The organism is Bosea beijingensis, from assembly GCF_030758975.1.
GTDB lineage: Bacteria > Pseudomonadota > Alphaproteobacteria > Rhizobiales > Beijerinckiaceae > Allobosea > Allobosea beijingensis.
This window is the reverse complement of sequence record NZ_CP132359.1, coordinates 1,063,056-1,119,019: the sequence shown is the minus strand read 5'-3', so window position 1 is coordinate 1,119,019 and position 55,964 is coordinate 1,063,056. Positions and strand designations below refer to the sequence as shown.

Here is a 55,964-nt window from a genome sequence, read left to right as displayed (position 1 = left end):
GTGTCGCTGTCAAAGCGCGCGGCTGAAATTCTTGCCGGGCTGCCGAAGCCGCAAACCGGCCCCGTCTTCAAGGAGGCGAACTCAAAGAAGCCGCTGTCGAACGCTGCGCTTCTCGCGTTGCTCAAACGCATGGAGCGAACGGATCTCACAGCAAACGGCTTCCGATCGACCTTTCGCGATTGGATCGCCGAGAAAACGCACTACCCCGAACGAGATGGCGGAGATGGCCCTAGCGCACACGGTGAGTGACAAGGTTGAGGCTGCATATCGCCGAGGGGATATGTTCGAACGCCGAAAAAAGATGATGGATCGCTGGACAGAATTTTGCGCAAATCGCGATCGCCCAAGCTAACTAGGCCAAACTCGGTGGCCTTAGCTGACTTGTGGAACGTCCGCTCTCGGGCGGCATCGTTGGCTTTGAGATTTGACCGGAGTTGGCCCTTAGCTGACATCCGGAAGATCCGCTTCAAGGCACTTTGCTTTGAGCCAGCGCGTGCGACCCATGGCCGATATCCAAAACGTCTGCTCGTGGTCGATCTAGCGAGGCAGGCCCTACAATCACCCAATCAGCGGATTCAAATCACGCCCAGGCGCGGCCATGTACCCTGAAAGATACCCTTGACTGGCTCAAATAGCTCCCGCGTACTAAGCCATTCTGAGAACGGTAACGGGGAAATCTAGCTCGTCGCCAGATACTGCCAGCTCGAGCCCACGCTCCGCTCCGACGTAGAGGCCGAATGCATGGGGGTGGGAGGTCGCAGTAACGGCTTACGTTCGCGCCTCAGCTTAGTCGCGCCCCTGCAGAATTCGCGTGAGCTGTGTGAGACCGTGCTCGAGCCGCTTTCGATCAGGTTCCGCCCCAAGGCTGATCCGGACGGCCTGGCCGGGCACGACTGAGCCTGCCGCCAAATCCTGGGCGGGCATGACCGACAGGTTCTTGCCTTTGGCGTAGAGGGCAAACTCATCGCTGCGCCAAGGCGCCGGCAGGGTCAGCCACACATGCAACCCTTCCGGGCGGGCGGCGAGTTTATGGCCGGCCAGGATTTTCTGCGCCAGTTCTATCCGTTCGCGCCCGGCATTGCGCCGGCGGGCGATCAGCCGGGATGCCGTGCCATCCTTGATCCAACGCGATGCGAGGCTCGCAAGCATCGGAGAGGGCATCCAGGTGCTCACCCGGATGGCATTACGCAGCCGCTCGGCAATGTGCGGGGGAGCGGCGATGTAACCAATGCGTAGACCGGGCAAAACCGCCTTCGAGAAACTTGACACGTAGCAGACAGCCGATGGAGCCAATGCAACGATCGGGGTTGGGACGGTCTCCAGCAAAGGAGCATAGACTTCATCCTCCACGATCATCATGCCGGATCGCGAGGCGAAAGCCGCCAGTCGTTCGCGCCTGTCCTGCGACAGATCGGTCAGCGTGGGATTGTGCAAGGTCGGGTTGAGCACGGCGATGCGAGCGCCCGTTTCGGTCGCGATCCGCTCGAAGGCGTCGATCTTCATGCCGCGCCCATCCATAGGGATGCCGACGAGCTTGAGGCCCATCATGCGGGCGCAACTGACCAGTCCGGGCGAAGTCAACTCCTCGCAGAGAACCGTTTCTCCCGATCTCGCCAGCGCCAGCAGGCAGGCGAACACCCCGTTGATGGCGCCGGAGGTGAGCAAGATTCCGTCCGGCTCTGCCGGAACACCCAGGCCTTCAAGCCATTGCATGGCCGGAGCAATATCGTCGCTGACGGCGCCCCGGGGCGCGTACTCGAACAGTCGCTGCCCGACATCGTAGCGCGCCATGTCCTGGCAGAGCTGCACAACCTCCTCGGAAGGATCGAGCGGCATCGGGAAATTCGATGCGAAGTCGATGCTCGAACGGCTCTCGCCCGACGGCCAGGGAATGCGGGACGGTCCACCCGCTCGCACGAAGGTGCCACGCCCGGTTTCGCCGTTGACGAGGCCGAGCTCGAAAGCCAGGCGATACGCCTTGGTGACGCTCGAAAGGTTGAGCGCGAGAGCCTGGGCCAGATCCCGCTGCGGCGGCAGCTTGTCACCCGGCGAAAGCCGGCCGCTCGCGATATCCTGCGCGAGAGCTTCGGCGATGCTCCGGTAGACCGGGCGGCTGGGGTCGAGCTCGGGGATCCACATCGGCGCCTCCTCGCGATTGTATGGCATGCAATGCGATTGCGGCGCCATGCACGCGGACGCATCGTTCACCCGCAAAGGGCGGGGACGATGCAGACGATCGGACTTCTCGGTGGGATGAGCTGGGAAAGCTCGGCCGTTTATTACAAGCTGATCAACGAAGGCGTCCGGGCGCGGCTCGGCGGCCTGCACTCGGCGCGGATCGTGCTGTGGTCGGTCGAGTTTCAGGAAGTGGCCGAGCGGCAGGCTGCCGGCGACTGGGGCGCTCTGGCAGACATGATGATCGATGGCGCCCGCGCCTTGGAGCGGGCCGGCGCCGAGATGCTGCTGATCTGCACCAACACGATGCACAAGCTTGCCGATCAGGTTTCCGCGGCGATCGCCATACCGCTGATCCATATCGCCGACATCGCTGCCGTCGCGATCAAGGCGGAGAACAGTAGCCGGCCGCTGCTGCTGGGCACTCGTTTCACAATGGAGGAGCCGTTCTACCGCGATCGGATGCGGGACAGGCATGGGCTGCAGTTGATGCGACCCAGCTCCGATGAAGAGCGACTTGTCCACGGCATCATCTATGACGAGCTCTGCCAGGGCATCGTTCGCCCGGAATCGAAAGCACGTTGCCGCGCAGTGATCGATGCGGCGCGCATGCGCGGCGCGGACGGGGTCATCCTCGGCTGCACGGAGCTTGATCTCCTGCTGTCGCAGTCGGACACTGATCTTCCGGTCTTCGACACGACCGCGCTGCACGCCAGTGCCGCTGTCGAGCGGTCGCTGGCCGCTCGCTCGTGACCCGCGAGGACACATCCGTGAACAACGTCCCGTTTCAGTCGCTAGGTCGGGCCGTTCGCGCCGAGTGGCCGCTCGATGACGGCTACCTGACCGCCAACCATGGCGCTTTCGGCGCGACACCCAAGGTGGTTCTCGCCGAGCAAATGGTCTGGCGCGACAGGATGGAGGCGCAGCCGAGCGTCTTCATGCGCAGCGTCCTGCCGAAGGCACTGCGGGCCAGCGCCGAGGCACTGGCCGCGTTCCTGGGTGCCGAGGGTGACGATCTCGTCTTCGTCGACAACGCGACGACGGGCTGCAACGCGGTCCTTCGCTCGCTTTCGCTGAAGCCGGGCGACGAGATCGTGCTTCACGGTCAGGCTTATGGCGCGGTCGCGAACACCGCGCGCTATATCGCCGAGCTGGCGGGCGCACGCATCGTCACCGCTGCCCTGGCCTTTCCCGAAGAGGATTTTGCCGGCTTCGCGCAGCGATTTGCGGCCTGTCTCGGTCCAAGGACGCGGATCGCGATCATCGATCACATCACCTCGCCGAGCGCGCTGCTGCTGCCGGTCGCCGAGATTGCGGCCTCCTGCCGCGAGGCCGGCGTGCCTTTGCTGGTGGACGGAGCCCATGGCCCCGGCCACACCGAAATCGACCTGCGATCGCTGGACGCCGATTACTATGTCGGCAACTGCCATAAATGGCTGGCGGCGCCGAAAGGGGCCGCCTTCCTCTGGACGCGCCGTGACAGGCAAGCCGGCCTGCACCCGACGACCGTTTCCCATGGATTTGGCGGCGGCTATCTGGCCGAATTCGACTGGACCGGCACGCGCGACGCGACCGCGCAGCTCGCAATCCAGAGCGCCCTGGCATTTCATGAAAGATTGGGTGGGGTGGGACTGCGGCGGCGCAACATTGCCCTCGCGGGCAAAGGCGGCGCGCTCCTCGCGTCGGAACTCGGGACGATCCATGGCAATGCCGGGCATGAGGTCGCCATGGCCATGGTCAGGCTGCCATTGGAAAACGTTCCCCTGACCAAGGCCCACGCAACGGAATTGCGTGGCCGGCTGCTCGACGAATTCAGGACCGACGTCCCGCTTCACGCTCATCCCAGCGGGATATGGCTGCGCCTTTCCGCCCATGCCTACAACGAGATTGAGGACTACGCGAAGCTGGCGGACCTTTGCCGCCGGCTGGTCGCTACGATTTGAAAAACGAAAACGGGGAGTGAAATGAACAAGAACATGATCATCCGGGGAGCGCTTCTGGGCCTGATGCTCGCCTGTGCCGGGAGCGGCGCCGTAGCGCAGGAACTTTATGGAACGCTGAAGAAGATCAAGGATAGCGGCACGATCATCATCGGCCACAACGAGGACTCGCCGCCCTTCGCCTCCTTCGATGCTGCTGGCAAACCCCAGGGCTATTCGATCGATATCTGCAACAAGATTGCGGAAGCGGTGAAGGCCGAGCTGAAGATGGACAACCTCACCGTCAAGTTTCAGGCGGTGAACGGCCAGACGCGGACTCCTCTTCTAATCAACGGTACCGTCGATCTCGTCTGCGCCACCACGACCAATACTTTCTCCCGACAGAAGCAGCTCGATTTCCTCAACACGATGTTCGTCACCGGTAACCGCCTGCTGGTGAAGAAGGACAGCGGCATCAAGGAAATCGAAGACCTGAAGGGCAAGGTCGTGTCGGCCAATCAGGGCACGACGAACGAAAAGGTGCTGAACGAGCTCAACCAGAAGCTCAATCTCGGCATCAAGGTGCTCTCGACCAAGGACCAGCCGCAGGCCTGGGCGGCGCTCGAAAGCGATCGCACCGACGCCCACATGACCGATGCGGTGGTGGAATACGGATTGATCGCGAAGGCGAAGAATCCCGCCCTCTACATGGTGACCGGCCGGCTGCTGTCCTTCGACCCTTACGCCATCGTGATCCGCCGCGACGATTCCGCATTCAGGTCTCTCGGCAACAAGGTTCTGGCCGATCTCTACCGCAGCGGCGAGTGGGAGAAGATCTACACAAAGTGGATGTCGACCATCGGCCAGCCGCTCGACGCCGATCTGAAGCTGCTGATGTCGATGCAGAACTATCCCGATTGATCGCGCTGCGGCGCTGGTCATGGCCGGCGCCGCCGCTTTCGCTTGTCACCTAGCCGCCGGCGGAGCCGCGGCCGGAAACGCCCCGCATGCGCTATAACTGGAATTGGTCGGTGCTGTTCGCCGACCCGTATTTCGGCTGGATCCTGTCGGGACTCGGCTGGACCTTTCTCGTCTCGATCTGCGCCTGGATCATCGGCCTCACCCTGGGTTCGGTCATCGGGACGATGCGGACCTTGCCGTCGAAAACGGCGCGGACCGTCGCGGCGATTTATGTCGAGGTCTTTCGCAACGTGCCGCTGCTCGTGCAGATCTTCCTGTTCTATTTCGTCCTGCCGGAACTCCTGCCGCGCGAAATCGGGCGCTGGCTCAAGCGCGATCTCCCGCACCCCGAATTCACCATGGCTGTCATCAGTCTCGGGCTCTACACGGCCTGTCGCGTCGCCGAGCAGCTGCGCGCCGGCATCGTGACGGCTGGCAAGGGGCAAGCCAATGCTGGCCTCGCGACGGGGCTGACGACGGCCCAGGTCTATCGGCTGATCCTCCTGCCGCTGGCGTATCGGCTGACCATTCCCGCGCTGACCAACGAGTTTCTCAACGTCTTCAAGAACTCCTCCCTGGCGCTCACCATCGGCGTGCTGGAGCTGACGGCGCGGACGCGCGCAGTCGCCGACTATACCTCGCAATCGATCGAGGCCTTCGCCGCGGCCAGCCTGATTTACGCGACGATCAGCTTTTCGATTAGCGGCCTGATGCGCCTGGTCGAGAAGCGTGCCCGTCTGCCCGGAACCCTCGCTGCGGGGAGTCGCTGACATGGGTGCCTTCGATTTCGGCGTGATCGCGCGGGCGCTGCCCTTGCTCTGGGAGGGCATGCAGATCACGCTGCTTCTGACCGCGCTCGGCATCGTGGGAGGTATCGCGCTCGGCGTGCTGCTCGCGATGATGCGGCGATCGGCTATCGCGCCCTTGCGATGGTTCGCAGCGTTCTATGTCGACCTCCTGCGTTCTCTCCCTCTCGTCCTGCTGATCTTCTGGTTCTATTTCCTGGTTCCGCTCGCAGTCGGGCACCCGGTCGGAGGCTTCTCCTCGGCTGTCATCGGCTTCATCCTGTTCGAGGGAGCCTATTTCTGCGAGATCATTCGCTCTGGCATCGAAGGCGTCCGTCGCGGCCAGGTCATGGCCGGTCTGGCCAGTGGCTTCACCCAGGCGCAGTGCATGCGGTTCATCGTGCTGCCGCAGGCTTTCAGGGCCATGCTCCCCGTGATGCTGATGCAGTCGATCAATGTCTTCAAGAGCACGTCGCTGGTCTACGTCATCGGACTGCGCGACTTCCTTACCGCCGCCGACCTCATCGGCGGCCGCGACAACCGGCTGATGGAGATGTACGTCTTCGTCGCCGTCGTGTTTTTCGTCATTTGCTGGACCGCTTCTCAAGCTGTCAGCCTGCTGCAGCGAAGGATCGCGCCGTGATTGCCCTTGAGCATGTCGACAAATGGTATGGGGCGACACAGGTCCTGAACGACTGCACGACCCGCATCGAGAAGGGCGAAGTCGTCGTTGTGTGCGGGCCGTCGGGTTCAGGCAAGAGCACGCTGATCAAATGCATCAACGGCCTCGAGCCGTTCCAGAAGGGACGGATCACGGTCGACGGTACGTCGGTCGGCGATCCCGCGACGGTCCTGCCGAAGCTGCGCGCCCGGATCGGCATGGTCTTCCAGTCTTTCGAACTCTACCCTCACATGAGCGTGGCCGAGAACATTTGCCTGGCTCAGCGACATGTGCTGAAGCGCAGCGAGGAAGCCAGCCTGGCCCGCGCGCTCGAACTGCTGGACCGGGTCGGTCTGCGCTCGCACGCGGATCGTTTCCCCGCGACCCTGTCTGGCGGGCAGCAGCAGCGCGTGGCCATCGCACGGGCTTTGGCTCTCGATCCGATTGCGATGCTCTTCGACGAGCCGACCTCCGCTTTGGATCCCGAGATGATCAACGAAGTCCTCGATGTCATGACCGAATTGGCGAAAGAGGGCATGACGATGATCGTGGTGACCCACGAGATGGGCTTCGCGCGGCGCGTGGCTGACCGTGTGCTGTTCATGGATGAGGGCGTGATCGTCGAGGACGCCCGAACCGCGACATTCTTCGAAAAACCCGCGAGCGAACGGGCGATCCGGTTTCTCTCCAAGATCCTGCACCATTGAGACGGCAAGCGCCCTGCTGTCTCCGTAACCCGCGAGCGCTTCGGGGCAGCCGGACGCCGTCTTCAGTCCTGCGGCGTCACCATGTCGTTCAAGCCGTCGCCAAGGAGATTGAACCCGATCACGATCGCGATGATGGCGAGGCCGGGCCAGATTGCCATCCAGGGGGCTTCGCCGAGGAATTGGCGGGCAACATCCAGCATGCTTCCCCATGACGGGGCCGGAGGAAGCTGGCCGAGGCCGAGAAATGCCAGTCCGGCTTCTGCCAGAACAGCCGTCGCCATGGTCAGCGTGGCCTGAACGACGATTGGCGGGATGATGTTGGGACTGATCTGGCGATAGAGCATGGCGACATGACCAATGCCCAGCGAGCGGGCGGCCATGATGTAGTCCTCGGTGCAAACCACCAGCGTTTCCGCCCTCGCCAGGCGCACGAAGATCGGCATGGCCGAGACGCCGATCGCGATCATCGCATTCTCGAGACTCGGGCCGAGGAACGCGGCCAATGCAATGGCCAGCACCAGAAACGGACAGGCCAGGACGGCATCCGTCAAACGGGCGATGATGATATCCGTCACACCGCCGAAATACCCCGCGACCATTCCCAGCGGCACGCCCAGCAGCATGGCTACCAGCACCGATACGACGCCTGCTGAAAGCGACGCCTGCGTGCCGAAGATGACCCGCGACAGCACGTCCCGACCGAGGTCGTCCGTTCCGAACCAGTGAGCCGCACTCGGCGCCGATCGGATCGCCATCCAATCGGGCGTGTTCGGGTCATACGGGGCGATCAGTGGCGCAAAGACAGCGACTGCGATGAAGAACACGACGATGAACGCACCGATCAACGTCGATGGCGCCCTGAGGAAGCGCGACAGTCCAAGACGTGAGCCAGACTGTCGGCCGCGGTCCGGAAGCGGGACGGTGTCGGACATCTCTATCCCCTGAGCTTCGGGTTCAGGAGCGTGTACGCCACATCGGCGAGGAAGCTCATCAGCAGGAAGAAGGCCGCTGTGCACAGGACCACAGCCTGGACCACGGCATAGTCACGGCTGAAAACGCCATCGACGATCATTTTGCCGAAGCCGGGAATGGAGAAGACCTGCTCCGTCAAAACCGCGCCGGCCAGCAATTCCCCGAACTGCAGCGTCCCGAGCGTCACCACTGGGATGAGGGCGTTCGGCAACGCATGAGTGACGACGACGTCCTTTTCCCGCGAGCCCTTCGCCCTGGCCGTTCGCACATAATCCTGCCTCATCGTCTGCAGCATGGCGCTCCGGGTATGCCGCATCAGCATCGCCGCCGTGCTGGTTCCCAGAACAAATGCCGGCATTAGCATCGACTTCAGATTGCCGAATAGACTTTCTGAGGGCGCGACATAGCCACCAGCCGGCAGCCAGCCGAGATGCACCGAAAACAAGAGGATCAGCATGATCCCAAGCCAGAAATTCGGAATGGAAAGGCCGACGAGCCCGATAAAGCTTGACCCGTAGTCGAGAACTGACCCGCGTTTCAGCGCCGCTATGATACCGATTGGCAAACCGATCAGGATCGCGACTATCATCGAAAGCACGGCCAGTTCGATCGTTACCGGCAGCTTCTCGGCTAGCATCGTCCCGATCGGCAGCCGGGTGCGGACCGAGTTGCCGAAATCTCCCTGAATCACCCCGCCCAGCCAGGCGATATACTGCGTGGGGATGGGATCGTTGAAGCGATATTTCTCGCGCAGGTAGGCGATCACGTCCGGATCGCGCTCCTCGCCTGCGAGCGCGATCGCCGGATCTCCGGGCAGAAGCTTCTGCAATCCGAAGACCAGCATCGAGACAAGGAGCAGTGTCGGCAAAGCCACGCCGAGCCGGCGAAGAAGCGTACTCAGCATGGCCGGCGCAACATCTGGCCGTTTCGACGATACTCCCGCTGCCAGCGAGCGATCGGCTGCCTCATTTGCCGGGCTTCATTCCCGTCAGTCGCAACAGGCCATCGGGCACCATCACGATACCTTCCACGTTCTTGCGCGCCGCGAAGAACCAGTTGGGATGATAGATCGGGATGGTCGGGAGGTCGGTGACGAGGATTCCGGTCGCTTGGGCATAGAGCTGCTTGCGCTTGGCCTCGTCGGCAGCGCCGCGCGCCTCGGTCAACAGATCATCAAGCTCCTTGTTGCAGTATTTGTTGACGTTTTGCGACCCTTGGCAGCCGAAGAATACGACCAGCGACGCATCCGGATCGGGGCGACCGCTCCAGTTGCCGATATACATCTCGAAATTGCCGTTCAGATAACGATCCGTCGCCGAGGCGTTTTCGAGCGGTAGAAGCTTCACGTCGAAACCGGCTTCGCCCGACATCGATTGGACGATCTGCGCGACGCGCGCATCGGCCGAGGTGTTTCCAAAGGTCAGTTCCACTGGAACGCGAGACATCCCGGCGCTGGCGATCAGGGCCTTGGCCTTGGCGACGTCGCGCGCGGGGGCCTTGTGCGATGCGTCATAGAACGGGTTCGATGGCGGGACCATCTGGTTGTCGGCGACGAATTCGCCGTTGAAAGCGACCTTGTTGATGACATTGCGGTCGATCGACAGTTCGAACGCCTGACGCAGCTTCGCATTCTTCCCGAGCGGGGAATCGGCCTTCGGGCCATTGGCCACGTTGATCATCAGATGCGAGGTCGCCAGGCCCTCGGCGGAATGCAGCGCGAGATTCTTGTCTTCGCGCACGGCTTTCAGATCAGTCGGCGCGATGCGTTCCGCCAGGTCGAGATCGCCCGCTCTGACGCGCTGCAGCCGCACTGTCGAATCGGCGATGTAGTAGTAGACCACCTCGTCATAGGCGATGGCGCCAGCGTTCCAGTAATCAGCGAATTTCTTGACGCGGATCAGGTCACGCGATTTGCGCTCGACGAACTGGTAGGGGCCAGCGCAAACCGGAGCGGCAGCGAAGTCGGCTCCCTTCTCCTTGGCGGCCTTTGGCGAAACCATCATGCCGGCGCGGTCGCTGAGATTGGCCAGCAGAGGAATGAATGGTTCCGACAGCACGAGCCTGACCTTGTCGGCAGCGACGGCCTCGACGCTGCTGACGGGTGCAAGCTCCGCCTTGCGCTTGGAATCGGGCATGGACTTCATGCGCTCGATGTTGAATTTCACGGCCTCGGCATCGAGCGCCGTGCCGTCATGGAATTTGACGCCCGGGCGCAGCGTAAAGGTGATGGCCTTGCCGTCTGCGGCCCACTCCCAGCTTTGAGCGAGCTGCGGCACGATCTTGAGGTCCGGAGCGATGTCGACGAGCTTGTCGCAAAGCGAGGCAAAGACGAAGCGTCCGCCATAGGTGCCGCTGAGCGCCGGATCGAGGGCGTCGGGATCTTCCTGCACACCAACACGGAGCGTGGTCGCTTGGGCGGCGCCGATCATCAGCGTCAGAAGCGAAACGGTTGCAAACCTTTTGAACATGACGGTGATGCATCTCCTCATCGCGATCGGTGAAACTGAGAGCGTCTTCGCCAAGCCAAGCATGCCGAAGCGCTTAGGGGAAGAAAATTCCGGCGAAATCTGGTCTTCGGAATTTTAGTTCTCTGATTCCGAAGCTGCTCGAAATTTTCGTCACATGGCAGATGGAGCCGCATTCAGCTTTTGAGGCATGCATTCTCGATCGAAGTTTACAGCGTGCCACCTCAACTCTGGTCGAGCGATGGCCCGCTGCCGGCGCCGACCTGAAACCGCGACCTGTAATCCTGCGGAGGAACGCCGAGCGCACGCAAAAACGATCTCCGCATCGACTCGGTCGCGCCATAACCGCAACGATAGGCGATGTCCTTGATCGACAGATCGGTGTCTTCCGCCATCCGGCGCGCCTCGGTCAGCCTCAATCCATCTAGAGCCTTCGCAGGCGTCTCGCCGGTGGCAGCGCGGTAGCGCCGGCTGAAGCTGCGTTCGCTCATACCGAGATGGTCGGCGAGATCCCCTACCGACTGGGCGATCGGAAGATTCGCGGAGATCCAGGCGTGGAGATCATCGAAGCGGTCTTCGGCCTGTTGAATCCTCAGAGGCGCGCTGAACTGTGCCTGACCTCCCGGCCGTTTCACGAACATCAACAGGCTGCGGGCGACAGCCAGGGCCTTTGGCCGCTCCAGGTCCTGCTCGATGAGCTCCAAGGTCAGATCGATGCCGGCGGTCACACCAGCCGATGTCCATACGTTCCCGTCCCGCACGAAGATCGGGTCGGTTTCGACCTGGGTCCTGGGGAACTGGGCGGCCAATGACTTGCAACGTGCCCAATGCGTCGTGGCCTGGGCCACCAGCCAGAGCACGAAGGTCAACTGGCAAGGGCGAGCACGCTGGGTCGAGGACGGCAAGTACATCACGTCGTCCGGGGTGTCCGCCGGAACTGACATGGTTCTCGCCATAGTCGAGAAGGTTTACGGACGGGAGACGGCAGGCCGCATCGCGCGCGGTGTGGAATATGTCTGGAACGACGACCCAATGAATGACCCGTTCGCCCTTGAGAATGGCTCCTCTGAGCCTTCGGGCCGAGCTCGCGAACGAAGAGTCTTGCCGCTTTTGCTTTGCAGCTTCCAATAACGAAACGCTTGCCTGCTCATGCGTGCAGGCGAGTGCCCTTCTTTGTCTCGTTGACATTCTTCATAACTCGAACAGCGCCAACGCAACGCGATCAGGTGGATTGGCAGGCCTAAACGTCCGCCTACGGGCAGCAACCCAATGTCCGGTTGTGGCGCAGCGCAGCCTCTGATGCTGGAGCCGGCTTGGCGCCACTCGGCCCTTCGTTGTCGTCGATAGCGAGACGGCTATTGGCAGAATGATTTAACAATCCAGGCGAGCTTCTCGAAATCTGCTTCCTCGTTGTAGGCCTGTGCCGAAAGACGCAGCCACAGTCCGCCATCGATTGCTGATACAGGCGCGTCGCAGCCTCTGACCTCCAGTTCATGCCGCGCCGCCAGCGCCCCTTCGGGCGTTGCAGGGCTATTGATAGGCAGTCGAACGAGCTGCATCGCTCCAGAATATGCGGGGCTGGCCCCGACCGCCGTTCCAAGCGCCGACGCCAGAATGGCGGCACCGCGTTCTGCCAGCGCTTTGTTGCGCGCGCGCAAGGCGCCGCCGCCGAGCGTGTCGTGAAAGGCAAGTGCCGCCTCGACCGCGAGGAAGGCGCTCGGATCGCGCGTCCCGGTCCAGTCGAATTCCGCGACATAGCCGCCGCCAAAGCCGTGGGAGATCGTCAGCGGATGGATTTGTCCTTGGCGGTCGCGCCGCGCCCAGAGAAAGGCGCAGCCTTTGGGTGCCATCAACCATTTGTGGCAATTGCCGACATACCAGTCCGCGCCAATAGCGGTGAGGTCGAGATCGATCTGGGCTGGCGCATGCGCACCATCGATCAGCACCGGCACACCAGCATCGCGGCACAGCGCGACCAGGCGGGCTATGGGCATCACGAGCGCGCTCGAAGAGGTGATGTGGTCGAGAACCGCTACGCGCGTCCGCTTCGTCAGCGCCGTGGCGACCGCCGCCACGATCTGGCCGGCATCGGGTTGCGGGAACGCGATCTGTGCCTCGACGATCTTCAGCCTGTGCCGCTCGGCAAGATAGCGGATCGTGTTGCGCACCGCGCCATATGCATGGCTCAGGATCAGAATCTCGTCGCCGGCCGTGAAGTCGAGCGAACGCAGCACGGCGTTGCAGCCACTGGTGGCGTTGTCGGCGAAGACGAGGTCGCGGCCCTCTGCACCGACGAAGCGGGCCAGGGCATCTGCGGCGGCGCGCAGGGCCGGCGGCAGGGTTAGGCGCATGAAGAGCGATGGCTGTGCTTCCATGCGCCGGCGCCACTCGTCCTGGGCAGCCAGCACCACCTTCGGCGTCGCGCCATAGGCCCCGTGATTGACTGTCAGCTTGTTCGGATCGAGCAGCCATTGATCGCGGATGGCTGCGCCGAATGCAGGTGGCGATGAGACTGTAATCATCGAGATGCTACCGCTTCAGTCCCGATGCCGCGATACCGTCGATGATGTGCTTCTGGAACATCAGGAAGGCGGCGAAGACCGGCACGAGACTTAAAATCGACATCGCGAAGAGCGGTCCCCAGGCCGAGCGGCTCGTCGCATCGACGAAGCCGCGCAAAGCCAGCGGCACCGTGTAGTTGGCGACATCGGTCAGGTAGAGCAACGGGCCGAAGAAATCGTCCCAGGTCCAGATGAAGGAGAAGATCGCCGCTGCGGCCAGGACCGGTCGCGACAGAGGCAGCATGATGCTCCAGTAGATTCGCCAGGGCCCGCAGCCGTCGATGACCGCCGCCTCGTCGAGCTCGCGCGGGATACCGCGGAAGAACTGCACCATCAGGAAGATGAAGAAGGCGTCGACCGCGAGGAATTTCGGCACGACGAGTGGCCAGAAGGTGTTGAGCCAGCCGAGCTTCTGGAAAAGCACATATTGGGGGATCAGGGTGACGTGATAGGGCAGCATGAGCGTGCCCAGCATGGCCGCAAACCAGAGCTTCTTCAGTGGAAACTCCAGCCGGGCGAAGGCGAAGGCGGCTAGCGAGCAGGCCATGAGATTGCCGACCACCGCCAGGCCCGAGACGATCAGCGAATTCAGGAAGAACCGTCCGAACTGGATGCCGAGGCCGAACCAGCCCTCGACATAGTTGCCGAGTGTCACCGTCTGTGGCCAGAGCGAGAGGTCGCTGAAGATGTCCTCTTCCGGCTTGAACGAGCTGCTCAACATCCAAAGGAGCGGATAGAGCATCGCGATCGAGGCGAGCGCCAGCGCCAGATGCTTCGGCAGCGCCCGCCAGGAGCGGTCTGCTTCCTCCGCCGCGGCGGCGCCCTCAGCGCGGATCGTCTTCATAGTAGACCCAATAGCGTTGTGACAGGAACGCGATCGCCGTGAAGGCGGCGATCGTCAGCAGCAGGATCCAGGCGAGCGCCGAGGCATATCCCATGCGGAAGTAAGCGAAGCCCTGCTGGTAGAGGTAAAGCGTATAGAACAGCACGGAATCGACCGGACCGCCGGTTCCGCCACTGATGATGAAGGCCGGCGTGAAGGCCTTGAAGGCCTCGATCGTCTGCAGCACCAGGTTGAAGAAGATCACTGGTGCGAGCAAAGGCAGCGTGATCTTCACCAATTGCTGGCGCGGGGTCGCGCCGTCGATGCTTGCGGCTTCATAGAGATCGCGCGGGATCTGGCGCAGGCCTGCCAGGAAGATGATCATCGGCGAGCCGAACTGCCAGACGCTGAGCAGCACGAGCGTGTAGAGCGAGGTCGACGGGTTGGAGATCCAGCTCGGGCCGTTGACGCCGAAGGCGAGCCAGAGAAGCTGGTTGATCAGCCCGTCATAGCCGAAGACCTGCTTCCAGAGGATCGCGACCGCTACGCTGCCGCCGAGCAGCGACGGCAGGTAGAAGATCGCCCGGTAGATGCCTAGGCCGGCGATGCCACGGTTGAGCCACATCGCGATGGCGAGCGCGAATCCGAGCTTCATCGGCACGGAAATCGCCACATAGGTCAGTGTGACCGCGACCGAACTCCAGAACTTCGGATCGGAGGTGAAGATGCGCTCGTAATTCGCCCCGCCGACCCATTGCGGCGCGCGCAGCAGGTCGAAATCCGTAAACGACAGATAGAGCGAGACAAGGGTCGGGCCGAGCGTCAGGAGAAAGAAGCCGGCGAGCCAAGGGGCCAGGAACAGGTAACCCGGCAGGGCGCGCCGCCAGCGCCCGGATCCTGCGCGCCGGGCGCGAACGCCCGGCGCGGTGACCGCGCTTTCGCGGAATGCCGTCATGATCAGGCCTTGGACAGGACGCGCTCGGCTTCCGAGACCAGTTGATCGGCCGCCTGCTTCGGCGTGAGCTGCTTGAAGCCCGCCTTCTCGGCGGCCTGCCGGATCAGGGCCGTAACCTCGGCAGCACCCTTCGGCGGAGCGGGAGGCAGCGGCGCGGGGCCACGCTTGCTGAGCGCCGAGAGATGGTCGACCTGGATGCGCCCTGTTTCGTCGAGGTCCCCCGCCAGCAGATCGCGAATCTTCGCGGAAGGAGAAACGCCGCGCTCGACGCCGAGCAGCTTGGCGCCGCCGGGCTTCAGCACCATGAAGTCGATCAGGGCGGCGGCCATCTTGGGGTCGGCCGCGGTCGCCGAGACGCACAGCATCATTGAGGGCTTCAGGTATTCGCCGGGCTTGTCGCCCTTCGGGTGGAAGGCCATCCCGATCTTGCCCTTGTTCGCCGCCTGATAGCCGACGATCTGGTTGCTGTTGGTGAAGGTGATGGCCGCGTGGCCCGTCGTCAACAGATCGCTGTCGATGGTGATCTTGTCGGTGGCTGCGAGTTCCGGCGGCGCGATCGCGCCCTTGGCGCGCATCTCGGCGCAGAGTGCCAGCCAGGATTCGGCATCGTCGCGGGTGAAGCCGAGCTTTCCAGAAGCGTCATAGAGCGTGCGACCGCGCGTCAGCACCCAGAATTCGAATTCCGGCTCCATGATGCTCGGGTCGGCCGCGCCGAAATAGCCGCGCTTGTTGGCCTTCTTGGTGATGTTCTCGCCCAGCGTCGTGAATTCGGCCCAGCTCATCTCTGGCGTCGGCGCCGGCAGACCGAGCTTCTCCAGCATGGTCTTGTCGTAGAGCAGGACATCGCTGTTCATGCCCATGGGGATGCCGAACTGCTTGCCGTCGATCTTGCCGGCCTCGATCACAGAGGGGACGTAGTCGCTCGCGTCGATCACCGAAGGGATCAGGTCATCGAGCGGCCGCAACGCCCCGCGCCGCGCATACTCGGGCAGATAGCGATAATCCATCTGGATGATGTCGGGTGGGTTTCCACCCGCGACCTGCGTGGCGAGCTTGGTCCAGTAGGCATCCCAGCCGACGCTCTCGGGCACGATGTCGAGCCCGACATTCAGCCCCTTGAAGGCATCGATGGCGGCCTGGGTCCGCTTGGCGCGATCGGCGCCACCCCACCAGGAAATCCTGAGGCGACCAGCTTGAGCGGCAGCAGGCGTGCCGGTCAGTTTCAGGATGGCCGGCGCCGCCATCAACGCGCCCATACGCAGCATGTCGCGCCGCGAAATCGTCTTCGCCATTGTCGCTCTCCCTGGAGGCCTTGCTAACGTTTCCTGGTGGGCATCTAGCTGATCGGAACGCGCCCATCTTTTCCAAGCTTTTCATAGCTCCGAGCTTTGTGCAACGATATACCTGCAGAAATCAGGGCCGATATATGGCGACGATCCTCGATGTGGCCCGCGCTGCCGGCGTGTCGGCTTCCAGCGTCTCAAACTACCTGAACGACCGGCTCGACAAGATGACGCCGGCGACCCGAGAGCGCATCCAGGCGGCCGTCGCCGAGCTCGACTACAGGCCCAGCCAGGTGGCTCTCCAGCTGAAGACTGGCAAGACGGCGACGATCGGACTGCTCGTTCCAGCCGTTGCAAATCCGTTCTTTGGTGCGATCGCCATGGCGATCCAGCATGCCGCTCAGGCGCGTAGCCATCAGGTCATCCTGTGCAACACCTTTCGGGATCCGCAGAAAGAGAAGCAGTTCGCGCAGGATCTCATGGCGCTCGGCGTGCGTGGCATCATCACGGGCTCCTCGCTGCTGAACCCGGAGCATCTGTCCGAGCTCGTCGGCAGGGGGCTGTCTGTCGTCGCCTTCGAGGGCGATGCCGCCGCCGCGAAGCCGGGCATCCATGTCGTCACGGTCGACAACGTCATGGCGACCACGCTCGCGGTCGATCATCTCGTAGCCCAGGGCCATCGACGCATCACTTATGTGACCGGGCCGGCGCAGACGGCCGCTCGCGTCGCTCGCCTCAAAGGCTTCCTCAGCGCCGTCGAACGGCACGGCCTGGGCAGCGTCGCACAAGTGTACGAGATCTCGTTGCCCCAGAACCAGTATGGCGACGATATGATCGCGGAGCTCGGCGTCGAGGCGTCGTCTGCTCTTGCGAGCCAGCAGCAGCGACCGACGGCGTTGATCGCGATGAATGATCTTTTGGCGATCGGCTTGGCAGCGGGCCTGCGCGAGCAAGGCCTCTCGATTCCTCGGGATGTCGCGATGGTGGGTATCGACGATCTGTTTCTGGCCCGGCTGATGAACCCGCCGATGACCAGCTTGCGTCAGCCGCTGTCCGCGATGGCAGAAGCGGCCGTTGCCTGTCTCTTGCGCGATGGCGAGGCCACCAACGCGGCAAGTATTGTTTTCCCCCCCGAGCTGATCGTCCGAGCATCGACGTCTCGAAAGCCTCCGTTTCCGTTTGAGACCGAGAGTCTGCTCTAGCGAGGAAGCGCCAGTCTTGGCATCAAGCGATGTCCGCTTTCGGGCTGTGGCTCAATGTCCGGAATTGGCGCGATGCCGACGCGCGGCGTTACTCCAATCGCACTGGCCGGATGGGGTCGATAGCACCTATCGTCGCTCGCGTTGGGCCTTGAACTGAGCCGCCATCCAATCAATGAATGCCCTGAGCCTCGCATTGGCCTGCTTGCTGGGCGGATACGTGATCTGCATGGGGATGATGTCGTTCGTCCAGTCCTCCAGCACGCTCACGAGCGCGCTGGACGAAAGGTGGCTCTCGACTGCGCTCTGGTGCATCTGCCCAACCCCCATGCCGGCCAGCATCATGTGGATGCGGCTGGTGCTGTCGCTAGTGGCGTTGTCGAAGCGGGAGATTGCATAGGTCTCGTTTTTCCTGCCGAAGCGGAGCGGCACCGGCTCACCCGTTACACCCCCGAAATAGCCGACGATCCGGTGGTGCCTTTCCAATCCTGATGGTGATGTCGGAATGCCGTGTTTTGCGAGGTAGTCGGGCGCAGCGCAGGTCACCAGCGGGTCATTGAACAGCAGACGCGAAACCAGCATCGTGTCGGCCAGCTTGCCACCGCGAATGACGCAATCCACGCTCTCCTCGATCAGATTCACTGGCCGGTCGCCGACGCCGACTACTAACTGGATGTCCGAGAACTGGGCGCTGAACTCGGCGAGCGCTGGGAAAATGACGAAGTTTCCAAGCGCTGACGGCACATCGAGCCGCAGGCGTCCCTTGGCCGAGGTCCCCATGATGATAGGCATTGGACGATGTCAGGAATGGGCCGAATGATGTCAGCTTGGCTATGGGCCGGTTCCAGTCGTGAGGCGGGCGTACCGCAGAGGTCCGCTTCCGGGCGATGAATTAGAGTCTGCTAGTGGCGCATGCCGACAAGTGAATGCGATCGTGCCAGCGGTGCGAGTGTCGCGAGGCCGCGGACTTGGAACTTCAAAAAACACTATCCTCAGGCTTCGAAATAACGCCCACGAAATCGCCTTAAGTTTCACAGAATGGTCACCCAACGGGACGCAACTCTGCCCGCCTTTCCGGGATTATCAGTGTGTCGGCGCGTCGACGTCGGCATCTGAAACTCCGAAAGGAACCAAAGATGGCACTTCTCGACGATCTCCTGGGCGGCGTTCTCGGCTCGAACAACGATAGCCGTGAAGCGAACGTGAGCTCCTCTGAAAACAACACCGAGTTCGGGACCAACCCGCAATTCGGGCTCAGCCTCTCAGATGTTCTGCGTTCCGAGAGCCAGAGCAGCGATGGCTCGGATGGTGACAGCGATCACCAGTCCTTCACCGGCATTGGTGATCTCGGCATCGGCCTGGCGGCCCCGACCTTCATCGGGACCAGTTCGAGCAATGACAGCGCGTCGAGCTCCGAGACCGACTCGAACGGTGGCGGCGGCGGCCTTCTCGGCGGCCTGCTGTAATCGATCGGACGTCATCCGGGCGGCTTAGCCGCCCGGATTTCCGTCGGGCACCGGCATGAAAAACAATGCGATCATTGCGGAAGAGGTTGGCGACGCCCTGAAAGCCATGTGGCGGCCCTTCGCGCTGGCCGGGCTTTTCAGCAGCGCGATCAACCTGCTTTATCTCAGCTCGCCGCTGTATCTGATGCAGGTCTATAACCGCGTTCTCGTCTCCGAGAACGTCACGACCCTTTTGATGCTGACGCTGATCCTGGCGATCGCGCTCGCCACGATGGGGCTGCTCGACGCGGCGCGCTCGCAATTGCTGATCCGCTGCGGCGTCCGCCTGGATGCGGCGCTCTCGGGCCGGGTCTTTGAGGCGCTGATCGTCCGCTCCGCGCGGCAGGGCTACTCGAAAGGCGCGCAGACGCTGCGCGATCTCGACCAGTTCCGCTCCTTCGTCACCGGCCCCGGCATCCATTTCGCCTTCGATCTGCCCTGGATCCCGATCTACCTCATCCTGCTTTTCATCATTCATCCTCTGCTCGGCATCGTCGCCACGCTCGCAGCCTTGCTGCTGCTTGGTCTTGCCGTGTTGAACGAGCGGATCACGCGCCGCGCGCTGCGGCAGTCGGAAGCGTCGGGCAATCGCGCCTATGTCTTCACCGAGAACATCCTGCGTCATTCCGACGTCGTCGTCGGGATGGGCATGCAGCCGGCGATCGAGCGCAACTGGTTCGCCAGCCGCGACACGATGCTCACCGAGCAGGCCTCGGCCAGTGACCGCAACGCCGTCGTCTCCTCTGGCATCCGCGTCGCGCGGCTGCTGCTGCAGGCGCTGATGCTCGGCGTCGGCGCCTGGCTGGCAATCGGCCAGGCGATCATGCCGGCCACGATCTTCGCCGCCAGCATCGTGATGGGCCGGGCGCTGGTCCCCGTCGAGCAGGCGGTCGCGACCTGGCGCTCCTTCAACGAGGCGCGGCAAGGCTATGCCCGCGTCCGCGAATTGCTGCGCGAGGTGCCGCCGCAGGAGACGCGCACCATCGTTCCGGCCGATGATCACGCCATGGCGGCGAAGGGCCTAGGTTACACGCTGCCCGGCCGGAAAGCGCCGATCCTGTCGGACATCTCCTTTGACCTGCCGGCCGGACAGGCGATCGGGCTCGTCGGGCCGAGCGGTTCGGGAAAGAGCACGCTGGCGCGGCTGCTCGTCGGCGCGATCTCTCCCTCGGCCGGAGCGATCCAACTTGGCGGCATCGACTACGCGCAATGGTCGCGCACCGAGCTCGGCAAGCGCATCGGCTATCTGCCGCAGGATATCGGCCTCTTCGCCGGCAGCGTGCGCGACAACATCGCCCGCTTTGGTCCAGCCAGCATCGAGGAGATCGTCGAGGCCGCGAAGATGACCGGAATCCACGAGATGGTGCTGGAACTGCCCGAGCAATACGACACCATGCTGGGGCCGGGCGGCGTCGGGCTGTCCGGCGGCCAGCGCCAGCGGCTTGGCCTGGCGCGCGCGCTGCTCGGCAAGCCGCCGCTGATCATTCTCGACGAGCCGAACGCCAATCTCGACGGCACTGGCGAGATCGCGCTGAAGAATGCGCTCCTGACGCTGAAGCAGCAGGGCTCGACGATCATCGTCGTGACGCATCGCGATACGGTGCTGGAGGTGGTCGACGCGCTGATGTTCGTTCGCGGAGGCCGAATGGAGAAGCTCGCCCCGCCGGAGGAGGTCTACGCTCATATCAAGCGGACCATGCTGCCGAAGAAGCAGCAGGGCACCGTGACCTGAGGAGGACGCGATGACGGAACTCCTGGAGCTTCAGGCCAACCGCCGCGGCACCTATATGACGACCGCCGGGCCGGTGCGGCTGGGTCTGGCGACGCTCGCCGGCTTCGCGCTCGTCTTCGGAGCCTGGAGTGCGCTCGCGCCCCTGTCGGGTGCGGCGATCGCCCAAGGCAATCTCCAGGTCGAGGGGCAGCGCCAATCGGTGCAGCATCCCGATGGCGGCGTGATCAGGCAGTTGCGCGTCAAGGAGGGTGATCGCGTCGCGCGCGGGCAGGTGTTGATGGTCCTGTCGGAGACCGAGCCGAAGGCCAGGCTGGATATCCTGCAAGCCGAGCGCGATGCGCTGCTGGCGGAGGAGGCCCGCCTCGTCGCCGAGCGCGATCGCAAGACGCAGCCGGATTTTGGAGCGCTCGACGCCCGCCGCGACGAAGCGGCCGTCAAGCAGGCGATTGCCAATGAGACGGCGATTCTCGCCGCCCGCGAGCGGCAGACCCGGACCCAGGCTGATATCCTGAGGCAGCGCATCGGCCAGCTCAGCGAGCAGCGCGGCGGTCTCCAGGCCCAGATCGCCGGACTCGAGCGCCAGAAGTCGCTGCTGGAGGAGGAAGCCGGCGGCGCGCGCCAGCTTCTCGCCGCAGGCTATACGCCTAAAACCCGCGTACTCGCGCTGGAGCGTGACGCAGCGAAGCTGGAGGCCGACCGCGGTGCCAGAATCGCCGAAGTCGCGCGCATCCAGGAAGCTGTGGGCGAAGCGGAGCTGGAGATCGCCAAGATCGAGCGCGGCATCATCGCGGAAGTCACCGACCGGCTGCGCGAGGTACAGGCCAAGCTCGTCGCCGGCGAGCCACGCATCGCCGCCGCCAGCGAGGCACTCGGCCGGACCGAAATCAAGGCGCCGGCGAGCGGCATGGTGGTCGGCCTCAACGTCTTTACTGAGGGCGGCGTAATCCAGCCCGGTGCCAAGCTGATGGACGTCGTACCGAACACCAATCCGCTGATGGTCGAAGCCCGCCTGCCGCTGAACGAGATCAGCGACGTCGCGACCGGGCGCCAGGCCGATATCCGGCTCGTCAGCATCAACCGCAACGAACGGCCGACGATCCGCGGCGAGATCGTGGTCGTCTCGGCCGACCGCATCACCGACGAGAGGTCCGGTCAGGCCTTCTATTCCGTCAAGGTGCGGATGAACGATCAGGACGTGCAGAGGGCCAAGGTCGCTCTGCAGTCCGGCATGGTCGCCGAGGTCGTAATCCCCACCAAAGGGCGTTCGCTGTTCGAATATCTGGTCGGCCCGCTGCTGGACGAGATTTCAGGTTCGTTCCGCGAGAAGTGAGGAGGAGGCGATGAGCGGACTGGGAAAAGCCGAGATCAAGTCTACCGGCGCGAAGGGCGCACAGCGCTCGGCTGCCCCACAGGGGATCGAATCGGCGGCGGCGCTCGCGGCCACCACCGGCGTGTTCCTGGCGGGAGCGGTGAGCGGCGCGTTGGCCGAGGTGATGGACGACCGGGCCCGCATGGAGGCCGCTCAGGTTCAGCAGCCGGAGCGGGCAAGCGATCCGCCTCCATCGGCGCAGCAGCCGGAGGCGCAAGATGGCACGCCGGCTGCGGCCGAAAAGCCTGTCGTGGAAGCCACTGCCACCGAAGCGACACACGCCGATCCGACGGCGCCCACCAATGCCGCGAACCCGCCCGTCCAGAGCTTGGATCGTAGCGGCGGAATGTCGGCCGACGCTCCAGCATCGATGCCGGGCGCCGGCGCCACCCATCAGGACGAGCGTGGCACCCAGCCCGCTGCGGACGCCGCGAAGGACGATACGGCACAGAGCGACTCGGCGCCTGCTCGCAGCCTGCTCGAAGCGATCGGCGGCAGCGACGCGCCTGATTTCGGCAAGGCGTTCGAGAAGCTGAGCACGCTGGTTGAGTCTCTGGAGGCGAAGCAGTCGCAGCTGAGCGAGCGGCTCGACCAGACGGTCGGCCAGCTCGGTGAAACAATCGCGGCAAGGGTCGATACCGCGCTGTCGGCGGCGACGTTCAAGCTCGATGCCGCGCTGGAGCGGCTGGATCATTCGCTAGACACGACGCTCGCAAAGGTCACCGACATCCCGCAGAGCCTGCTCGGCGCGGATCACGATGCCGGCAGCAGCGGCGGCCTGCTGGCGACCCTGTTCGGGAACGACGGCGATCCGGTCGCCCCGGCGCCTGAACAGGACCACGCTCCGTCCGTCACCGCCGGAGGGCTGCAGATCGACCTGCCGTACCTCGCCTCCACGGTCGAAGCTGTCAAAATCGGCTTCTCCGGTCAGTCCTATAGTGACGTTGGCGGAGATTTCGATACGTCGGCCGGCGCTCACGGAAGTTTGCTGCACGGTCTTCTCTAGAATTGACCGTGCATTTTTCCGCGCTGATTTATTTAAAAATTGCTTGCCGAATGCATCTAGGACGTCACGAGGCGCGTATTGTCTCCAAAGGAGCTCAGCGTGCCCGAGATTCATTATCTGAAGATGACGATCTATATTACGCAGCTTGGTGGGCCTAGGATCGAGATCAGAACGGCTTTGGAGGCCTTTCAGTTCCTCGACAGGGTCATGGGGCACGAGCCGACCGCTAAGCGGACCCTACTCCTTCTGCAGGAAGCTCAAGCCAGGGGTTCCCTGCGAATTTTGAGAGCGGCAACAAGAGCGTTCGCTGAAGCCTGCGCTGCCCTTCCCCCTCAATACAGCTTGGTCCAAATCGGACGCAGGGCTGTTTGACAGTCTCGATTTATAGCCTGTCGGATGAATGGTCCAACGCCCCTACAATCCGTACCCAATGTCCGCTTCCGGGCAGCCGACGAGCGGCAGATAATGGCGCATTCCGCGACAGTCCGCTGAGCGTGAGGGGTACAATTTTTTAGAGAGGCGCAGTTCTGCCCAGCCCTTCGCCGCAAAGACTCGGCGACGTGAGCGCTAGAAGCGCCTGTGGAGACGTCTGTCGATCATCAGCAGTATGCTGCTGACCACGGCCGCGAAAGCGACGAGGAGCAGGGTGATCGCCATGATCACGTCGACGTTGTGAAGGCCGATCGCGTTCATCAGCATGTAGCCGAGGCCGCGTTGTGAGGCGAACATCTCCCCCAGCACCGTGCCGATCATCGTCAGCGAGAAGCCGATCCGCAGGCCGGTGAAGATCTCTGGCAGCGCCGCCGGAAAGACGATCCTGCTGATCATCTCGAAGCGGCCGAACTTCATCACGCGACCCGTCTTGACGAGAATGGGCCGGACGTTGCGGACGGCGTTGATCGTAAAGAGCGCGATCGGGATGAAACCGTGCAACGCGCCGAAGGCGATCTTGGCCGGCATTCCGAGGCCGAAGGCAAGGAGCAGGATCGGATAGAGCGTGACCTTCGGAATCGAGTAGAGCGCGACAAGCATCGGCTCCAGCACCTCGCCGGCGATCTTGCTCATCCCGAGCAGGAAGCCGATGAGGAGGCCCAATGCGACGGCGATTGCCAACGCCACGCCGAAGGCCTGGGCGGTCTCCAGAAAATGCGGCCAGAAGGTCGGGCGCATGATCAGATCGCCGGCAAACTTGAACGTAGCGAGCGGCGGGCGAAGGGCAAGATCGCCGACGATCCAATAGGCGAGCTGCCACGCTACGAGGAGTGCTGCGACCAGCAGAATTGCGCCACGCAGCCTGGGTGTGTCGCCGGTCATCGCAGGCCTCTCCGCACCAGGATCCGACGCTCCCAGGCGCCCAGTGCCATGTTGACGGTGATGGACACGAGAACGACCAGGAGGATGAGCGGGTACATCGTCGCGTTGTCAAAGTTGTTGTAGGCGAAAGCGATCTCGAACCCCATGCCGTCGGTCGACATGATGAACTCGGAACCGATGATCCCGATCAGCGCATAGGCGACGGCGAACTTGACGCCGGTCAGCACGAAAGGGGCCGCCGAGGGCAGCGTGATCCGCACCGCGGTCTCGAAGCGACGCAGGCCGAAGATCTGCCCCGTCTTCAGGAGAACACGGGAAACCTTGTCCAGGCCGTTGAGCGTGTTCACGATCACGGCGATGACGCCGAGCATGAAGGCGATGAGGATCTTGGGGATGTCCCCAAGCCCGAAGACCAGGATCAGCAAGGGATAGAACGCCAGCACGGGGATCGCGTAATAGGTCGCGAAGAGCGGATCGAGGGCCTCGCGCAATGGCCGCATGGCGTGGATGGCGACGGCCGCCGTGATGCCGACTGATACCGCCAGCGCGAAGGCGATCGCCGCATTGGACAGCGTGCGCATGATCGCGCCGTTGAATTTTCCGCTGACGAGGATGGCGCCCAGATCGCTCGCGATGCGGCTGGGCGGCGGCATGGTGAAGTTGTCGATCACGCCGGTGCGGCACAGCAGTTCGACCAGCGCGATCAGCGCGACGATGACGCCCAGCCGCAGGATGACGACCGGTTTCATCTTGCGCCCGATCCGAGCGACTTCATCGATTCCGCCCGCAGCCATTGCCAGAGCCGGGCGGTGACATGTCCGAACTCGGGTGTCTCGACGATCCGGCTGTCGCGATCGGCGGGCCAGCCGGTTTCGACTGTCTCGAGCAGCCGGCCAGGACGTGCCGACATCACGCCGATGCGGTCGGCCAGCATCGCGGCCTCGTCGAGCGCATGCGTGATCAGGAAGATCGTCGCGCCGGTCTCGCGCCACAGCCTCAGCAGCTCCTCGCCCATCAGGAGCCGCGTCTGCTGGTCCAGGGCACCGAAGGGCTCGTCGAGCAGGATGAGGCGCGGCTGGAGCACGAGAGTCCTGGCGATGCAGACCCGCTGCCGCATCCCGCCGGAAAGCTGGGCGGGGTAGCTCTCGGCGAACCGCGCCAGACCCATCATATCGAGCGCTCGCCTGACGCGGGCCTCGATTTCGGCCGCCGGCGTGCCCATGCGTTTCAACCCGAAGGCGATGTTGTCGTACACGTTGAGCCAGGGGAAGCTCGCATCCTCCTGAAAGACGACGCCCACGCCGTCGGCGATCCGGCCGCTGATGGAGGCGCCCTCGAATTCAACGCTGCCTTCAGTCACCGGCGCAAGGCCGGCGAGCACTTCGAGCAGCGTAGATTTGCCGCATCCTGACGGGCCGACGACGGCGAAGAACTCGCCGCGCCGCAGGTCGAGATCGATGGGTCCGAGTGCGTGGACGTCCTCGGCGCCGGCGCGGCGAAAGACTTTGGTCACGCCGCGCAGGCTGACATGCACCGCTATGTTGTTTTCCATTTTCATCGCGGCTTGCGGATGTCTTCCGGGAGGAACTGCATGTCGACGATCTCTTTCGCATCGACGTCCTTCGACAGCGCACCCAGCGAACGCTGCAGGTCGAGCATCCGTTGTAGCCCCGACATGTTGAACTGGCCGGAGCCCCAGTACTCGATGCCCTCGGTGCGCGACGCGACGAGATTGTGGACCGCCGATCGTGCGACTTCTGGGGTCAGGTTGTAATGCTTGGCGACGATGTCGCCGGCCTCGTCGGGCTTCTCGGCCATGAACGCCACCGCCTTGCGGCGGGCGCGGATGACCGCCTTGATGAAGTCGCCTTTCTCGGCGGCCATGTTGGCGGTGGTGACGCCGACGACGTTCGACAGCGGCGGCAGGATATCGCTGGCGGTCGCGATTGCGCGCAGCTTGTCCTTGTACTGGGCCCAGAGCGGCTCGGGAATCGGCGCGATATCGATCATGCCGGAGCCCAGCGCCGCATATCCTTCGCCGAAGCCGCCGGTGCGCACATATTCGACGTCGGTGGGCTGCAGGCCCGCCTTCTGGGCAACCATCTGAGCCAGCGCCTGACTGGTGGAGCGCGGATTGGTATAGCCGATCTTCTTGCCCTTGATGTCGGCGAGGGACTTGATCGGCGAATCCAGCCGCACAGCCCAGACGAACTCGGCGACGGTCAGGACGTTGTCGGAGATGATGCGCAGATCGGCGCCCTGCTGGATCGCCGCGGCAACGACGCCGGGGTTAACCTCGCCATAGGGCACGCCACCGGCCAGCATGTTGCGTAGCGATGTACCGCCTCCGGCCGAGGTGATGATGCCGGTTACGGTGATGCCCTCGTCCTTGAAGAAGCCCTTATCCATGGCAATGGCGAAGGGCATCCCGTTCGCCGAAACGCCGAAATTGCCGACTGCGATCTGCTGGGCCGATGCACTCGCCGAAAGCCCGACCGCCAATGCGATGGCGGCCAAAGCCGAAAACGATCGGGGTAGACCGTGAAGCTTCATGTCTCATCTCCCTGAGGTGCAGCCGTTGTTGGCGGCCTTTTGTTTTATGGTCGTGGTATTGCCCTCGAAATCAGGGCCGGTGCCGGAACGTCACATTGACGTTCTTGATCTGTGTGCAGGCCAGAAGCTCGTCGATCGACTCCTCCCTTCCCATGCCGGACTGCTTGTAGCCGCCGAACGGAACACCGACGTAGTGAGTGGCGGCGTCGTTGACCCAGACGTAGCCGGACTGCACCTGTGTGGCGAGACGATGCGCCCGATCGAGATCGCGCGTCCAGATTGAAGCCGTCAGTCCGAGGTCGAGCTGGTTGACGCGCCGGATCATGTCGGCCTCGTCGCTCCATTTCAGCAGCGAGACGACCGGGCCGAAGATTTCCTCGCGCGCGATCCGCATGTCGTCCGTCACGTCGGCAAAGACGGTCGGTTCGACGAAGTAACCCTTGGCCAGCGCCGGGTCCGCGACGCGCTTGCCGCCGTAGAGCAGCCGCGCGCCTTCCTGCTTGCCGAGTTCGATGTAGCTCATCGTCTTGTCGAATTGCGGCTTGCTGGAGAGGCAGCCCATTTCGGTGCCGCGATCCATCGGCAGGCCAATCCTGATCTTCGAGACCTCCTCGACGATATGAGGCAGGCAGGCGTCGTAGATATCCTCGTGCAGGAAGATCCGGCTCGTCGAATTGCAGGACTGGCCGGTGACATAGCGAAAGTTCATGCCGCGCACGACGGCGCGCCCGATCACCTCCGGAGCGGTGTCGGAACAGGCGATCAGCGCGTTCTTGCCGCCGAGCTCCAGCGTGAGCTGCTTTAGCGTCGCGCTTGCCGCCTGCATCACCGCGCGCCCACCAGCGACCGAGCCGATGAAGCCGATCTTGGCGACACCAGGATGTGCGGCAAGCGCCGCGCCCGCGTCGCGGCCGCCGGTGACGATGTTGAACACGCCAGGCGGGAACAGGTCCTGCCAGAGCTCGGCGATGCGAAGCGCCGAGAGTGGCGTCTGGTCGGCCGGTTTGATGACGATGGTGTTGCCGGCGGCGAGCGGTGCGCCGCATTTGCCGGCGACGAACAGCAGAGGATGGTTGAAGGCACCGATTCGTGCCACGACGCCCAGCGGCTCGCGCATCGTGTAGTTGAGCACGCCCGGCTTGAGCGGGATCGTCACGCCCTTCATCTCGACGACCAGGCCGGCGAAATATTCCATGTACTCGGCGCTGATGTCGACGTCGTGATACATCGCCTGCCAGGGATTGCCGCCGTCGAGCGCGTCGAGCGTGGCGAGGTCGTCGGCATTTGCGCGCAGGATTGCGGCAGCCTCGCGGATGATGCGGGCACGCTCCTTGGTCGGCGTATCGCGCCACCCCGGAAACGCGGCCCGCGCCGCTTGCACGGCGAGGTCGGCGTCGGCTGCGCCGCCCTCGGCGGCATGGCCGAGCGATTCGCCGGTCGAAGGGTCCCAGACCTCGAACCGGCCGCCTGCGACGGGTTCGTGCCAGGCGCCGCCGTAGAAGAGGCCGCGATTGGCGGGAAGGGTCTTGTTTGTCGAGCTGGGCATGATCGTCGCTGCTTCTCAGGAACCGGGGCTGGACTGGCGAAGCATCGCGTTCGATGTCGCGCGGGCATATTCGGGAGCGACCGAGACGTCGATCACGGCGACCTTGCCGGCGCGGACATCCGCGACCGCCTGACGGATCATCGCGGAAAGCGAGTCCGGCGTCGCCGCCGGGCCATGGCCGACAGCACCTTGTCCTTCCGCCAGTTTCGCCAGGTCCAGCGGAGGATCGTCCATGCGCAGGCCGATCGAGCGGTTCTCAACGGGTCGGCCCCGCATCCGTGCCACTCGTTCCTGATGCAGCTCGTCGTTGAAGAAGGATTTGTTGTTGGCGACGAGGACAAGCAGCGGCACGCGATAATGAACCGCCGTCCAGAGCGCCGTCAGCCCCATCAGGTAGTCGCCGTCGCCGAGCACCGCGACCGGGAGCCGGTCGCTGTTCATGTCGCGCAGTGCCAGCGCAGCACCGACCGCCATGCCAGGTCCGGAGCCGATTCCGCCGCCGCCGTCGAAGCCGATATAGTCGAGCGGGTCCTTGAAGCGGCAGCAGGAGCCGGGCCAGCCGAGAGGAAGCCGGATATAGGAGGGATTTTCCTGTGCGAGCGTGTCGGTGACGGTTCGCGCCATAGCCTCGACCGAGATGCGTCCCTCGATCATGTCCGGGCCTGGATCGGACGGCGCGGCAACGACCGAGACGGGCGTCTTCGACGGTGCCGAGCCGAGTTCGCGCAGCAGGCATTCGACCAGCCGGTCAGGCGATGCGAGCATGTTGACGTCGGCAGGCGGCAGCGCCTGATAATCCATACTCCAGCCGTTATGGCTGTATTGGTCGAGCGAGCATTGGATGATCTTGGCGCCCGGCATCGCGCCTTGGCAGGCCTGCCGCATGGTGCCGGCCGGATCGACCCAGTCTAGGCACAGGATCACGTCCGCGTCGCGGATCAGCCCTCCAGCTTCAGGCGTGACATACAAGGTGGGCGGGAACGGCTGGAGCGGATGGTCGGTGGGAAAGCTCGCCGCAGTCTTGATATCGGTCAGGACGTGGGCGCCGAGCTTTTCGGCAAGCGCGACGCGCTGGTCCCAGCAGGCGCGTGTCGCCGAGACACGGCCGATCATCAGGAGCGGGCGCCTGGCACTGGCGAGCAGGGACGCTGCCTGCCGCAGCGCGTCCTCCGATGGGTCGGCCGGAGCGGGCGCTGCGTAGCGCGCCAGCGGAGGAAGTTCCACCGGCGCGTCGAGCAGTTCCTCCTGCAGCGCGGCGTCGAGGCAGACATAGGTCGGGCCAGCGGGCGCGGTCGTGGCGATCTGGTTGGCACGAACAATGGCTTCCAGCGCAGCCGGCACGGAGCCCGGCTGGTTGTCCCATTTCGTGTAGCCGCGAATGAGTGCGCCGAGATCGGTCGAAGTATGAATCCAGTCGACCCAGGGGCGTCGCGACATCGCGTCGAGCGGGCCCTGCGCGCCGATCAACACCATCGGGATGCGGTCGCACCAGGCGTTGAAGATCGACATGGTCGCGTGCATCAGCCCGACATTGGAGTGCAACGCCACGGGCAGCGGCTTGCCGGTCACCCGCGTCCAGCCGTGAGCCAGCGCCACGGCACACTCTTCATGGATGCAGAGAAGCAATTCCGGGCGGGTATTGCCGAGGAAATTGACCAGGCTGTCGTGCAGGCCGCGAAAGCTCGCGCCGGGCGTCAGCGCGATGTAAGGGTATCCAAGCTCGCGCAGGAGCGACGCGATCGGATCGCTGCCGAACTGCTTGCTGTTCTCGGGGGTCGGCTGGACCGGCTTCATCTGGTTCACGCGTTGTCCTTGGAGGTTGGGTGTTTCGCGGCGGCTTCGATCCCGCGCCAGCGCAGCAGATCGACCGCTTCATCGAGTATTTTCCTTGCCTCTTCCGGCGCTGGCATCGGCTCGAAAGCGCCTTGACCGAGGCTTGTCGATCGGAGCGCGGACAGCGCATCCGCCATCGTCCGCGTAACCCGGAAGATCAGGCTCGCCGGATAGGAGATCATGCGGAAACCCATGGCCGCAAGGTCGGCGGGGGTGAACCAGGGCGTGCCGCCGCTTTCGAACATGGCGGCCGACAGCATCGCGCCCTTCAGCGTGCGGCCGACGCGTTCGAAATCTTCGGGTTTGTTCAGGCCGGCGATGAAGATGCCGTCGCAGCCGAGTGCGAGAAAGCGGTCTGCCCGCGACAGGGCCTCGTCCAGGCCGAGCGCTCCGTAGGCGTCGGTCCGGCCGATGACAAAAGTTTCCGGATTCGAGCGCACCGCCAGCGCGGTCGTCAGCTTTGCCTCGACCACCTCGCGACCGACGACGGCACCACCATGGTCGGCGCGCTGCTGCTTGCGGTCCCGGTCCTGGTCCTCGATCAGGAAGCCGCCGACGCCGATCTCCTCATAGGCCTTGACCAGTCTCGCGACCGATTTGACGTCGCCATAGCCGTCATCGGCATCCGCCAAGAACGGCAGGTCGCTGGCCGCGGCGAGATCGCGAAGCCCCTCGACCATGTCGCGCAGGCCGATCAGCCCGATATCGGGAAGGGCGTGTCGCGCTGCCAGCAGCGCCGAACCACCGACGGTGAAGGCACGAAAGCCCGCCTGCTGAATCAACCGCGCCGACAATGCGTCATGCGCCAGGGGAAGGACCAGCGGCGTTTCCGCCTCGAGCGCCCGTCGAAAGGCTATCCGCGTCATGACCTGGCTCCGATCGAGTGGATCCACGGCCGTGCGATGCGGTCTGCGGCCGTGAAGCGGGCGATGTCGCCATCAAGACGCAAGGTCGTCTCGATCTCGTCGTCGCCGCGCAGCAGCGCCTCGCGTCTGAAGGGCGGGATACAGAAGTCCATGACGTGTCCGGCTGGCCCGCTGATCGTAGCGGCGGGCAGATCGACGGCAAAACTTGCCCCGTCGGGTACACAAGCCAGTTCGAGCGCCACCGCAAGATCGTCCTGCGAGACGATGGCCGGCAGCAATCCGTTTCGGAACGCGTTCTCGTAGAAGATGTCGGCGAAGCTGGGCGCCGCGACGCAACGGATGCCGAAGCGCACCAGCGCCCAGACCGCGGCCTCGCGCGAACTGCCGCAGCCGAAATTCGGCCCTGCGAAGATCAGGGCAGACGTTCTGAATGGCGGGCGGTTCAGCACGAAGTCAGGGTTCTCGGCCCCCGCCTCGTCATAGCGCCAGCGCGCGAAGAGGCCTTCGGCGAGATCGGCGCTCGTCGAGCGCAGATACGAAGCGGGAATAATCGCGTCCGTATTGACGTTCTCGACGACGAGGGGGGCGGCAACGCCCGAGAAGTTCAGGAAGGGCGTGCCCATCAGCCCATCCTCCGGACATCGGTGATGGCGCCGGCGACGGCGGCGGCGGCGGCCATGGCAGGGCTTGCGAGATGCGTGCGGGCTCTCGCGCCCTGACGGTTCTCGAAATTCCGGTTGGACGTCGCGATCGATCGCGCGCCGGGCGGTACGATATCCTCGTTGATGCTGACGCACATCGAGCAGCCGGCGCTGCGCCACTCGAACCCGGCCTCAGAGAAGATCCTGTCTAGACCCTTCGCCTCGGCCTCGCGCTTCACCGAGGTCGAGCCGGGCACGACCAGCGCACGGACATGCTGCGCGACGCGTCTTCCGCGTACGACCGCGGCGGCGGCCTCAAGGTCCGACAGCCTGCCGTTGGTACAGGAGCCGATGAAGGCGACGTCGATCGGCAATCCCTCTATGGGGCGACCAGGTTCTATCGCCATATAGGCCAGCGCGTCTTCGACGCGGCGACGCCGATCGGGATCAGCGATGCCGAGCGGGTCTGGAACGCATTCGTCGATGCCGACCACGTCCTCCTGCGTCGTGCCCCAGGTGACCTGCGGGGGTGCGCTCGCGGCATCGACGCTGAGTTCGCGATCGAACACGGCGCCGTCGTCGCTGTAGAGCGTCCGCCAGATCGCCAGCGCGGCGTCCCACTCCGTGCCCTTCGGCGCGAAGGCCCTGCCGGCGACATAGGCGAACGCCTTGTCGTCCGGAGCGATGAGGCCAAGCCGTCCGCCGAATTCAATCGACATATTGCAAACGGTCAGCCGCGCCTCCACCGGGAGCGCGCGGATCGCCGGGCCGGCATACTCGATGGCATGCCCCGCGCCGACGGCGATCCCGAAGCGGCCGAGCGCATGAAGCACGAGATCCTTGGCGGTCACGCCCGTGCCCGGCTTGCCCTCAAAGGTCATGCGCAGCGTTTTCGGGCGCGGCAGCGCAAGCGTCTGGGTGGCGAGGACGTGCTCGACCTCGCTCGTGCCAACGCCAATGCCGAGCGCTCCGAGCCCTCCGGCAGTCGAAGTATGGCTGTCGCCACAGGCGACGACGGTGCCGGGCAGGACGAGGCCGAGTTCCGGGCCGATGACATGCACGATGCCCTGGCGCGGATCTTCCACTCCGAAATGCGCGATCCGGTTGGTCGTCGCATTGATCCGCATCAGGCGCATCAATTCGGCGCCGCCGGGGTTCGTGCCCTCGTCACGGCCTGGCCTGGTTGAAACAATGTGATCCTGCGTGGCGACCGTGAGCTCCGGATGCCGGACATTACGCCCTGCGGCGGCCAAGCCTTCGAAGGCGGCCGCGCTCGTCGTCTCCTGAAGGATATGCCTATCGACGAAGATCAGATCGCGCGTCTCATCGAGAGCGCGGATGCGATGCGCCTGCCAAATCTTCGCAAAAAGCGTGCGTGGTGAGGCCATTTTCACCCGAGCCGTTTCCCGCCGCTCTCGCCAGGCCCCGCGCTTCATGCGCTTGTGTGGTTCGGGGCCCGTGTCCAGGCGGCATCGAAGCTTCGCCTTGCCAAGCGGCGGGCACAAACGATTAAATTGCGTATAGCTTGAGGAAAACTCAATCATGGGTCACGCCAGGCGCCTGCCGCCACTCAACGCCATCCGGGCTTTCGACGCAGCGGCTCGCTGTCTGAGCTTCACGGCCGCGAGCGAGGAGCTCAACGTCACGCCCGGGGCGATCAGCCGGCATATCGTCACGCTCGAGGAGGTTCTCGGCGTCAAGCTGTTCGACCGGCTGCATCGCAAGGTCGAGCTAACGAGTTCCGGCGAGTTCTTCCTGCGCGAAATCGGGCCCGCTTTGGAGCGCATCGCCTATGCGGCGCAGACGGTCTCGGCCGGCGCCAATGACAAGGTGCTGCGTATCAAGCTGCCGCCGACCTGCGCGATCAGGTGGTTCGTTCCACGGCTCGGCAGCTTCCATGCCCGAAATGCGACCTATTCCGTTCAGGTCACCACCTCACACGAACCGGTTGACTTCGAGCGTGATCAGATCGACGCGGCGATTTATTGGGGCGAGTCGATCCGGCACGGTCTTGAAGGCCAGCGCCTGTTCGGAGAACGGCTTGTCCCGGTTTGCAGCCCCAAACTATTAGCCGAGGCAAGTGACGGCCGAGTATTCATTCCAGCGGCGCGTCTTGTGGAGCAGCCCTTGCTGCATTCGTTCCGCCGGCCTGACGACTGGGGCCGTTGGTTCGCTGCAGCGGGCCTATCCGGCGTCAAGCTCGAGCGCCTGCTGATCTTCGAGAACTCTGGCCTGACTTATCAGGGAGCGATCGACGGCCTGGGCTTCGCCATCGCGCAGTTGGCCTTTATTGCCGAGGATCTCCGGTCCGGTCGCCTTGTCGTTGCCAATGATCTCGTGATCGAAACCGACAGTGCGTATTTTCTGACCTACCCGCGCGAGCGGGCGCAGTTTCCGCGCATTCGGGTGTTGCACTCTTGGTTGGCTGACGAAGCGCGGAAGGGTTGGGAGTAGATGGATCGCCGACGGGGAGCTACGTGCAGGCCAGTACGTCCTCATGCAAGCATTTTTTGGCCAGTGACGGCTCATCAAGTATAGCCGGTTCGCCTTGAACTCTCCAGTGAACTTGCGATCACCGAAGAGGAGAAGTAATCGGGCTTCGTACGCACCTACTGAAGGTCCGCTTCTGGGAGGAGCTTCAATGTCCGGTCGTGGCGCATGTAGAACGGCCCTCGCTTACCCTCTCGAAGCGGCCCGCTCGATTGCTCCCTTCATAATCTTTGCGAAGGCAACGAGGTTAGGTGGGGTCAACATGTCTTTATGTGCGGAGATGACTATCGCATAGCCAGCCGTTCCGTCGCGTCCCGGTGCTGCGACCGCGACACCGCCGATATCAGGAAACATCTGGCCGATTTCGTAGGAGAACCCGTCCGCCATCGTCCTTTCGACAGAAGCGGCGATCTCCTTTCGGCTCCAGTTCGAATAAAGGGCATAGCGGTCGGCGTTGTTGTCCAGGATCGCCTCGCGTGTTCGTTCGTCGAGTGTGGCAAGCATGCTGACACTGCCCGAGCCGACGCCGAGCGGCAGGCGCCCTCCTGCGCCCCCTGTCAAAGTCTGCATCGGCGAGGAGCCAGTGAGCATTTCGATGCAAACAGCATCGAGACCGGCGCGCGCCATCAGATAAGTACACTGGCCCGAGCGCGAGGCGATCTCGATGGCGGCAGCCCGGATGTCAGCGAGGTCGGTGTCGAGACGCTTCTGATGCTGTGCCAAGGCGAAGATCGAGGGCCCCAATCGATAGCCGCGGCCTTGCGATGGCATTTCCACGAAACCGGACCGCGCTAGTGCGACCAGAGCGCGATGGACGGCGGAGCGGTTCTCGCCCGATCGCTCGGTCAGTTCCCGCAATTGGAGGCCATCGCTTCCGGCCGGTCCGAGCAGCAGCAGAAGCTGGGCGGCTCGCTCGACATTGGATGAACTCTCGGCTCCCAGCCCGGCCGCTCGTGGTGTCTTCATTCCGAAAATTTCCTTCCTGAGCCATCAATGTCCGATAATCGGTATTTGTAAAGATATTTATGCCCGATATTCGGTTTTCATATTGGCGACCCGTTATCTCCGTGTCATGTTCGCTTCAACAGGAGCGCGACGGAGAACCGTCGTCGAAGCGGCAGGCCGGCGTCGCTGGATGGCAGCGGAGGAGGGGCGGTCGCTGCGCCTACGGGGGGTGCGCCCAGTCAGCGGCTGACGGATTTAGGGCCCATGCACGGCAACGGCGCGGGGCGTTCGGGACAACCAAAATAAGGGGATGAGCAATGGCCGACGACATCACGGGAATGACGAGCCTTTCCCGACGACATCTGCTGCAGCTCGGCGCCGGAGCGCTGGGAGCGGCTTCGGGGCTGGCCCCGTTGGCGGCAAGCGCGCAGGCGCCGGCGCTGAAGACCGTCAAGCCGGGCGTCCTGACGGCAGCCTGCACCGGCGACATGCCGCTGACTTCGATCCGTGACGGCAAGCCCTTCGGCACCGATCTGGACATGCTCGGCCGCATCGCCGAGAAGCTCGGGCTCAAGCTTGAGGTTCAGATCATCGCCTTCCCGGCGGTCGTGGAGGCAGTCCAGTCCGGCCGGGCCGACTGGTTCGGTGGCAACTTCGCCTGGACCCCGGCGCGTAGCCAGATCATGCTGCTGACGGACGCCGTCTTCTACACCTCGAAATTCGCGATCATGCGGCAGTCCGAGCCCTTCAAGGACTCGATCGGCATCTCCGATTTCAAGGGCCGCACCATCGGTTCGGGCGTCGGTTACGCCTTCGTTCCGGAGATGAAGAAGGTGCCCGGCACGAAGGAGGTCAAGCTCTACGACGGCATCGATTCCTGCATGCGCGACATCCTGGCCGGGCGGCTGGACTTCGCGGTGCTCGATGCGCCGGTGATCGACTACATGATCCAGCAGAATGCCCTGGCGCTGAAGCAGGTGCCGATCGTCTATGACGATACCCTGCCGCTTCTGACGCGCAAGAACAACGCGATCTGGGCCACCTATGGCCAGAACCCCGACCTGTACGACGCAATCAATGCCGGTATCGCCTGGCTCTGGAAGACCGGGCAGATCAAGGAGATCCTGGGCAAGTACGGCATTACCAGCCCGGCCTATCTCGAGGCGACGACGCCGAGTCCGCGTCTGGGTGTCGACCGTGATGCTTCGGGAGCCACGATCGGTCCGTTCGCGCACAAGGCGCGTGACTTCAGCGCCATCTTCAGCTGATCATGGATCTGGCGATGTCGGCGCAGGCGAAGACCGAGCGGGTCCGGATCGAGGCCCTGGAGAAGAGCTTCGGTTCGTTGCGGGTCCTCAATGGCATCGATCTGACGGTGCAGGCAGGGCAGAAGCTCTGCCTGGTCGGCCCCAGCGGCTCCGGCAAGACGACGCTGCTGCGCTGCATCAACCATATCGAGGAACCGACCGGCGGCCGGATCCTGATCGACGGCGCGCCGATCGGACTGGTCGACGGCCCGAACGGGCCGGTCCCAATGCCGGCACGTCGGTTGGCGCAGATGCGCTCGCAGATCGGCATGGTCTTCCAGCGCTTCAACCTGTTCCCGCATCTGACGGCGCTCGAGAACGTCATGATCGGCCCGGTAAAGGTGCTGCGACGCCCATCGGATGAGGTCCGAGACGATGCCCTGAGACTGCTCGAACGGGTCGGCATGCAGGACAAGCGCGACCAGTATCCGGAACGTCTGTCGGGAGGCCAGCAGCAGCGCGTCGCGATCGCCCGTGCGCTCGCGATGAAGCCGAAGCTCATGCTCTTCGACGAGGCGACATCCGCGCTCGACCCCGAGCTGGTCGGCGAGGTCCTCAATGTCATGCGCCGGCTCGCCGAGGACGGCATGACCATGGTGATCGTGACCCACGAAATGCGGTTCGCGGAGAGCGTCGCCGACGAGGTCGTCTTCATGGCGGACGGCTCTATCGTCGAGCAGGGTCCGGCGCGGCAGATCTTCCGCGAGCCGCGAAACGCCCGCACGCGCGACTTCCTGCGCGCCGTGCTTGAGCACTGAGCGATGACCGGAGCGGGCTTCCTCTCGGCCGTGGCGGACTGGCCGCGCTTCCTGGGTGTCCTGTCGGAAGGCGCGATCGCGACCGTCGGTCTGACGATCGCTTCCAGCCTTGCGGCCTTCATCTTCGGTGGGCTCATCGCCCTGATGCGGGAGGCTCGCTTTCCGCCGCTCCGCTGGTTCGCTCTGGCCTTCCTGGAGGTGTTCCGCAACGTCCCGGTGCTGACGCAGCTCTTTATCCTGTATTTCGGGCTGTCGCGGCTCGGTATCCAGCTCCCGGCGACGGTCGCCGTGACACTAGGCTTCGGACTGAACGGGGCGGCCGTCTGTTCCGAAATCTTCCGTGGTAGCATCGCGGCCGTCGATCGGGGCCAGCGCGAGGCGGCGCAGGCCATCGGCATGAGCAACGGCCTGATCATGCTCTCGATCATCGCGCCGCAGGCGATTCGCATCGCCCTGCCGGCGCTGGGCAATTTCTGCATCGGCCTGTTGAAGCACACCTCGCTCGCCTCAGCCGCGGCGGCGCCCGAGCTCGCGTATCGGGCGAAGCTGCTGGTCAGCGAGACCTTCCGCAGCACTGAGATCTACTTCCTCGCGGCGCTGATCTATTTCCTGCTGAGCCTGGCGCTGGCGCGACTGGTTCAGCGCACCGAGAAGCATTTCGATCCGCTGGCGAGGGCGGCATGATCGCGCTCTGGCTCGCCATCTATCCAGAGCTGCTGTCTGCGGCCTGGGCGACCATCCAGCTCGCCGCCTTCGCGCTGGCGATCGGCCTGGTCTTGGGGCTCGTCATCGCGCTGGCGCGGCGCAGCCACAGCGCCATGCTGCGCCGTGCCGCGGGCATCTATGTCCAGATCTTCCGGGGCACTCCGGCACTGATCCAGCTCTTCCTGATCTATTTCGGGCTGGCCGAGTTCGGTGTGAAGTTGAGTTCGTTCCAGGCCGCGGTGCTGGGGCTTGGCCTGAACACGGCCGCTTACATGGCCGAGATCTACCGGTCCGGCATCGAGGCGATCGCGCGGGGCCAGACGGAGGCGGCGTTGGCGATCGGGATGCGTCCGATGCAGGCGATGCGCTGGATCGTCCTGCCGCAGGCCGTGCGCGTGGTGCTGCCGCCGATCGGCAACGTCATGATCAACCTGTTGAAGGATACCTCCGTTGCGTCGCTCATCGCCGCTCCGGACCTGATGCTGCGCGCCCAGGATCTCAGCGCCGAGTATTTCAGGCCGCTGGAGATCTACGTCATGGTCGGCATCGTCTACTTCCTGATGTGCTTTCCGCTCTCGCTTCTGCTGCGCCATGCCGAGCGCCGCGGCGCCCGAAGTCGTTGAAGCCGATCGCTGCTCCACTTCGCAGACCGCTCATCCCGAGGACACGCCCTATCATGCCGAACGAGACCGCACGCGCTGGCGACCCCGAGATCATCACGGCGGACGTCGTCGTCATCGGCTCCGGCTCGGCCGGGATCGCAGCCGCCCTGACCGCCGCCAAGGGGGGGGCGAGCGTGATCGTACTGGAGAAGTCGCATCTGCTCGGGGGGACCAGCGCGATGTCGGGCGCCGGCACCTGGGTGCCGGGTAACCATCTGATGCTGGCGGAGGGCATCAGCGACAGCCCCGAGGAAACACTGACCTATCTGCGTGCCTGTGCTCCGGAGGGCTGGCAGGCGACCGAGGACAAGCTCTGGCAGGCCTTCTCCGAGAATTCCGGCAAGATGCTGACCTTCATCGAGGCGAACACGCCGCTGCAATTCGCGATCACGCACGAAGCCGACCCCTTCGCCGAATATCCGGGGGGCAAGCGCGGCGGCCGGACCATCTCGCCGAAACTGCTAAGCCGCAACCTCCTGGGCCGTTACAAGCGCAAGCTGCGCGGTTCGACACTGCCGCACATCTTCACCTATCAGGAGCTCGCGCACGACATCCAGCGCCGCTTCTTCAAGACGGTGTTCAGGATGGCGCCGGTGCTGTTCTGGCGCTGGCTGACCAACCAGCGCGGCCAAGGCTCGGCGTTGATGACCGGGTTGATCCGGGGCGCCCTCGATGCCGGCTGCCGACTTGAGCTTAAGGCGAGCGCGCGCCGCCTCCTGAAGGATACCGAGGGCTTGCGGATCACCGGCGTCGAGGTCGAGCAGGGTGGCAAGGTCCGGCATTATATGGCCAGCCGTGCCGTGCTGCTGGCGACGGGCGGCTTCGAATGGGACGAGGAGATGCGCAAGCAGCATTTTCCCGGCCCTGTCGACTATATCGGCAGCCCACGCACGAACACCGGCGACGGGCAGCGCATGGCCGCTGCCGTCGGCGCGCAGCTTGCCCATATGAACCAGGCCAACATGACGTCGCTGGTTCCGACCCTTTACGAGGGGCGCCTGCACGGCATTCCGCTGCAGTTCCACACCGTGCCGAACGCGATCCTGGTCAACCGCGAGGGCAAGCGCTTCGTCAGCGAATTCCGCTTCAATCTCGGCGAGATCATCGACGCGCGCGACGCTGACGGCCAGCCGGTCAACCTCCCGGTCTGGCTGATCAGCGATGGCCGCTTCTTCGGCAAATCCGGGCTGCTTCGCTGGTTCGCAATGCTCGATCGCAAATGGGTCACGCGGGCATCCAGCATCCGCGAGCTCGCGCACAAGCTGAAGCTACCACAGGCCGCCTTCGAGGATACGGTCAACCGCTACAACGGCTTCGCCGCCTCTGGCCGCGACGACGATTTCAAGCGCGGCCAGACACCGCTGGAGGCCGAGCGCGCCGCGGTCAGCGGCCTGATGGAGCCGATCGTCAAGGCCCCGTTCATCGCGATCCCGTTCAATCGCTCCTTCCTCGGCACCAAGGGTGGAGCCCGAACGAACGAGGCGGGCCAGGTGCTCCGGGCGGACGGCAGCATCATCGCGGGCCTCTATTGCGCGGGCATCGCGATGGCGAGCCCGTTCGGCACCCGCGCAGTAGGATCGGGCACGACGATCGGCCCCAACATGACCTGGGGCTATATCTGCGCGAACCATATCCTGCGCCAGAACGCGTGACGCGGCGATGAAGACGACGCCGCTCTGGTGGGACGATGTGGCGCTGCAGCCCGCGCCGGCTGCCGTTCCGGATCGCTGCGATGTAGCGATAATCGGCAGCGGCTATTGCGGACTGACGGCGGCGCGGGCGCTCGCCGCCGCGGGGTTGAGCGTCGTGGTGCTCGAAAGCGGCGATCCGGGGTTCGGCGCGAGCTCGCGTAACAGCGGCCATGTTGGCGGTGCTCCGAAGCTGCCTGCCGACATCGACAGGCGTTTCGGCCTTGAAGGCGCCGCGAGGCTGCGCGCCGAGTGGCGCGAGGCGAATGCGTTCTTTCACGCACTGATCGCGAATCTCGACGTCGACTACAGCCGCTCCGGCAGGTTCGTCGCGGCGCATACTCCTGCGGCCTACGAGGCCCTGCTGCGCAAGGCTGAGGGTTACCGGCACGACCACGGCATGAGCGTCTGCGACGTCACCCGCGCCGGCCAGCGCGCATGGCTCGGCACCGACGCCTATCACGGCGGCATTGTGCTTGAGGATGCCGGTTCGCTCCACCCGGCCAAGCTGCATGCCGGGGTGCGGCGGCTCGCCGAGGTGGCGGGTGCCATGCTTTGCGGTCGGGCGCATGTCTCGCGCATCGAGCGCGAAGCGGGCGGGTTCAGGCTGACCACGCCCCGGGGATCGCTGCGAGCGGCGCGGCTCATCGCCGCCGTCAACGGCTATGCCGGCCCGGAGCTGCCCGAGATCAGGCGCCGGGTGATCCCGGTGACGCCCTTCATGATCGCGACCGAGGAACTGCCGCCGCGAGTCATTGCCGGCATCCTGCCGAGCAACGTCAATGGCGGTGACACCAAGCGGCTACTCTATGCGTTCCGGCGCGATCCGGCGGGGCGACGCATCGTCTTCACCGGGCGGCCGGGCGGTAACCGCATGGACGAGCGCGATGCCGCTCCGGAGCTGCACCGCATGCTCTGCGACCTCTGGCCGGCCTTGGCGCCCTATCGCGTCACGCATTCCTGGAAGGGGTTCATCGGCTTCACCTTTGATTTAATGCCGGGAATTGGCGAACGAGACGGCATCCATTTTGCTGCCGGCTGCCAGGGCGCGGGGGTCGTCATCATGACCTATCTCGGGCACCGGATCGCTCAGAAGATGCTCGGTGATCTTCCGCAGCAGAGCGCATTCGAGCTTGCCTCTTTTCCAACGCGCCCGTTCTATGCGGGCGCTCCATGGTTCCTGCCCACCGTCGAAAGCATCTACCGATTCCTGGACCGGCGCGACTGGCCAATGCCGGGACACGCCTGACGCCTGCTTGAAGCTCCTATACATCGGCGCGTCGCCATTTTAACGGCACTCAGCATCGACGACCGGTTTGGGGCAGTGCGCCAGCGTCTGCTTGTGGCGCAGTGATACCGTCGCAACTGCGCATTGCTACCGGCGATAGCGGATATCCCTTGCGCGCTCTCGTGATGGAGCACGGCGCCCTCTGTGCCTTCCCGCGCCGAGGATCATTAGCTGTGCGTAGCTTCAGCGGAAGCGATGGCCTGTTCGAGCAGGGCTAGCGCCCGTGCCCCTGCGGTTGCGTCGGGGAAGTCCAGTTTTTCGCCGCGGGCGGCGCGGACAAAATCGCCGAGGATCGCGTGATAACCCTTGTGGTCCTCATTGGCGGCGACGGTGAAATTGGGCTCCCAGACCAGCGTATCCTCGGCCTCGGTCAGGCTGGCATCCGCGCGCGACACCTTGAACGGGGGGCTGCGGAAATAGCGGACCTCATGCAGGTTGCGGACCTCGACGCGACGGTGGTCGCCCATCACCTGCCACCATTCCATCGGCGTGCCGCGAGACTGGTGGGTGCCCATGACGAGCGTGCCAATGCCGCCGTTGCGAAAGCGGAAATCGACATGGAGGAGCAGCTTGCCGGGTTCCAACTCGTGCCGGCGCGCGCCGACAGTCGCGACCTCGCCCATGAGATGAGGGATCAGATCGAAATAGTGCACGCAATGGTGCAGGTAGAAGCCGGTGTAGTCGACATCCCCGGCGAAGTAGGTCGGCGCCGTCATGTACTGGCCAAGGAAGCTCGCCGTTTCCCCGAATTCCGGCGCATGGATGACATTGGCCGCAGTTCGGTTGGCGGTGGAGTAGCGCTTCATGAAGCCGACCACGACCGGAACGCCCCGGGCCTTCGCGGCATCCGCCAGCTCCTGCGCCTGCCGGGAGGTAGCGGCCGGCGGCTTCTCGATGAAGAGCGGCAGGCCGCGGGCGATGGCCGCGAGGCCGACCTCGTGATGCTGGTTCGGACCCATCGCGAGGCCGACGGCGTCGATATCCGTGCGGGCGAGCAGCGCGCGCCAGTCGCTCATCCGGTTCTCGGGCGCGACGCCATAGCGCCGCCCGGTCGTGGCGAGGCTCTCCGGCGAGAGGTCGCAGATCGCCTGCAGGACGACGTCGTGCCGCGTGACCTGCGGCAGCAGCATCTCGTTGGCATGGGTGCCGCAGCCGATCCAGCCGAGGCGCAAGGGGGATGTCATCACGCGATTCCCTTCGTCGTCGCGAGCCGGTCGGCGAAGGCGAGCGTCGCCTTGAGATAGTCGATGCTGGCCTTGAGCTCCGCATCCTCATTCCGCGCGGGTGCGCGCCATTGCGCCAGCGTCACGCCCGCCGCCTCGTCGTCGCGGCGGAACGGCTCCAGCACGATCGGGCCCTGATAGCCGGACGCGGCCAAGGCGCGCGCGATCGCCGGCCAGTCGATATGGCCGGAGCCGACGAAGCCGCGATTGTTCTCGTTGGCCTGGAAATGCACGAGTTTCGATCCAGCCAGCCGGATCGATGTGGCCAGGTCGAATTCCTCCATGTTCATGTGGAAGGTATCGAGCATCACGCCGACGGCGGGCGAGGCGACGGCCTCGACATAGTCGAGCGCATGCCGGCAGGTGTTGCACATGTCGGTCTCGAACCGGTTCAGCGGCTCGACGCCGAGCACGACCCCCTTGTCGGTGGCGCGCTTCGCCGCCTGTGTCAGGCCGCGGACGACGGCATCGACTCGGCGACGCCGCTCGGCCGGTTCGACCGGGTGCGGTGCCCGGCCGGCGAAGACGAGAGGCGCGCCGTAGAGCGGCCCGCCGACGATCCCGGCGCCCAGCGCAGCGGCGATGTCGACGCATTGCTCGAGATAGGCGATGCCGGCCTGATGCGCCGCCGGATCGAGGCTGGCGAGGTCGCGGGTCAGGTTCACCCGCGCGGCCAGCACGATCGCGAGGCCGGCATCGGCTGCGGCGGCCTTCGTCTCGGCGAGATCGAGCTCGCCCGGCTCCGGCACGAGCAGTTCGACGACATCGGCCCCGGCCTGCTTCATGCGCTGGAAGGTCGGGAAATGCTCGCGCCCGAACGGGCGCGCATAGAACATCGAGATCACCCCGATCGCATTGGTCATGATTTGACTGCTCCTGCCGTCAGGCCGCCGACGAGGCGCTTCTGCACAAAAAGGAAAAGGATGGTGACGGGCAGGGCGATGATCGTGCCGCCCGCTGTAAGGATGCCCCACTGCACCGTGAATTCGCCGATGAACAATTGCAGGGCGACCGTCACCGGCCTGACCGTCTCACCCGAGAGCATCATCGCGAACAGGTATTCGTTCCACGAGGTGATGAAGACGTAGATCGCGGTGGTGACGATGCCCGGCATCACCAGCGGCAGCACCACCAGCCGGATCGTCTGCAGGCGCGACGCCCCGTCGATCGTCGCGGCTTCGTCGAGGTCTTTCGGGATCGCGTTGAAATAACTGACCAGCATCCAGATCGAGAACGGGATCGAGAAGGTCGAGTGGCCGATGATGACGCCCAGGAAGGTGTCGATCAGCCCGAGCATCCGCATCAGCACGAAGAGCGGGATGATCAGCAGCACGATCGGGAACATGTTGATGACGAGGAAGCTGGTCATCAGCGTGCGCCGCCCGGCGAAGCGGAAGCGCGAAAAGGAATAGGCCGCCGGCACGCTGGTCGCGAGCCCAAGCAGCACGGCGCCGCAGGCGATGATCAGACTGTTGAGCAGGTTGACCGGGAAGCTCGTGCGCTGGATCAGCGTCCGGTAGTGCTCGAAGGTCGTGCTGCTCGGCAGATAGCGCACCGGGAACTGGGAGAGGTCCGCATTCGGCTTGATCGAGGTCAGCAGCATCCAGACGAAGGGCGCCAGCGCGAAGGCGAGCACCAGCAGGACGGGGATTTCGACCTGGATCAGGTTGCGGGCGAAGGAGCGGCGCCGGATCATCGCTCCATCTCCCCGGCCTGCCGGCGGACATAGAGCCAGACGATGCCGAGCAGGATCGCGGTCAGCATCAGCGAGAGCGAGGCGGCATAGCCGAATTCCATGCCGGTATAGGCCCGCAGGAAGGCATAGAGCGGCAGCGTATGCGTGGCATAGCCCGGCCCGCCGCCGGTCATGACCAGGATGACGTCGAGCGAATTGGCCACCCAGATAATGCGCAGCAGCACGGCCGTGGCGACGATGCCGGCGATTGAGGGCAGGGTGACATGGAGGAACTGCCGCCAGGAATTCGCGCCATCGATCTCGGCCGCTTCGTAGAGTTCGTGCGGCACCGTCTGCAAACCCGCCAGGATGGTGACGGTGAAGAACGGAAAACCCTGCCAGACCAGCGCCAGCATGATGCAGGCGAGCGCCGTGGAAGGCTGGGCGAGCCACGGATGCGGCGCTGAGATCAGGCCGATGCGCAGCAGGATGTCGTTGAAGACGCCGAGATTGAAATCGTAGATCCAGGTCCACATCAGGCCGATGATCACGCTCGGCAGCGCCCAGGGAATGATCACCAGCGCCCGCGCCATGCCGCGCCACCAGAAGCTCTGGTTGAGCAGCAGTGCCGCGCCGAGGCCGAGCAGGAGCTGAAGAAAGACGATCCCGCTGACCCAGATCGCCGAGTTCAGCAAGGCGATCCAGAAGACCTCGTCGGAGAGCGCGGTCGCGAAATTGCGCAGGCCGACAAAGCGGAAATTGTCGGGGTCGTAGAGCACGTATTCGTGCAGGCTGTACCAGGCCGTCTGCAGGACCGGAAACAGGATGACCAGCGCCGTCACCAGCAGGGCCGGCAGCAGGAAGCCATATGGGGTCGCCGCGCGAAGCATCGCGCCGCTCGCCGTTGCCTTGTTCATGGCGTCGTCCCTGGGATCGAGGGCGAGCGCCGGGCTCACCCGGCGCCATGCGATGCGATCCGGCCTCAGCCGTAGAAGGTCAGCTCGACCGCCTTCATCAGATCATCCGGGTTCATCCCGCCGGTCAGTGCCCTCTGCAGGTTGGTGGGCAGGACGCGGCCGACGAAATCCGGCGTCTTCACATGGTCGGGGAGGGGTTTGGCGATAGGCAGGGAAGCATCGCTCGCCTCGACGAAGCGCTTGGGATGCACGGTCCAGTTCTTCGCGTCCGAGATGGTGATCGGCAACTGGCCGCTGAGCTTCGCCTGCTCGGCATTGTTTTCGGCGCTCGACAGGAAGCTGATCCACCGGAAGGCGGCCTCCTTGTTCTTGCTGCCGGCGAAGATCGCGTTGGATTCGTCGCCGAAATAGGTCCAGCCGCCGCCATCGGGGCCGCGCGGCACAGGCACGGCCGAAACCTTGTCGCCAAGCGCGCCGACGACCTCGGCGACCGAGCCGATATGGTGGATCGCCATGCCGGTCCGGCCGGCCTTGAAGGCGTCGACGATCTGGCGGAAGGCGTCGGTTGGCGCCGAGGGTGGCACGACCTTGTGCTTCACGGCGAGGTCGACGAACCAGCGGTTCGCCGCGAACGCCTTCTCCGTGATCATCCCGCCCTTGTCGAAGCTGGCGCCGCCGCCAAGGACGAACGGCCCCCAATTGTCGTGGCAGCCGGCGCCGCCGCGCATGCCGTAGCCGTAGATGCCGTCCTTCGTCAGCGCTTTGGCCGCCGTGAGGAAATCCTCGAAGCTCTTCGGCGGTTGGAGTCCGGCTTGCTGCAGCAGGTCCTGCCGGTAGTAGAGATAGATCACCACGTAATGCAGCGGCATGTAGTACTGCTTGCCGTCGGGCGAGCGGTTGATCTTCCAGACATCGTCGGAAATGTCACTGCGGCCTTTCCAGTTCGTCAGGAACCCATCGAGCGGCTCGAGCGCCTTCATCTGTCCGAAGCGCGAGAGATAGGACAGGCGCACCATCGCGCAATCGGGCTGGTTGCCCGCGACCAGCGACGAGAAGATGCGGTTGATGTAGTCGGTACCGCCGCCCCACGGGATCGGCTCGGCTTGGATCTTGATGTCCGGGTTCTCCGCCTCGAATTTCGCGACGAGGCTGGCCGGCGTGTTCTGGGGATTGTCGTAGTGATACCACCAGCGCACCGTCGCCTTGCCCTGGGCAATCGCCGGCATGGCGGCTTCGAAGGAGAGCGCGGCCGCTCCCGCAAGTTTCATGAAAGTCCTGCGTTCCATGACGTTCTCTCCCCTGGTGTTTTTTATAGTCTTTCGGTGATGTAGCTGGCCGCTGCGTCGATCATGGCCTGCGCCGGCGCGAGCTCCCGGCTCATGCGCAGGCACCCATGGATCACGCCCGGCACATGGTCGTAGCGGAAGGCGCAGCCTGCTGCTGCGAGACGATCGGCTAGGCGAAGCGTGTCGTCGGCGAGTGGATCGAGCCCACCCACCGTGAGATAGAGCGGCGGCAGACCGGCAAGATCGGCGTTCAGCGGTGCGGCCAGCACTGGCGGCGCATCGAAGGCCGGGCCGAGATAGTTGCGCCAGTACCAGCGCATGTTCGCCGTGGTCAGAATGTATCCCTCGCCGAACAGCGCATGGCTGCCAGTGGCGAAATCGGGTGCGTAGCAGCCGTAGAACAACGCCGCCGTGGCGGGGAGGGCAAGCCCAGCATCGCGGCGATGGATCATGGCTGCGAGCGCCAGCGTGGCACCCGCGGAGTCTCCGGCAAGTGCCCAGCGCCCCGCATCGACATCGGGACCGAGCTCGCCTTCCAGGGCGAAGGCGATGGCGGCGAGCGTGTCGTCCAGAGGGGCCGGGTAGGGGTGTTCGGGCGCTAGCCGGTAGTCGAACCCGAAGACGGCGCAGCCGGAGGCCGTCGTGAGATGGCGCATCGTGCCGTCATGGGTATCGACCGAGCCGAAGGTCCAGCCGCCGCCATGCACATAGACGATGAGGGGCAGAGCGGCGCCGGGCTTCGGATGATAGAGACGTCCCCGCAGGGAAGCGCCGTCGACCCGCAACGTGATTTCCCGCGCCGGGATATCGGGGGCGCCCTCGTTCCACGCGATGGAGCCGGCGTCCGCGGAGGCGCGGGCCACAGCGATCGGCAGGGTCTTGAAATCGACACCCGGCGTCGCCGCGAAAGCGGCGAGAATGCGTGCCATCTGCGGGTGGACGAAGGCGCTCATGCCGCGGCCTCGTCTCTGCCCTGAATCACGATCGTGTCGATATGGGAGCCGAGCGCAGCGGCAAGCCCGCTGCCATCCCCGGCCGCGAGGCGCTCATAGAGAACGTCATGGCGCCGCGCCGTCTCGATCAGCGGGCGGCGATGTTCCGGCGCCCAAAGCTTGTAGCGGTTCGAGTGCATGATGCAGCGCGCCAGAATCTGTCCGAGCGCATCGAGCCCGGAGAGCCGGAACAGGGCGAGGTGAAAATCCTTGTCGGCTTCGATGACGCGGTACTCATCGCCATCCGCGGCGGCTTCCATCATGGCCGACAGAAGGCCGCGCAGGTCGTCGAGAGCCTGGCCGTCAGCCTGGAGCGCGGCCTTCAGCGCGCCGCGCGTCTCGATGCGGCGGCGCAGGGCGAGCATCTCGTCGGCTTCCTCGGCGGTAAGCCGGGTCACGATCGTCCGCCGCCCCGAACGGACGACGAGACCATCTTCCTGCAGACGCAGCAGCGCTTCCCGGATCGGCCCCTGACTGCAGCCGATCTCATGGGCGAGACCGAGCTCGGTCAGCACCGTCTCGGGTGTCAGCTCGTTCAGGATGATCCGCCGCTTGACGATCCCGTAGACCAGATCGGAAGGGCGACTGAGCTTCGGGACCACGTCGCCTCCGTCGCTGGACAAGGTCTGTCGATGTGAATATCGATATCATTATCGATAATGATGTCAATGCGAGCTGCCGGAGGACGTCGATGCGCCATAGGATCCGGAAGATCGACGTCCATCTCGTCTCCGCCCCAGTCCTCGGCGGCTTCGCCGACGCGACGCGCAAGGTCGAGACGATTGGCTTCGTGATCGTGCGCGTCACGACGGATCAGGGGCTCGAGGGGATCGGCGTCACCTATCACGAGGTTGGCGGCGAGGCGACCTGCGAGCTGATCAACCGCAATATGAAGCCGAAGCTGATCGGCCGCGATCCGCTCGAGACCGAGGCGATCTGGCAGGAATTCTTCCACTACCTGCGCGGTGTCGGCCGCAAGGGTCTTATGTACTGCGCGCTCAGCGCCGTCGACATCGCGCTCTGGGACCTGAAGGGCAAGATCGTCGACTTGCCCGTCTACAAGCTGCTCGGCGGCGACCGGACCAGGGTGCCGGTCTATTCCAGCGGCGGCTGGACCTCCTATTCCGACGACCAGCTCGTCGATGAGATCAAGGGGATGGTCGCTCGTGGCTTCACGACGGTGAAGTTCAAGGTCGGCTTCGACGGCGGCCGCAATCCGCGCCGCGACGCCGAGCGCGTCCGCAAGGTCCGCGAGGCGGTCGGGCCCGACATCAACCTGATGGTCGATGCGAACAATTCCTTCGACGCGGCGACGGCGGTGCAACTCGCCAACCGCATCCGCGAATACGATATCTTCCTGTTCGAGGAGCCGGTCTTCGCCGATGATATTCCGGGCCTCGCCCGCTTCAAGCGCGGCACTGACATCCCGCTGGCGACGGGCGAGCACGAATACACCAAGTTCGGCGTGAGGGACCTGCTCATGCACGATGCCGCCGATATCGTGCAGGTCGATGGCGCCCGCGCCGGCGGCTATACCGAGATGCTGAAATGCGCCGCCCTGACCCAGGCCTGGAACGTAAAGTTCGCGCCCCACGCCATGGAGAACCTCCATCTGCACCTGGTCGCGGCGGTGCCTAACGCGCTCTTCCTCGAACGCCTGCTGATGTTCGAGGACATAACCGCTCAGGTCTTCGACGATGCACCGCTGCCGATCGACGGCTATATGCACGTGCCAGATTTGCCGGGTCTCGGCCTCCAGCTGAACATGGATTTCATCCGGGAGCGGGACGAAACCTCGCCGGCGAGCCATACTTGAAGCAGGACCGTTAATTTTACCGACTAAGCCGCTTGCCACGCCAGCAATCCATTCCGCAGCTTCTCGCTATGCAGTCCGGCTCTATTGGACGGTGAAGCCCTGCTTCTCGAAGGCGATGACCGAACCTGCACTGCGTAGGTAGATCAGAAACTGCTCCGCATCGCGGTTGGTCGAGTTTCTCAGAACGGCAATCGGATGAACAATTGCCGGATATGCGGCGTCGGGTAGTGTCGCCAGTACCTTGACCTTTGGATCGGCAGCTGCGTCCGCAGTAGTCACGATACCAAGGGGAACCTCGCCACGTGAGACCAAAAGCACAGCTTCGCGGACGGTGTGCGTTTGAACAATCTTGTCCTGAACCTTTGTCCAAGCGCCAAGCTTCTGCAGCGCAGCCTTGCCATGTTTGCCGGCCTGGACAGCCTCGACATTGGCGATGGCGATGCGACCTTGGCCAATTGCAGCACTTAAATCGAGGGTAGGTGCCAGCGTTACGGTGGCCGTTGAATCCGACGGTGCGATCAAGGCGATGCGATTGACGAGCAGATTTACGCGCGTCGCCCACTTGATCAGATTCCTGCTCTGGAGGCCGTCCATCGAGGCTAGATCGGCCGACAGAAATACATCGGCGCGCGCGTTTTGTTGAATCCGCCTGGCCAAGGAATTGCTCGGGCCGTAGGAGATCCTAGGTGCAGGTTTGCCTGTTTCCTTGGCCCAAGTAGCGGCTGCCTCGTCGAGCGTCCCACTCAGGCTCGCTGTGGCGAAGATCACCAGTGGCTTCGGGTTGGCCTGGGCTGCCGCGATCGCGGGTGTGATCCCGAATAGGACGGCAAACATTGTGGCCATCAACTGGCGGTGGGTGATCACGGTCTTATCCTCTCCCGCTTGCCGCGCGCTTGGGGCACTGGATGTTGCCGACGAGCTAAATGGTCGGATGAACGGCGTGGCTCAACACCCGGAACACTTGCGTGATGCTCACCTAGCGTTATCCCGTCAGGCGTCGGAGCCAAAGACATTGCGCTCTTAGTCGGTAACCTCAGCTCATTACGCGCGATGCGTAAGGCACGATGTTCGGTGTCGGAGATCTTCGCCTGGGTTGACCACGAAAATCGGATGCGATCAGGATCTGCCTTCATCGGAACGAGATGATGAAATCACTCAGCGCCGTCGTATCGCGCAGCTCTATGATCGTCTTGTTGGCCTGCGCGCCAGCCCATGGGTTCGAGGATGTCGATGGGACCTTCCGGAGGCTCTCGGAAAAGCAGCAGACAGGGGTTCGCGAGTTGCTCGACCTCATTCTGGCGGATGGACCTGCTTCGCGCGTGAAAGCCGTACGGTCGATCGCCGGCGAGCGCATCTGCGGCCTGATCGACGCAAAAAACGGGAACGATCAGTACTTGGGTTTTCGGCCTTTCGTTGTGGATCTTGCTCAGCAGACGCTTCACATCGAGGGCGAAGGTCAGAGCGAGCGATATCGCCGCAATCAAGCCCGAATGAATCGCGACTGCGGCAAGCGTCGGTTATAGAACCGGTTCGACATCGCCTGATCGGACTTCACCGGCATCTATGGTAGACGGCATCCGGTTGCCCTCTACGGCCGATCGACAGCGTCGCGTCGCGATTGAGCCTCAAGGTGATCGTATGCCGGCCCGGCAATCGCCCGGCTCCGCCCTCGTCGATCGAGGCGACGCCGCGCCAGCCCGGCCCTGACCGGATCCAGTTTGGCGCCGACCAGAGTGACGCCGCAAAGACCACGTCTGTCGCCGTAACTTCGATCCTGAAATCAGCAGAGGCTTCCGCCGAGCAATCCGACGGGTCCAGAGCCCAGCTGCCCCGCAGATTGATCGGCAGCGTCTCGGCACCCCGTGCGACGGCGGACGCAGCCAGCGCAAGAAGCAAGGGGACTGTTGCCAGAGCTCGACGTCTCAAGGTCGGCGGATGGCAATCTGCCCCCAGGCCAGTGCCTGACGCTCGCCAGTGCCATCGAAGCAATCGGGCTGCCGACAGGGCCTTCACGGCTCACTTTGCCAGTAAAGGGAGATTTCCGAAACGATCGGCTTTGCGGAACGCATGGCAGGGTCCGAGGAGCCAAATCGTCGGCCACCGGAAACGCGCTTGGCTACACGCGGTTTGGTTTCCGTGCCCAGGCTGTATCGCAGGTCCAGCCGGCACGCATGGCTGGATCCAAGCGCGCCGCCGTTCCAGTCGACGACGTATCCGCCATTGACCCAGCCGAAGCCGTTCAGCCTGAACGCGCGGCCGTTGATAGCCTCGACTTGAGCGAGGTCGGCACCGAGACCGAACCTGCGACGATCTGGAAACCGAGCACTGATGACCCAGGTCGATGAGCCGGTAAGCGCGATGGATCGCGGTTGCCGCCGATTGCTGGCATCGTGCCAAAGCACTTCGATGCGCCGCTTCGGGTCATCTGGAAAAACGATTGTTCCTGGCTCTGTCGTAGCTTCGCCGATGTCGATGTCGCCGGGGCCGACGTTCTCCGCGCCGAAATGCTGCTTGAGGCTCCCTTCCGAAGCGCCCTTCGCGAAAGGACCAGCGCAGTCGAGGATATCCCCGAGCGGCTGCGCAATCGCCGGCGTGACCCCGAAGGCCACGATGACGGAAATGACACGAGCACCAACCGGTCTTGGCATCAGCGGCATCCTGAGAAGATGAGCGCTTGATGATCTGCGTCGAGGCGGCTCAACGCAAGTTGCTCGGCGATGCTTCGTTCCAACACTGGAAATCAGGCTCTTGCCCCGGTACGGCCAACGCTGTTTCATCCGCGGAAGAAAGGATATTGCGGCAACGGATGAGCATCAATCGATCAGTATTTTCGACGATAAGTTGCCGAGCGGTGGTCATCACCCTGGCTGCGATCGCATTTTCCACCCCTGCTCTCGCAACGCTCGATGGCTGCGCAAGGGTGCTGCCGACGCCGGATGGATTCCTGGCGCTGCGTAGCGGTCCCGGGCTTCGCTTTGCCCAGTCTGGACGGCTGATTCCGGGCGACAGACTTTGGGTCACGGACATGACCTGCCAGCGCATCGGTCGATCGACCGTTTGCGACGAGACCGGACGCTGGATGCATGTTTCGAGCGTGCGGCGCCTCGACGAGGCAAAATCGTCAACAACCGAGGGCTGGGTCAGCCGGCGCTATCTGGAGATGCAGGAATGCGAGTAGGGCGCGCGACCCGCTATCGCGGCCATCGATCCACGTTCCGCTAGAAGCGCTCAGCCGTTCGATCGGCCAGCCGTTTGAGAGCGTCCGATTGCGGCAAATAGCGCTTCTCCGCGGCGGTCCAGCGATAAATGGCATGTGTGGTCTGAACAGCAGGTCCCTTCGGGGGAGACACGTCACAACTTTCCCGGACGGCCCTGCGACGATCGGTGATCGTCACGTCTAGATCGTGGTAGCGACCAGACTGGCTATCCGGCCTGCGTTTGATCGAGATCGATTGGCGTTGAGTGAAACCACAGCCCCGCTCGCCGAAGACCAGAAACGTATCGACCAAAGCCAATGCGCCATCCTGCATGAAGATCAGCGAATTGAGGGCGTAACTCTGATTGGAATTGGAGTGGCGGCTTGAGGTAACGACGGCGATGTCCTGCGGACCGATCTGCACGAGCGGATGATCGTCGAACGCAGTGGAGCGATCCATCCCGACATCCACGGCATCCAGCAGACGCGGCGGCCGCGAAATGTCGAACACGGCGAGAAGCGTGCGCTGTTCCGCATCGTTGGAGCGGCTGATATTGGCGAGAACAGCAAGTCTCGGCTTGCCGACTGCCTTGAAGGTCAAAGCCGAGATCTCTCGAATTTCGACATGATCGAGTGTTTCGATCGGGGGCGAGCGACGATCGATCGCTCGCAAAGGAGCCGAAAGACGGCCGGTTGCGACCTCACCGGCCAGCGACAGGTTTGGAATGACCTGTCGCAGGAGATCGGCATAGGTCACCTGCGGTTGAGCGGATAACGCAGTCCCCACGGAAACACGCAGGGGCTTCGCACCGGCAGAGGCGTGAGCGGACGCGCCGAGTGAATATATGATCGCAATCGCAGTCAGCATAAGCCGCGCGCGAGCAGAGGGGCGGCTGGTTGGCGCCATTTTCACGCGGATCGGCGCAGGCAGCATCCGCACGATGAAACGAAACGTCACTGGGGCGCGATCGACTGAGATGGATCGGCCGGCAACTTGGCGCGGTACATCAACTGCCAGGCCGTTTCGCCCATCGCGAAATCGGCGCATTTCAGATTGCGCACGACCTTCGCGCCCCGCGCGATCGAAAGCCCGTCCTCTTCACGGCGTTCGCGCAATCCCACCAGCGCATAGAGCGTGTAGGTGAACTCGCCTTTGGAAAAGCGGACGAAGTCGCCGCGTTCGGCAGAATCGATCCCTGCAGTGAAAGCCGTTCGCGGATGCACGGGGGCCGCGGGATACTCAAGCTCGATGGCGCCCTTCCTGCCAAATCGATAGCTCATCGTTCCCGCCGTTTCAGTGAGGTCTGGCGAAGCGCACAAGGAAACGACTTTCCTGCCGAGACTGCATGAGAAAATCGCAACCTCGTCGCGCTTGCACAGAGAGGGGCGCCGGTCGGCCGCATTCGCATGCTGCGCCAAGGTCAAGAAGCCGACCATCGTCATCAGCGCAGCTGGAGCAACAAGGGCTGCGCAACACCGATCATCTGTCATGGCGTCTAGCCCGACTTCTTTTTGCCAAGCCGATCAAGACAAGCGCCGCACCGATCGCAAGCGGTGGCAGAAAAGTGAGGAGCGCATCCCGCGACCAATCGAGCCGGATTGTTGTGCATCCGGACGTGTTCATTTCGCAGCCAAATCCGCTGAGCAGGTACCACGCTGCAAACGTCAGTACGGTGAGCCCGACACCGAGCCCAAAAGGGACGCGCCACATCACAGAATGCTATGACCAACTTGTCGGCTGAGCAATTGAACCGGACGGGCGAAGATGATCAAATTTCGCAGCAACCGCGAGTTCCTGAGGACATCGCGCGCTAGAATTCTCGTTGCTCTCGCGGTCGCAATCGGTTCGGGGTCGTGCGCGCATGACGTCGAGCGCTGCAACACCCACAAGGTTTCAAGTGGGGAGCTAACGGAATGCAGATAACACCGAACATTACGCGTACGCACCGTCGTCGGGATCAACCCGGGCGTGGTGGTTGGAGTAGAAGCTGACCCAGGTATGTGGATGTGGGGCAAATTCATGCAGCACGCGCGATATGTTGCCTTCGCAACCGCTATCGCCGTTTCGCACATGGCGTGGTGGCCCACTCCGGGTCATGCGTCGGGCTGGGAAATGGCAAGGTTTCGAGGCGAGCAGACACGTACGGTTCAAGGTTGCGCGGAGCGCTTCACCGACGACAGCTATGTCTGCGCCTATGTCCGTTGCGAGGCGACCGCGGTGCTTGCCCTTTATCTAGCGGCGCCTGGTCCGGATTTCCCTGACCAGACGGAAATTGATATCGATGGCGACCGGTTTGTCGTTGCGATGCACCCAGCTCCGGCGAGCAAGCTGCCCTATGTGAAGCGTGCTGCTGGGATGCCTGCCGGCCTCCTTAACGCGCTGAAGACCGGGAAGAGAATGCGCTTCACCAACGCGGGTTTTGCCAAGGGCTATGAGGTGATCCGGCTGACGAATGCTGGACGTGCAATCGGCCGGATCGAGAATGCGTGCCGCCGCGAACGCTCGCGATGATCATCTCTAAAAAAGGAGATTGGGTCGCGCCAAATCGAATAGCGGCATCATTTGGCCATTCCACATTGGCGGCCAACACGGGCTGATGTTGGCCTCAGCTGATTTTCTCGCAGACGTCCCACAGTGAGTACCTCACGACACTCACCGGTCGAAAGGCAGCGAAGCGGAGTACGCCATCCTGCCCGAAATTCTCAGCACTCCTCGCGGACGAAGCTCCCCACCCACGCCGATCCTGGCGTCCGCTTCCTGGCAGCGTGTCAATGTCAGGAAGTGGCGCGTTGTCCTCGGAGGAGAGAAAGCCGGTCGCTTCAGTCTGCCCACCGTCGGCGACCGCAGATGGGCTTGCCGACGCCCGCTATCCGGGAGCTTCAAACGAGACCTGAACGATTCTAGCCGGAGAACGGCGGAGGCCACAATCGAAATGGCGGCCGACTCGTCCCTTAAGATACTGAATATCCAGGTAATTTCTGAGATCGCAAATTCGGGTTGCGCTGCGAGCGTTGCGCAAACGATCAATGCTCACAATCGGAAAAGGGGATTCCGTCGCGTTGCCGCGATTCCGAGAAGGGCGGCCGTTGCACTCGAATGACGCAAAATGTAGCACATGAAAATTTGTGTGTTGTTTTGTGAGCTAGCAACTGAGGCGACAAAAATATCGACGCAAAATCAATGGA

General features: G+C 63.8%; 55 protein-coding genes. 23 read left to right on the top strand and 32 right to left on the bottom strand.

The features are described 5' to 3' along the window. Nucleotides 1-249: a hypothetical protein gene (locus tag Q9235_RS05490; protein ID WP_306225819.1), complete on the top strand. Its 249-nt coding sequence runs from the start codon at nucleotides 1-3 to the stop codon at nucleotides 247-249. Between the two features lie 537 nt (nucleotides 250-786). Here the strand turns inward: Q9235_RS05490 and Q9235_RS05485 are convergent. Beyond that, nucleotides 787-2,139 carry an aminotransferase-like domain-containing protein gene (locus tag Q9235_RS05485; RefSeq protein WP_306225818.1) on the bottom strand — a complete coding sequence of 451 codons (1,353 nt, stop codon included), beginning with the start codon at nucleotides 2,137-2,139 and terminating at the stop codon, nucleotides 787-789. Between the two features lie 87 nt (nucleotides 2,140-2,226). Here Q9235_RS05485 and Q9235_RS05480 point away from each other — a divergent pair, with 87 nt between their 5' ends. The 6 genes from Q9235_RS05480 to Q9235_RS05455 all read left to right on the top strand — a co-directional run bounded on the left by Q9235_RS05480 (nucleotide 2,227) and on the right by Q9235_RS05455 (nucleotide 7,207). After that, a complete protein-coding gene (locus tag Q9235_RS05480) occupies nucleotides 2,227-2,928 on the top strand; it encodes an aspartate/glutamate racemase family protein (RefSeq protein WP_306225817.1) in 702 nt (233 codons plus the stop codon). Between the two features lie 17 nt (nucleotides 2,929-2,945). After that, nucleotides 2,946-4,118 carry an aminotransferase class V-fold PLP-dependent enzyme gene (locus Q9235_RS05475; protein WP_306225816.1) on the top strand — a complete coding sequence of 391 codons (1,173 nt, stop codon included), beginning with the start codon at nucleotides 2,946-2,948 and terminating at the stop codon, nucleotides 4,116-4,118. Between the two features lie 21 nt (nucleotides 4,119-4,139). Beyond that, nucleotides 4,140-5,015: an amino acid ABC transporter substrate-binding protein gene (locus tag Q9235_RS05470; RefSeq protein WP_306225815.1), complete on the top strand. Its 876-nt coding sequence runs from the start codon at nucleotides 4,140-4,142 to the stop codon at nucleotides 5,013-5,015. Nucleotides 5,016-5,101: 86 nt separating this feature from the next. After that, entirely contained in the window at nucleotides 5,102-5,824 is a 723-nt protein-coding gene (locus tag Q9235_RS05465; protein ID WP_306225814.1) for an amino acid ABC transporter permease, read from the top strand. Nucleotide 5,825: 1 nt separating this feature from the next. Then, the gene (locus tag Q9235_RS05460) at nucleotides 5,826-6,482 is read left to right on the top strand and encodes an amino acid ABC transporter permease (RefSeq protein ID WP_306225813.1); all 657 of its coding nucleotides are present in this window, start codon (nucleotides 5,826-5,828) and stop codon (nucleotides 6,480-6,482) included. Then, nucleotides 6,479-7,207, top strand: a complete 729-nt coding sequence (locus Q9235_RS05455; RefSeq protein ID WP_306228124.1) for an amino acid ABC transporter ATP-binding protein — start codon at nucleotides 6,479-6,481, stop codon at nucleotides 7,205-7,207. Before Q9235_RS05460 ends, Q9235_RS05455 begins: the two co-directional genes overlap by 4 nt. Before the next feature lie 62 nt (nucleotides 7,208-7,269). On the opposite strand, the gene Q9235_RS05450 is transcribed toward Q9235_RS05455, so the two are convergent. The 8 genes from Q9235_RS05450 to Q9235_RS05415 form a co-directional block, all read right to left on the bottom strand. Then, a complete protein-coding gene (locus Q9235_RS05450) occupies nucleotides 7,270-8,139 on the bottom strand; it encodes an ABC transporter permease (protein WP_306225812.1) in 870 nt (289 codons plus the stop codon). Nucleotides 8,140-8,141: 2 nt separating this feature from the next. Then, nucleotides 8,142-9,083 (bottom strand): ABC transporter permease, encoded by a 942-nt coding sequence (locus tag Q9235_RS05445; protein WP_306225811.1) that lies wholly within the window; start codon nucleotides 9,081-9,083, stop codon nucleotides 8,142-8,144. Nucleotides 9,084-9,144: 61 nt separating this feature from the next. After that, entirely contained in the window at nucleotides 9,145-10,647 is a 1,503-nt protein-coding gene (locus Q9235_RS05440; protein WP_306225810.1) for an ABC transporter substrate-binding protein, read from the bottom strand. A 221-nt stretch (nucleotides 10,648-10,868) separates the two neighbouring features. Next, the gene (locus Q9235_RS05435) at nucleotides 10,869-11,588 is read right to left on the bottom strand and encodes a GlxA family transcriptional regulator (protein WP_306225809.1); all 720 of its coding nucleotides are present in this window, start codon (nucleotides 11,586-11,588) and stop codon (nucleotides 10,869-10,871) included. Between the two features lie 411 nt (nucleotides 11,589-11,999). Then, nucleotides 12,000-13,166, bottom strand: a complete 1,167-nt coding sequence (locus Q9235_RS05430; RefSeq protein WP_306225808.1) for an aminotransferase class V-fold PLP-dependent enzyme — start codon at nucleotides 13,164-13,166, stop codon at nucleotides 12,000-12,002. A 7-nt stretch (nucleotides 13,167-13,173) separates the two neighbouring features. Then, the gene (locus Q9235_RS05425; RefSeq protein WP_422678272.1) at nucleotides 13,174-14,049 is read right to left on the bottom strand and encodes a carbohydrate ABC transporter permease; all 876 of its coding nucleotides are present in this window, start codon (nucleotides 14,047-14,049) and stop codon (nucleotides 13,174-13,176) included. Next, on the bottom strand, nucleotides 14,030-14,983 hold the full coding sequence (locus tag Q9235_RS05420; protein WP_306225807.1) for a carbohydrate ABC transporter permease: 954 nt from the start codon (nucleotides 14,981-14,983) through the stop codon (nucleotides 14,030-14,032). Before Q9235_RS05420 ends, Q9235_RS05425 begins: the two co-directional genes overlap by 20 nt. A gap of 2 nt (nucleotides 14,984-14,985) precedes the next feature. Continuing rightward, nucleotides 14,986-16,275: an ABC transporter substrate-binding protein gene (locus tag Q9235_RS05415; RefSeq protein WP_306225806.1), complete on the bottom strand. Its 1,290-nt coding sequence runs from the start codon at nucleotides 16,273-16,275 to the stop codon at nucleotides 14,986-14,988. A gap of 134 nt (nucleotides 16,276-16,409) precedes the next feature. On the opposite strand from Q9235_RS05415, the gene Q9235_RS05410 reads away from it, so the two are divergent. Beyond that, entirely contained in the window at nucleotides 16,410-17,468 is a 1,059-nt protein-coding gene (locus Q9235_RS05410) for a LacI family DNA-binding transcriptional regulator (protein ID WP_306225805.1), read from the top strand. A gap of 126 nt (nucleotides 17,469-17,594) precedes the next feature. Here Q9235_RS05410 and Q9235_RS05405 read toward each other — a convergent pair whose 3' ends face one another. Next, nucleotides 17,595-18,257, bottom strand: coding sequence for a LysR substrate-binding domain-containing protein (locus Q9235_RS05405; RefSeq protein WP_306225804.1), 663 nt, complete (start codon nucleotides 18,255-18,257; stop codon nucleotides 17,595-17,597). 344 nt (nucleotides 18,258-18,601) lie between these two features. Between Q9235_RS05405 and Q9235_RS05400 the strand changes: the two genes are divergently transcribed. Genes Q9235_RS05400 through Q9235_RS05385 form a run of 4 tightly spaced genes read left to right on the top strand, consistent with a single transcriptional unit; the run spans nucleotide 18,602 to nucleotide 23,077 of the window. After that, nucleotides 18,602-18,931 carry a hypothetical protein gene (locus tag Q9235_RS05400; RefSeq protein ID WP_306225803.1) on the top strand — a complete coding sequence of 110 codons (330 nt, stop codon included), beginning with the start codon at nucleotides 18,602-18,604 and terminating at the stop codon, nucleotides 18,929-18,931. Nucleotides 18,932-18,986: 55 nt separating this feature from the next. Further along, nucleotides 18,987-20,702, top strand: a complete 1,716-nt coding sequence (locus Q9235_RS05395; protein WP_306225802.1) for a type I secretion system permease/ATPase — start codon at nucleotides 18,987-18,989, stop codon at nucleotides 20,700-20,702. A 10-nt stretch (nucleotides 20,703-20,712) separates the two neighbouring features. Continuing rightward, entirely contained in the window at nucleotides 20,713-22,032 is a 1,320-nt protein-coding gene (locus Q9235_RS05390; RefSeq protein ID WP_306225801.1) for an HlyD family type I secretion periplasmic adaptor subunit, read from the top strand. Between the two features lie 10 nt (nucleotides 22,033-22,042). Then, nucleotides 22,043-23,077 carry a hypothetical protein gene (locus tag Q9235_RS05385; RefSeq protein WP_306225800.1) on the top strand — a complete coding sequence of 345 codons (1,035 nt, stop codon included), beginning with the start codon at nucleotides 22,043-22,045 and terminating at the stop codon, nucleotides 23,075-23,077. Nucleotides 23,078-23,644: 567 nt separating this feature from the next. Here Q9235_RS05385 and Q9235_RS05380 read toward each other — a convergent pair. The 9 genes from Q9235_RS05380 to leuC form a co-directional block, all read right to left on the bottom strand. Then, nucleotides 23,645-24,391, bottom strand: a complete 747-nt coding sequence (locus Q9235_RS05380) for an ABC transporter permease (RefSeq protein ID WP_306225799.1) — start codon at nucleotides 24,389-24,391, stop codon at nucleotides 23,645-23,647. After that, on the bottom strand, nucleotides 24,388-25,140 hold the full coding sequence (locus Q9235_RS05375; RefSeq protein ID WP_306225798.1) for an ABC transporter permease: 753 nt from the start codon (nucleotides 25,138-25,140) through the stop codon (nucleotides 24,388-24,390). Before Q9235_RS05375 ends, Q9235_RS05380 begins: the two co-directional genes overlap by 4 nt. Continuing rightward, nucleotides 25,137-25,949: an ABC transporter ATP-binding protein gene (locus Q9235_RS05370; RefSeq protein ID WP_306225797.1), complete on the bottom strand. Its 813-nt coding sequence runs from the start codon at nucleotides 25,947-25,949 to the stop codon at nucleotides 25,137-25,139. The genes Q9235_RS05375 and Q9235_RS05370 overlap by 4 nt, the downstream gene beginning before the upstream one ends. Continuing rightward, a complete protein-coding gene (locus tag Q9235_RS05365; protein WP_306225796.1) occupies nucleotides 25,946-26,944 on the bottom strand; it encodes an ABC transporter substrate-binding protein in 999 nt (332 codons plus the stop codon). Before Q9235_RS05365 ends, Q9235_RS05370 begins: the two co-directional genes overlap by 4 nt. A 70-nt stretch (nucleotides 26,945-27,014) precedes the next feature. Continuing rightward, nucleotides 27,015-28,490, bottom strand: a complete 1,476-nt coding sequence (locus Q9235_RS05360) for an aldehyde dehydrogenase family protein (RefSeq protein WP_306225795.1) — start codon at nucleotides 28,488-28,490, stop codon at nucleotides 27,015-27,017. 15 nt (nucleotides 28,491-28,505) lie between these two features. Then, entirely contained in the window at nucleotides 28,506-30,284 is a 1,779-nt protein-coding gene (locus Q9235_RS05355) for a thiamine pyrophosphate-binding protein (RefSeq protein WP_306228121.1), read from the bottom strand. Between the two features lie 5 nt (nucleotides 30,285-30,289). Then, nucleotides 30,290-31,189: an isocitrate lyase/PEP mutase family protein gene (locus tag Q9235_RS05350; protein WP_306225794.1), complete on the bottom strand. Its 900-nt coding sequence runs from the start codon at nucleotides 31,187-31,189 to the stop codon at nucleotides 30,290-30,292. Further along, nucleotides 31,186-31,812 (bottom strand): 3-isopropylmalate dehydratase small subunit, encoded by a 627-nt coding sequence (gene leuD / locus Q9235_RS05345; protein WP_306225793.1) that lies wholly within the window; start codon nucleotides 31,810-31,812, stop codon nucleotides 31,186-31,188. The genes Q9235_RS05350 and leuD overlap by 4 nt, the downstream gene beginning before the upstream one ends. Further along, the gene (gene leuC / locus Q9235_RS05340) at nucleotides 31,812-33,224 is read right to left on the bottom strand and encodes a 3-isopropylmalate dehydratase large subunit (RefSeq protein ID WP_422678271.1); all 1,413 of its coding nucleotides are present in this window, start codon (nucleotides 33,222-33,224) and stop codon (nucleotides 31,812-31,814) included. The genes leuD and leuC overlap by 1 nt, the downstream gene beginning before the upstream one ends. 148 nt (nucleotides 33,225-33,372) lie before the next feature. Here leuC and Q9235_RS05335 point away from each other — a divergent pair, with 148 nt between their 5' ends. Next, nucleotides 33,373-34,284, top strand: coding sequence for a LysR substrate-binding domain-containing protein (locus tag Q9235_RS05335; RefSeq protein ID WP_306225791.1), 912 nt, complete (start codon nucleotides 33,373-33,375; stop codon nucleotides 34,282-34,284). Nucleotides 34,285-34,506: 222 nt separating this feature from the next. Here Q9235_RS05335 and Q9235_RS05330 read toward each other — a convergent pair whose 3' ends face one another. After that, entirely contained in the window at nucleotides 34,507-35,286 is a 780-nt protein-coding gene (locus Q9235_RS05330) for an IclR family transcriptional regulator (protein WP_306225790.1), read from the bottom strand. A gap of 296 nt (nucleotides 35,287-35,582) precedes the next feature. On the opposite strand from Q9235_RS05330, the gene Q9235_RS05325 reads away from it, so the two are divergent. The 6 genes from Q9235_RS05325 to Q9235_RS05300 are packed head-to-tail and all read left to right on the top strand — an operon-like array spanning nucleotide 35,583 to nucleotide 41,634. Then, nucleotides 35,583-36,533 (top strand): ABC transporter substrate-binding protein, encoded by a 951-nt coding sequence (locus Q9235_RS05325; RefSeq protein WP_306225789.1) that lies wholly within the window; start codon nucleotides 35,583-35,585, stop codon nucleotides 36,531-36,533. A gap of 14 nt (nucleotides 36,534-36,547) precedes the next feature. Next, complete coding sequence (locus Q9235_RS05320; RefSeq protein WP_306225788.1) at nucleotides 36,548-37,330, top strand: amino acid ABC transporter ATP-binding protein; 783 nt, start codon at nucleotides 36,548-36,550, stop codon at nucleotides 37,328-37,330. Between the two features lie 3 nt (nucleotides 37,331-37,333). Beyond that, entirely contained in the window at nucleotides 37,334-38,014 is a 681-nt protein-coding gene (locus Q9235_RS05315) for an amino acid ABC transporter permease (protein WP_306225786.1), read from the top strand. Then, nucleotides 38,011-38,658 (top strand): amino acid ABC transporter permease, encoded by a 648-nt coding sequence (locus Q9235_RS05310; protein WP_306225784.1) that lies wholly within the window; start codon nucleotides 38,011-38,013, stop codon nucleotides 38,656-38,658. Before Q9235_RS05315 ends, Q9235_RS05310 begins: the two co-directional genes overlap by 4 nt. Before the next feature lie 53 nt (nucleotides 38,659-38,711). Continuing rightward, entirely contained in the window at nucleotides 38,712-40,349 is a 1,638-nt protein-coding gene (locus Q9235_RS05305) for an FAD-dependent oxidoreductase (protein WP_306225782.1), read from the top strand. 7 nt (nucleotides 40,350-40,356) lie between these two features. Next, entirely contained in the window at nucleotides 40,357-41,634 is a 1,278-nt protein-coding gene (locus tag Q9235_RS05300) for an NAD(P)/FAD-dependent oxidoreductase (protein WP_306225780.1), read from the top strand. A gap of 206 nt (nucleotides 41,635-41,840) precedes the next feature. Here Q9235_RS05300 and Q9235_RS05295 read toward each other — a convergent pair whose 3' ends face one another. The 7 genes from Q9235_RS05295 to Q9235_RS05265 form a co-directional block, all read right to left on the bottom strand. After that, complete coding sequence (locus tag Q9235_RS05295) at nucleotides 41,841-42,857, bottom strand: Gfo/Idh/MocA family oxidoreductase (protein ID WP_306225779.1); 1,017 nt, start codon at nucleotides 42,855-42,857, stop codon at nucleotides 41,841-41,843. Continuing rightward, entirely contained in the window at nucleotides 42,857-43,759 is a 903-nt protein-coding gene (locus tag Q9235_RS05290; RefSeq protein WP_306225778.1) for a sugar phosphate isomerase/epimerase family protein, read from the bottom strand. Before Q9235_RS05290 ends, Q9235_RS05295 begins: the two co-directional genes overlap by 1 nt. Next, nucleotides 43,756-44,592 carry a carbohydrate ABC transporter permease gene (locus Q9235_RS05285; RefSeq protein ID WP_306225776.1) on the bottom strand — a complete coding sequence of 279 codons (837 nt, stop codon included), beginning with the start codon at nucleotides 44,590-44,592 and terminating at the stop codon, nucleotides 43,756-43,758. The genes Q9235_RS05290 and Q9235_RS05285 overlap by 4 nt, the downstream gene beginning before the upstream one ends. After that, nucleotides 44,589-45,488 carry a carbohydrate ABC transporter permease gene (locus Q9235_RS05280; RefSeq protein ID WP_306225775.1) on the bottom strand — a complete coding sequence of 300 codons (900 nt, stop codon included), beginning with the start codon at nucleotides 45,486-45,488 and terminating at the stop codon, nucleotides 44,589-44,591. The genes Q9235_RS05285 and Q9235_RS05280 overlap by 4 nt, the downstream gene beginning before the upstream one ends. Nucleotides 45,489-45,553: 65 nt before the next feature. Next, nucleotides 45,554-46,774: an ABC transporter substrate-binding protein gene (locus Q9235_RS05275; protein WP_306225773.1), complete on the bottom strand. Its 1,221-nt coding sequence runs from the start codon at nucleotides 46,772-46,774 to the stop codon at nucleotides 45,554-45,556. A 23-nt stretch (nucleotides 46,775-46,797) separates the two neighbouring features. Next, a complete protein-coding gene (locus Q9235_RS05270; RefSeq protein ID WP_306225772.1) occupies nucleotides 46,798-47,727 on the bottom strand; it encodes an alpha/beta hydrolase in 930 nt (309 codons plus the stop codon). Further along, a complete protein-coding gene (locus Q9235_RS05265) occupies nucleotides 47,724-48,389 on the bottom strand; it encodes a GntR family transcriptional regulator (protein ID WP_306225771.1) in 666 nt (221 codons plus the stop codon). The genes Q9235_RS05270 and Q9235_RS05265 overlap by 4 nt, the downstream gene beginning before the upstream one ends. A gap of 68 nt (nucleotides 48,390-48,457) precedes the next feature. Between Q9235_RS05265 and Q9235_RS05260 the strand changes: the two genes are divergently transcribed. Beyond that, nucleotides 48,458-49,582 (top strand): mandelate racemase/muconate lactonizing enzyme family protein, encoded by a 1,125-nt coding sequence (locus Q9235_RS05260; protein WP_306225770.1) that lies wholly within the window; start codon nucleotides 48,458-48,460, stop codon nucleotides 49,580-49,582. Nucleotides 49,583-49,663: 81 nt separating this feature from the next. On the opposite strand, the gene modA is transcribed toward Q9235_RS05260, so the two are convergent. Beyond that, on the bottom strand, nucleotides 49,664-50,446 hold the full coding sequence (modA, locus tag Q9235_RS05255; RefSeq protein WP_306225768.1) for a molybdate ABC transporter substrate-binding protein: 783 nt from the start codon (nucleotides 50,444-50,446) through the stop codon (nucleotides 49,664-49,666). A gap of 278 nt (nucleotides 50,447-50,724) precedes the next feature. Here modA and Q9235_RS05250 point away from each other — a divergent pair, with 278 nt between their 5' ends. Then, a complete protein-coding gene (locus tag Q9235_RS05250) occupies nucleotides 50,725-51,105 on the top strand; it encodes a hypothetical protein (RefSeq protein WP_306225767.1) in 381 nt (126 codons plus the stop codon). Nucleotides 51,106-51,133: 28 nt separating this feature from the next. Here the strand turns inward: Q9235_RS05250 and Q9235_RS05245 are convergent, their stop codons facing one another. Together Q9235_RS05245 and Q9235_RS05240 are read right to left on the bottom strand one after the other, a co-directional pair. Beyond that, the gene (locus Q9235_RS05245; RefSeq protein WP_306225766.1) at nucleotides 51,134-51,478 is read right to left on the bottom strand and encodes a hypothetical protein; all 345 of its coding nucleotides are present in this window, start codon (nucleotides 51,476-51,478) and stop codon (nucleotides 51,134-51,136) included. A gap of 113 nt (nucleotides 51,479-51,591) precedes the next feature. After that, on the bottom strand, nucleotides 51,592-52,230 hold the full coding sequence (locus Q9235_RS05240; RefSeq protein ID WP_306225765.1) for a hypothetical protein: 639 nt from the start codon (nucleotides 52,228-52,230) through the stop codon (nucleotides 51,592-51,594). Between the two features lie 29 nt (nucleotides 52,231-52,259). On the opposite strand from Q9235_RS05240, the gene Q9235_RS05235 reads away from it, so the two are divergent. After that, nucleotides 52,260-52,760, top strand: a complete 501-nt coding sequence (locus Q9235_RS05235; RefSeq protein WP_306225764.1) for an SH3 domain-containing protein — start codon at nucleotides 52,260-52,262, stop codon at nucleotides 52,758-52,760. 40 nt (nucleotides 52,761-52,800) lie between these two features. Here Q9235_RS05235 and Q9235_RS05230 read toward each other — a convergent pair whose 3' ends face one another. Beyond that, the gene (locus Q9235_RS05230; protein WP_306225763.1) at nucleotides 52,801-53,736 is read right to left on the bottom strand and encodes a hypothetical protein; all 936 of its coding nucleotides are present in this window, start codon (nucleotides 53,734-53,736) and stop codon (nucleotides 52,801-52,803) included. Beyond that, nucleotides 53,733-54,221, bottom strand: coding sequence for a hypothetical protein (locus Q9235_RS05225; protein WP_306225761.1), 489 nt, complete (start codon nucleotides 54,219-54,221; stop codon nucleotides 53,733-53,735). The genes Q9235_RS05230 and Q9235_RS05225 overlap by 4 nt, the downstream gene beginning before the upstream one ends. A gap of 562 nt (nucleotides 54,222-54,783) precedes the next feature. Here Q9235_RS05225 and Q9235_RS05220 point away from each other — a divergent pair. Further along, nucleotides 54,784-55,290 (top strand): hypothetical protein, encoded by a 507-nt coding sequence (locus tag Q9235_RS05220; RefSeq protein ID WP_306225759.1) that lies wholly within the window; start codon nucleotides 54,784-54,786, stop codon nucleotides 55,288-55,290. The last annotated feature ends 674 nt before the right edge of the window (nucleotides 55,291-55,964 follow it).

Coding starts and splice junctions, on each gene's coding strand:
- Q9235_RS05285 (WP_306225776.1), bottom strand. CDS start 44,592: ATGATCCGGCGCCGCTCCTTCGCCCGCAACCTGATCCAGGTCGAAATC.
- Q9235_RS05220 (WP_306225759.1), top strand. CDS start 54,784: ATGTGGGGCAAATTCATGCAGCACGCGCGATATGTTGCCTTCGCAACC.
- Q9235_RS05330 (WP_306225790.1), bottom strand. CDS start 35,286: ATGAAGACACCACGAGCGGCCGGGCTGGGAGCCGAGAGTTCATCCAAT.
- Q9235_RS05365 (WP_306225796.1), bottom strand. CDS start 26,944: ATGAAGCTTCACGGTCTACCCCGATCGTTTTCGGCTTTGGCCGCCATC.
- Q9235_RS05275 (WP_306225773.1), bottom strand. CDS start 46,774: ATGGAACGCAGGACTTTCATGAAACTTGCGGGAGCGGCCGCGCTCTCC.
- Q9235_RS05465 (WP_306225814.1), top strand. CDS start 5,102: ATGCGCTATAACTGGAATTGGTCGGTGCTGTTCGCCGACCCGTATTTC.
- Q9235_RS05405 (WP_306225804.1), bottom strand. CDS start 18,257: ATGCCTATCATCATGGGGACCTCGGCCAAGGGACGCCTGCGGCTCGAT.
- Q9235_RS05470 (WP_306225815.1), top strand. CDS start 4,140: ATGAACAAGAACATGATCATCCGGGGAGCGCTTCTGGGCCTGATGCTC.
- Q9235_RS05450 (WP_306225812.1), bottom strand. CDS start 8,139: ATGTCCGACACCGTCCCGCTTCCGGACCGCGGCCGACAGTCTGGCTCA.
- Q9235_RS05425 (WP_422678272.1), bottom strand. CDS start 14,049: ATGAAGACGATCCGCGCTGAGGGCGCCGCCGCGGCGGAGGAAGCAGAC.
- Q9235_RS05430 (WP_306225808.1), bottom strand. CDS start 13,166: ATGATTACAGTCTCATCGCCACCTGCATTCGGCGCAGCCATCCGCGAT.
- Q9235_RS05485 (WP_306225818.1), bottom strand. CDS start 2,139: ATGTGGATCCCCGAGCTCGACCCCAGCCGCCCGGTCTACCGGAGCATC.
- Q9235_RS05445 (WP_306225811.1), bottom strand. CDS start 9,083: ATGCTGAGTACGCTTCTTCGCCGGCTCGGCGTGGCTTTGCCGACACTG.
- Q9235_RS05335 (WP_306225791.1), top strand. CDS start 33,373: ATGGGTCACGCCAGGCGCCTGCCGCCACTCAACGCCATCCGGGCTTTC.
- Q9235_RS05305 (WP_306225782.1), top strand. CDS start 38,712: ATGCCGAACGAGACCGCACGCGCTGGCGACCCCGAGATCATCACGGCG.
- Q9235_RS05370 (WP_306225797.1), bottom strand. CDS start 25,949: ATGAAAATGGAAAACAACATAGCGGTGCATGTCAGCCTGCGCGGCGTG.
- Q9235_RS05295 (WP_306225779.1), bottom strand. CDS start 42,857: ATGACATCCCCCTTGCGCCTCGGCTGGATCGGCTGCGGCACCCATGCC.
- Q9235_RS05250 (WP_306225767.1), top strand. CDS start 50,725: ATGATGAAATCACTCAGCGCCGTCGTATCGCGCAGCTCTATGATCGTC.
- Q9235_RS05320 (WP_306225788.1), top strand. CDS start 36,548: ATGTCGGCGCAGGCGAAGACCGAGCGGGTCCGGATCGAGGCCCTGGAG.
- Q9235_RS05375 (WP_306225798.1), bottom strand. CDS start 25,140: ATGAAACCGGTCGTCATCCTGCGGCTGGGCGTCATCGTCGCGCTGATC.
- Q9235_RS05270 (WP_306225772.1), bottom strand. CDS start 47,727: ATGAGCGCCTTCGTCCACCCGCAGATGGCACGCATTCTCGCCGCTTTC.
- Q9235_RS05440 (WP_306225810.1), bottom strand. CDS start 10,647: ATGTTCAAAAGGTTTGCAACCGTTTCGCTTCTGACGCTGATGATCGGC.
- Q9235_RS05460 (WP_306225813.1), top strand. CDS start 5,826: ATGGGTGCCTTCGATTTCGGCGTGATCGCGCGGGCGCTGCCCTTGCTC.
- Q9235_RS05310 (WP_306225784.1), top strand. CDS start 38,011: ATGATCGCGCTCTGGCTCGCCATCTATCCAGAGCTGCTGTCTGCGGCC.
- Q9235_RS05400 (WP_306225803.1), top strand. CDS start 18,602: ATGGCACTTCTCGACGATCTCCTGGGCGGCGTTCTCGGCTCGAACAAC.
- Q9235_RS05290 (WP_306225778.1), bottom strand. CDS start 43,759: ATGACCAATGCGATCGGGGTGATCTCGATGTTCTATGCGCGCCCGTTC.
- Q9235_RS05390 (WP_306225801.1), top strand. CDS start 20,713: ATGACGGAACTCCTGGAGCTTCAGGCCAACCGCCGCGGCACCTATATG.
- Q9235_RS05420 (WP_306225807.1), bottom strand. CDS start 14,983: ATGACGGCATTCCGCGAAAGCGCGGTCACCGCGCCGGGCGTTCGCGCC.
- Q9235_RS05280 (WP_306225775.1), bottom strand. CDS start 45,488: ATGAACAAGGCAACGGCGAGCGGCGCGATGCTTCGCGCGGCGACCCCA.
- Q9235_RS05415 (WP_306225806.1), bottom strand. CDS start 16,275: ATGGCGAAGACGATTTCGCGGCGCGACATGCTGCGTATGGGCGCGTTG.
- Q9235_RS05355 (WP_306228121.1), bottom strand. CDS start 30,284: ATGAAGCCGGTCCAGCCGACCCCCGAGAACAGCAAGCAGTTCGGCAGC.
- Q9235_RS05360 (WP_306225795.1), bottom strand. CDS start 28,490: ATGCCCAGCTCGACAAACAAGACCCTTCCCGCCAATCGCGGCCTCTTC.
- Q9235_RS05350 (WP_306225794.1), bottom strand. CDS start 31,189: ATGACGCGGATAGCCTTTCGACGGGCGCTCGAGGCGGAAACGCCGCTG.
- Q9235_RS05235 (WP_306225764.1), top strand. CDS start 52,260: ATGATCTGCGTCGAGGCGGCTCAACGCAAGTTGCTCGGCGATGCTTCG.
- Q9235_RS05385 (WP_306225800.1), top strand. CDS start 22,043: ATGAGCGGACTGGGAAAAGCCGAGATCAAGTCTACCGGCGCGAAGGGC.
- Q9235_RS05300 (WP_306225780.1), top strand. CDS start 40,357: ATGAAGACGACGCCGCTCTGGTGGGACGATGTGGCGCTGCAGCCCGCG.
- Q9235_RS05225 (WP_306225761.1), bottom strand. CDS start 54,221: ATGACGATGGTCGGCTTCTTGACCTTGGCGCAGCATGCGAATGCGGCC.
- Q9235_RS05395 (WP_306225802.1), top strand. CDS start 18,987: ATGAAAAACAATGCGATCATTGCGGAAGAGGTTGGCGACGCCCTGAAA.
- Q9235_RS05480 (WP_306225817.1), top strand. CDS start 2,227: ATGCAGACGATCGGACTTCTCGGTGGGATGAGCTGGGAAAGCTCGGCC.
- Q9235_RS05315 (WP_306225786.1), top strand. CDS start 37,334: ATGACCGGAGCGGGCTTCCTCTCGGCCGTGGCGGACTGGCCGCGCTTC.
- Q9235_RS05260 (WP_306225770.1), top strand. CDS start 48,458: ATGCGCCATAGGATCCGGAAGATCGACGTCCATCTCGTCTCCGCCCCA.
- Q9235_RS05380 (WP_306225799.1), bottom strand. CDS start 24,391: ATGACCGGCGACACACCCAGGCTGCGTGGCGCAATTCTGCTGGTCGCA.
- leuD (WP_306225793.1), bottom strand. CDS start 31,812: ATGGGCACGCCCTTCCTGAACTTCTCGGGCGTTGCCGCCCCCCTCGTC.
- Q9235_RS05410 (WP_306225805.1), top strand. CDS start 16,410: ATGGCGACGATCCTCGATGTGGCCCGCGCTGCCGGCGTGTCGGCTTCC.
- Q9235_RS05240 (WP_306225765.1), bottom strand. CDS start 52,230: ATGCCAAGACCGGTTGGTGCTCGTGTCATTTCCGTCATCGTGGCCTTC.
- Q9235_RS05435 (WP_306225809.1), bottom strand. CDS start 11,588: ATGTCAGTTCCGGCGGACACCCCGGACGACGTGATGTACTTGCCGTCC.
- Q9235_RS05325 (WP_306225789.1), top strand. CDS start 35,583: ATGGCCGACGACATCACGGGAATGACGAGCCTTTCCCGACGACATCTG.